Origin of the sequence: uncultured Alistipes sp. (assembly GCF_902388705.1) — a bacterium.
In the GTDB taxonomy this organism is placed as follows: Bacteria; Bacteroidota; Bacteroidia; order Bacteroidales; family Rikenellaceae; genus Alistipes.
Window position 1 is genome coordinate 1 of the sequence record NZ_CABMQJ010000013.1, and the last position, 50,181, is coordinate 50,181.

Genomic DNA, 50,181 nt, shown 5'->3' on the forward strand with positions numbered 1-50,181 from the left:
ACGCTGCCGCAGGCTCCCCGGACCGCGCAAAGGCCCGGGACAAGGTGGCACAGGCATAACCGGCCCGGGGGCCGGCGGCAGTCCGCCCTGCGCAAAACCGAAGCGCTGCCCGGCGGCAAGCCGGCATAGCGCAAAGGCGACCGGCACGAACCGGGAACAGCACGAACCAAGAACGGCACCCTACCCTACGAAAACGAGGCCCCGCGGGGCCTCGTTTCGGTTATTGTCCTTGCGGCACGTCAGGCAGTGCCCGGCACGGGCATCAGGCCTGCGGCGCCTGGCTCTGCAAAAACTGCTGGTACTCGGCCCACATCTGCTCGATGCCTTTTTCGGGGCCGAACATCGCACGCATGGCCTTGTCGAAACTCCAGACATCCATATCGCGCACCGTAACGTGGAATTCACGCAGGGCGTCGGGATTCATGGTCGTCAGCCACTGCAGGAAAAACCCGGTCGTCTTATAGCCGTCGAGCCAGTGCCCGCCCGGTTTGCGGAGCGCCGCAATGTCGAACAGCCCGGCCTCGGCGCGCACGGCGTCGGCAAGGCCCTCGATGCAGGCCCAGAACTCCTTGTTGGTCGAATAGCTGCCAATCCCCTTCGGTTCGAACTGGTAGGCGTGCACCAGCTCGTGGAAAAGCACGCCGCGCGTTTCATAGTCGAGTTTGTAAAGCGACTCGCGCGCCGACTTCTCGATGTGCTGCGTACTGTACACGATTGCCGTTTCCGCAGGGTTGCCCGATTTGGCCGAAACCCCGGCATAATCCTTCAGCGTATAGTCGATTTTCCCCACCGTGTTCATCGTATCGGCGGCCGAGTAGAAAAGTATTTCGGCGACCTTGCGGGTGTGGTAGCGGACATACGCCCCGGGATCCTGCACCAGTGCGGCGTAAATCGCGGCACCCTCCGCCTGCGGATCGAGCACCTCGAAATCCACTGCGGGATAGACGAAACCGCTCCACGCCTCCTCCCTGTCGCGCTCGTAGAAACGCACGTCGCCCACGGCGACCGTATCGGCCTCTTCGCGCGGCAGGAATTCGATTTTGTAGGCCGTGTAGTTCGAGGGTTCGGCAATCCGCCCGGTAATCTCCTGGAAACGCGAGCAGAACACGCATTCCTCCCGGCGGTCGAGTTCGACCCATTTGCGGCCGTCGTGCGAGCCGCTCAACACCCACCCGGACGGATCCGCGGCGGGAACTTCGCCCGAAGAGTATACGCGGTAACTCCGCATCGGAGTGTCGAAGCCGTCGAAGACGACCCGGCAGGGGCCGGACGCCGGCATCGCATAAGATGTCGAGGGGTCGTCGTCGCAAAGTTCCGCAACATTGCGGGGCGCCTCCTGCGAGCAGGAGAGCATCGTAAGCGCCGTAAGCGCAAAAATAAAGTGTTTCATACTGTAAAGATACCTGTTTTTTCGGTTGTACATACTATTTGTCCGACCCCGTGGCAGCGGGCAGCGAAGGCGGAATGGCCGCAGCCGACACAGCGCGCCGCTTGTCGGGGCGCGACCCCATCACATAATGCAGGTGCACGCCGTCGCGGATGTCGTCGTACGTGATGTACGACTTGTCCCACACGCGACCGTCGACGTACATGCGGCGAATGTAGACGTTCTCCGGGCTCCAGTTCTCGGTCGTCACGCGAATGGACTTCCCGTTGGAGAGGCGCAGTTCGACGCCCTCGACCGTCGGCGATCCGATGTTGTAGACATTGCTCGACGGCGCCGTCGGGTAGAAGCCCATCGTATTGAACAGGTACCACGCCGACATCTGGCCGCAGTCGTCGTTGCCGCTCAACGAGCCGGGCTCGTTGCCGTAGAAGGCGTCCGATATGCGGCGCACCCACTGCTGGCATTTCCACGGCTGCCCGAGGTAGTTGTACAGGTAGACGATGTTGTGGCAGGGCTCGTTGCCGTGCCAGTAGGCGCCGATACGCCCCTGTATGTCGTGCGCACCCGGAATATCGTCGGGCAGTTCGGTCACGAAGAGCGAGTCGAGACGCGTTTCGTACAGCCTGCGGCCCACACGGTCGATATGTCCCGCGACGTCGTGCGGCACATACCACGTATATTGCAGCGTGAAGCCCTCCGTAATATCGCCCCAGCCGTGCACCGAACCCGGCCCCTGATAGGCGACGGGCGTAAAGGGCGTGCGCCAGCGGCCCCGGCTGTCGCGGCCCCGCATGAACTTCGTTTCGGGGTCGATCAGGTTGCGGTACGAGAGCGAGCGGCGCAGGAAATAGTCGTAGTCCTCCTCCTTGCCGAGCGCGCGGGCCGCCTGCGCGATGCAATAGTCGTCGTAGGCGTATTCGAGGGTCTTGGAAACCGATTCGCGCTCCTTGTCGAACGGCACCCAGCCCAGTTCCGTATATTCGGGCAGGCAGTCGTAATCGGGATTGGTCGCCGTGCGTTTCATCGCCTCGAAAGCCCGCTCGTAGTCGAAGCCGGGAACCTGCTTGACAATCATGTCGGCCAGTACCGATACGGCGTGGTAACCGATCATGCACCAGGTTTCGTTGCCGTAGAACGACCAGACGGGCAGCATCCGCTCGACGCTCTTGTCGTAGTGCGCCAGCATCGAGTTAGCCACGTCGGCACTCATGTCCGCACGCACGAGGTTCATCAGCGGATGGTAGGCGCGGTAAGTGTCCCAGAACGAAAAGGTTGTATAGTTGGTGAATCCCTCGGCGCGCCCGATACTCTTGTCGTGCTCGCGGAAGCGGCCGTCCGCATCCTGGAAAAGGAACGGCGAAAGAAAACAGCGGTACGCCGAGGTGTAGAACGTCTCCTTCACCCGTTGCGGGCCCTCGACCGTGAACCGCGCGAGCTCCCGCTCCCACAGCTGCTCGCCGCGGCTGCGCACCTGGTCGAAGGTAAGGCCGTCGATCTCGCGCAGGTTGCCCCGGGCGCCCGCCGGGTCGACCGAAGAAATGGCGACGCGGACGGTGACCTGCTGCTCCTGCCGCGTGGCGAAACGCACCCAGAATTTGAGATCTTCGCCCCACGCCTCGCTATCGCTGCGGAAACGCTTCGTGTCGTAGCACACCCGTTTGCCGCCCTCCATGATGCCGAAGTCGTCGAGCGGCTCGGAAAACTCGGCCACGAAATAGACGTGGCGCTCGGCGCCCCAGCCCTGTACGAGCTTATAGCCCGTGATGGTGTAATCGTCCTCTTTGCGCAGGTTGGCCCACCGGCACTTCCACCACAGCGTATGCCGCATGTCGACCAGGATGAAAGCGTCGTCCGCGGCGGGATAGGTGAAACGCAGCATGCCGCTGCGCTGCGCCGCCGTCATCTCGGCCTTCACGCCGTAGTCCGTGAGGTTCACGCCGTAATAGGCGGGCGAGCACCACTCCTGGTCGTGGCTGTACCGCGAGCGGTAACCGGCATCGGGATCGTCGTGCGTACCGGGTTCGAGCTTGATTTCCCCCACGCCCGGCATGAAGAGGAAGTCGCCCAGATCGGGAATGCCCGTACCGCTCAAATGGTTGAGCGAGAATCCCATCAGCGTCTTGTGCGCGTATTTGTAGCCCGAGGCGGCATCGTAATAGTCGTCGTCCGTATCGGGGCTGATCTGGATGCCGCCGAACGGCACCTGCGCCCCGGGATAGACGTTGCCGAAGCCGTCGGTGCCGACCAGCGGACGGACATAGCCGATGCGCGGGGCGTCGTCGGCCGCAGCCGCGAACGCCCACAGCGACGCAGCGCATACGGCAACAAGCTTTATCAGCGTAAATTTCATGTTTGCAGTCGTTTTACTGTTCGCAACTCATGGAATAGGGCCGTTCTTCGGCCGAAAAGCGGCGGCGCCTGTCGGGCGTGGAGCGCATGTCAAACTCCAGCACGGCGCCCCCTTTCAGGTCGGCGTAGGTGATATACGCCCGGGTGTAGGGTTTCCCGTTGAGTTTCACCCCGTGCACGTAGCGGTTCTTCGAGCTGACGCCCGGCGCCTTGATTTCCAGGTAACGCCCCTCGCCGACCCTCACTTTCATATAAGGCAGGTAGGGCGCGCCCAGCACATACTGGTCGGTGCCCGGGCAGACGGGATAGAATCCCATCGCCGTGAAGATGTACCACGCCGACATCTGGCCGCAGTCGTCGTTGCCGCACAGGCCGTCGACCGCGGGGCGGTACATGCGGTCCATAATCTCACGCACCCAATACTGCGTTTTCCACGGCTGCGAAGTCCACATGTAGAGGTAGGGCACATGGTGGCTCGGCTCGTTGCCGTGGACGTACATGCCCAGCAGCCCCTCGCGTGTCACGTCCTCTGTCTGCGCGAAATACCTGTCGGGCAGGTACTCGGTAAAGAGGCTGTCCAGGCGCGCCGTGAACTGACCGTCACCGCCCATCAGGGCAATCAGCCCCGCCGGGTCGTGCGGCACGTACATCGAGTAGTTCCACGAGTTGCCCTCGATGAACCCCTGTCCGTGCGTATCGTAGCGGTTGAAGTCGGGTTTCCAGCTTCCGTCGCTCATCCGCGCCCGGGCGAACCCGGTCGACGAATCGAAAACATTGCGGTAGTTCTCCGCCCGTTTGCGGTAGGTTTCGGCCACATCGGACAGTCCCATCCGCCGGGCTGTCCTGTAGATCACCCAGTCGTCGTAGGCGTATTCCAACGTCATCGACGAACCGGTGGACTTCACGTCGTAAGGGACATAACCCAGCTTCTTGTAAACGCCCGTCCCGTCGTAATAGTCGCAATTGGCGCTGCCGAGCATCGCCTCGAGCGCCGGCTTCGTATCGACGTCGATTCCCTTGTCGAGGGCGTCGCCCACCACCGACACCGAATGGTAGCCTATCATGCACCAGTTCTCGTTGCCCATGTGCGACCACACGGGCAGGATGCGGTGCACGCTCTGGCGGCAGTGCGCGAGCATCGAGTTCACGATGTCGCGGCTGCGGTCGCGGCAGATGAGGTTGAACAGCGGGTGCAATGCCCTGTAGGTGTCCCAGACCGAGAAAACGGTATAATTGGTGAAATCCCGGGCCTGATGTATCTCGTGGTCGACACCGCGGTATTTACCGTCCGTATCCATATAGACCGACGGGTTTATCATCGTGTGGTAGAGCGACGTATAGAGCATGCGCAGCGCCTCGTCGCTGCCTTGGGCTTCAATCACGGACATCTGCTCCTCCCACTTGCGGGCGGCATCGGCCGCCACCTGGTCGAACGTGCGCCCGCCGGCCTCGGCACACAGGTTGGCCAGCGCCCCGCGCGTCCCGACGGCCGACAGCCCCACCTTGATTTCGAGCGGTGCGGAATCGTCGCCGAAATCGAAGTGCATCACGATGCCGCACCCGCCGATTTCCGGGAAGTTACGCCCCATGTCGAACTTCCGCCAGCCTCCGCCGTAATCGAGCGGCCGGCGGTCGCGCGCGCCGTATTGGCGTACGGGCTTGGAGAAGCTCATGGCGAAATAGGTGTAGTTGGTGCGCGCCCATCCGCTGGTGATGCGGTAGCCCGTCACCAGCGTGTCGTTCTCGATGCGCACCTGGGCCCAGCGGGTCTTGCCCTCGTAGTTGTAGATGCCGTGGTCGAGGTCGAGAATCAGGTGCTGGTCTTCGCCCGCAGGATAGGTGTATTTGTGCAGGCCCACCCGCTCGGTGGCGGTCAGCTGGGCGCGGATGCCGTAATCGTCGAGCATCACTTCGTAATAGCCCGCCGCCGCGCGTTCGCGCTCGTGCGAGAAGCGCGAGCGGTAGCCCGTTTCGGGGTGTTCGGCCGTGCCGCGGTCGGCGCGTATCTCCCCCACGGTCGGCATCAGCAGGATGTCGCCCAGGTCGGAGTGCCCCGTGCCGCTCAAATGCGTATGCGAGAAGCCGACGATCGTCGGGTCGTCGTACTGGTATCCGGCGCAGTAGCGGTAGGCCTCGGGCTGGTACTTGCCGTCGATGTTGTGCGGCACCATCTCCGTGTCGGGGCTCAACTGCACGATGCCGTGCGGCACGCAGGCCCCGGGGAAAACGTGCCCCATGCTCCGGGTGCCGATCATCGGGTCGATGTAGTCCGTTGCCGGGCGCGTCTGTGCAGACGCCGCAACGACCGTACAGGCCGCGAGCAGGGCGATCAGGTAGTTCTTCATAACTGTCGTTTCGGTTTGTTGCGCCGCAGGACGGGAGATGCCCCGGTCAAAGCCGGAACACCTCCGTCCGCAGCAGGATATTAAGCCTCGCGTATCTTAATCCAGTAAGGATAGGAAGGATCGGGGCTCACCAGGTAGAAATAGTGTTTGTTGCCGTCGTAGGAAACGCTTTCGGCCTTGTAGACGTGGAATCCCTGCTCGCCGAAGAGCAGCCGCTCGAGCGGCTTGACGAGTTGCTGCGACTCCTCGCTGCTCATCTGGTTGCCGTCGGCATCCACGAACGCACCCGTCACGTCGCCCTTGGTGAAAATCATGCGGTCGTCCTCGACTTTGTAGGCGCTGACGGCAATGGATACGGGATGGTTCTCGAACCCGTTGCGGAACGACTTGATGTCGATGCGCTGTCCCTTGCCCACCGCGAAAACCTCGATGGCGCAGGGCCCGGCGGGCGTGCCGCCTCCCGGCTGCTTGTAGGGATAGAAGATATAGCGCTCCGTGCCCGTCATGCCCGGAATGCCGTCCTCGGCCGTCGGCAGGCAGAGCCGCGAATAGGGAATGAATACCGGCGTTCCGCCCTCGTACTTGTTGACCGGATAGGTGAAGAAATACTCCAGCGGATGCGCTTCGCTCTGCAGCGGCGTGCGGATCGTGCAGGAGAGCCCGTCCACGTTCGGCGTATAGGTTCCCGTCCACGTAAGGCCCTTGTAGGTGACGCTGCCCACGGTGAGCGGCTCCTTGAAGGTGATGACGCCCGCCTCGGTGGCATTGACGGCCACGGTCTTGTACTGCGCCTTGTTGCGCGCCATCTCGCTGTAATTGCCGTCGGTGTAAACCGCCTCGGAATCCTCGATCCAGATCAGGTCGGCCGTACCCGCCTCGGCATCGAGGGAGTAATGCAGTTTGAAATTCTTGTTGTCGTTGTCGAAGAACGTACCGTAGGGTTTCATGCCCTGCGCCACGAGCTGCGGCAGGAAGTTCTCGCCGCCCGGCTCCTCGCCGCTGCCTTCCGAGTAGAGGCCGTCGCGCACCTTCACCCAGAGGTTGCCCGTCTTGGAAATCAGGTAGAAGCCCTTGCCGCGCGAATCGCTCTCCTCGATTACGTACAGGCCGTCGGCATGGAAATAGAAATCGGTGAACGGCTTCAGGTCGGCCGCCGCCTGGCTGATGGGGTACGATGCAATCTCGGAGCCGGTGGCAATCTTCAGGAAGTCGCCCTGCACACTGGCGTAGAAGCGAATCCAGTCGGCGTCGCTGTCGAAGCGCGCGGTCTTGGGATCGGTCGTATAGTCGTTCACGAAGAGGTAGTTGCCCGTCGTGCCGTCACCCACATAAGCCTCCACACGCAGCGGAATATCGTCCGCATAGGGATAGAAGAGAATGCTGCGGAACTTGTCCGAAACCAGCGCCGACCAGAGCGTCGGGTGGGCCGTGCCGCACTCGAGCTTGCCGCCGAGGTTATACTGCTTGGAGGCCTTGTCCACGAAACCGGGATGCGCCTCGGTTGCGGCGGTGATTTTCGCGTCCGCCACGTTGAAAGCGAGGTTTTCGCCGGCAATCGTGTAGGTGAGCGAACTATACCCCACGCCGTTAATCGTAACGGCCGGCCACTGGATCCCGTACTGCGCGTCGGTCACCTCCAGCTCGAAGCCTGCCGACTCGTGTTTGGCGTCCTTGTCCGCAGCGTCGATCCAGGTGAACTCCATGCTGCGTGACTTCTTGTCGACGGCATAGCGCGCGAGGAATTTGTTCTCGCCGTCACGCAGGACGCCCTGCATGGCGTTCTTCTTCGACAGGGCCAGCCATACCAGTTTCTCGCCCAGCTTGAGCACGTCCTCCGACGTGGCTTTTGTCAGCACGACGGGCTTGCCCGACGAGGCGCCCACGCAGTTGATGGTCGTTTCGGTCGTCGACTCGACGATGAGCTGCTTTTCGCGGAACTCCGAATCGACGATTTGGTCGTTGAGCATCGTGGGCCCGTCGAACTTGATAATCACGCCGCCCTCCCTGCTCGCCGAAACGCTGAAAAGCGCCAGGTTTTTCTCGTTATCCGAAACGGGCGAATCGGTCGCCACCGAACTGTCGGACAGGAAGTTGAACAGAATCGTATAGCTTTTCCCGGCAGCGGGGGCATACTCCGCCACCCAGTTGTATTCCAGCGCGCTTTCGTAGGTCAGCGCCTCTTTCACGGCTATCGACTCGGCATTCTCGCCGGCCGAGGTGCCCTCCTCCTTGGTCTGGGACTCGAGTCCGTCGAGGGAAGCGTCCTCACGGCATCCCGCAGCGAAGACGAACAGCAGGGCCGCCAGAAATATCGTTATCTTTTTCATGGATGTCATTCAGGTTTAGCGTTTTTGGTAATTGGTTTTATCGGCCTTGTATATCGCCCACAGCGCCTGCTCGTTGGCATCCTCGCCGAGCGCGTATTTGAGCGCCGCGTCCCAGCTCCACGGATTGATCGTGCGCATCGACGCGTTGATATTGCGGATGGCGTCCTTGTCCTGCGTCTGCGTCAGCCAGTAGCAGAAGAAGCCCGTCGTCTGGTAGCCCGACATCAGGCTGCCGTTGGTATTGCGGGTCGCATAGTCGTGGTAGCCCGCCACCGTGCGCACCGCGTCGGCCAGGCCCTCGATTGCCGCCCACGACATATTGCCCTGGCTGTAAGCCGGAATGCCCTGCGGTTCGAGCTGGAAAGCGTGCACCATCTCGTGGAAGAGCACACCGCGCGTTTCGAGGCTCAACTTGAGCAGCGACTCGTTGGCCGACTTCTGAATCCAATCGGTCGAGTAATGGATGTTGATTTTGGGCGACGAGCCTCCCTTGTACGACACCTCGCCGGGCATCGGTTCGAGGAAATACTCGATGGTGTTGACCGGGAAACGCTCGTCCCTATCGCTGAAGTAGAGGTAGGTGCAAATCTCCAGCGCATGCCATTTCAGGTAGGCCACCTTGTCCTGCACCAGCACGTCGTAGAGTTTGGAACCCTTGTCCTCGGCCAGGTCGATGAACAGGATTTCGGGCGACTCGAAGTTCTTCCACGCGGCATAGGGGTCTTCCGTATGGAAAAGGATGTCCGAAAGGGTCAGCTTGTCGCCGCCGTTGGCCTTGAACACGAATTTGTATTTCGCATAGTCGGCCGGCGCCGCCAGGTAATAGATGTGCTTCTGGAAGCGCGCGATGAACGCCACCTCCGAACGGCTGTCCACCTCGTTCCACGACGAGCCGTCGTCCGACCCGTAAACCGTCCACGACACGGGGTCGTACAGCGCCTCGACGCCGTTGTCGCCCTGCTCCACCACGCCCGACGATACGAGCGTGTAGGCCACGATTCGCCCGGCGCTGCAATCCACGACCGCCTCGACGCTGTTCTCCGCGCCGACTTCGGCCTCGAAGTAGGTCGTAAGGTCGTCGTCAAGGAGTGCCGCCGCATCGGACGACGGCGTGGCGCCGATGCCGCCGATCTCCACGGTGCCGCCCGGGGCCGGCAGGAAATGCGGCTTTTCATCGGCACAGGAGCAGAGGAGCGCCCCCGCTAAAAGCATATATGTTATCTTTTTCATCATTTTCAGGTTTTAAAGTCCGTTAATATCCGTAATTCTGGTCGCTCTCCGAAATACCCGAATTGGCATCGATTTCGGCCTGCGGAATCGGCAGCGTCAGGCGGTAGTCGTCGGCGGAAATCGTCTTACCCTCGCGCGACATGGTCACTTTCAGCCGGCGCGCGTCGAACAGGCGGTGTCCCTCCCATACCAGCTCGCAGCGGCGCTCCTTGATAATCTCGGCCAGCAGCCCCGGATAGGTCTGCGCCGTGTAGCCCTCGATACGCTCGGCGCGCAGTTCGTTGAGCAGGCGGTTGGCCTCCGTCAAATCGGGGTTCTCGCGCATCATCAGCGCCTCGATGGCGATGAGCTGCATCTCCTCGGCACGGAACAGTTTTTCGTCGAGGCGGCCGATATCCGACGCGTCGCCGAACCACTTGGTGACCATCCACACGGGCGACCCGGCTCGGTCACGGCCGTATTCGAAGAAGACCGGCCCGCGGACGTCCTTTTCGGAGAACTGGGCGCGCAGCTCGTTGCTCGGGCGGAAAACGCTCGAATAGTCGCGGCCCACGAAGAGCGTACCGATCGTCGACGAGCCTGCGGGACGCGACAGCTTGAAAATCGTACCGGCGTTCGACCTGTTCAGCCAAAGGTTCTGCACCTCGTCCAGCTTGGCGATGCCTACGGCGCGCAGAGCGTTGCTGGCATAGATGTAGGCGTGGGTGTACTTCTTGTGGTAGAGCGAAACCCGTGCACGGAGCGCATCGACCGCGGCCTGCGAAATGTAGGCCGTCGAGTTGGCCGCCTTGTTGTCGGCCGCCAGGTCGGGAACCGCTACCGTCAGCATGTCGTACGCGCGGGTAAGGTCGGTCATAATCTGCTCGTAGCATGCGCCGACCTTGTCGCGCGGGGGATTGCCCACCACGTGGTAATGGCTGACGTAGGGGATGCCCGGCGCGTCGTCGTCCGAAAAATCGGAGAAGAAGCAGAGCAGCTCGAAATGCGCATAGGCGCGGAAGAAGTAAGCCGTGCCGAGCGACACCTGCAGCGAGGTTTCCTCCCCGGCGTTGAGCGGCTTCACCTTCGGGCCGTAGTTGAGCACGCGGTTGGCCTGGTTGATGATACCGTAGTAATGCGACCACAAACCGCTGACGTCGCCCGACGTGGCGGTGTAGACCCAGCCTGCGAGGTCGGTTCCGGCGCCGCCCGAATCGCCGCCCTGCACGCAGTCGTCGGCGATATATTCCGTAACGGCCAGTTTCGAGCGCAGGCTGGCCTTGCCGTAGATGCCGACCACGGCCTTATGGACGTTCTGCACGTTGCCGAACGCCTTGTCGGGGCCGACCATGTCCGTGGGATCGAGGTCGGTATAGTTACACGACGCGAGCGCAAAAGCCGCCAGCAGCGCCGCGATGCATATCGATTGTATTTTTTTCATTGTCTGGTTCATTTTAGGGTTAGAAATTCATATCCACACCGAACGTGATGGTACGGGGCTTCGGATAGGACATGACGTCCTGCGCCCCGTTGACCTCGGGGTCGGCGCCCGTGTATCCCGTCCAGGTCACGAGGTTCTCACCCTGTGCATAGAGCGTCAGGTTGCGGATGAAGCGGGTCTTCCGCATCCAGCGGTCGGGCAGCGTCCACGAGAGGCGCAGGGTCTTCAGGCGCAAATAGGAGGCGTCCTCGAGGAACTGCGAGGCCATCGGCGAAGGCTGGATGCCATCGCGGAAAGCCGGCACGTCGGTCACGTCGCCCTCCTTCATCCACATGCGGAGCATGCGCACGGGCTTGTTGCCGTTGAACTTGTGGTTGTCCATATACCAGCGCTGGCAGTTCATCACCGTATAGTGGTAGGCATAGGTGAACTGTGCGTCGAGCTGCACGCCCTTGTAGCGCAGCCGGGTCGTGATGCCGCCGAAGACGGGCACTTCGTACGTTCCCAGGTGGTCGGCCATATACGCCTGGTTGATGTCGGTCGTGAGCTGTCCGTAGTTGTCGTAGAAGACGGGCATGCCGTTGGCGGGGCTGACGCCTGCGTAGTAAGGCATGATCCACGTACCGAGCGGACGGCCCAGTTCATAGAGCGTGTTGCCGTTCTTGTAGCGCCCCTCCTTATTCGACCAGGTGCCCAGGTCGGTAATCTCGCTCTTGTTGTAGGTGTAGTTGAACCCGAGATCCCACTGGAAGTTCTGCGTCTTGACGGGCGTGGTGTTGACGCCGAGCTCGACACCGCGGTTGACGATGGAGCCCGCATTGGCCAGAATCGAGCTGAAACCGCTGGTCATCGAGATGTTCTTCGACATGTAGAGGTCTTTGGTCTTGATGTTATAGAAGTCGAAGGTGACGTTCACGCGCGAATCCAGCACCGAGACGTCCAGTCCGACGTTGGTCTGGGCCGAGGTTTCCCAGCGCAGTTCGCTGTTGCCGAGCTGGCCGTGGCTGTAACCCGATTCGCCGTTGTAGGACGAGTTGTAGTAGCCGTCGAACGTCCCGAAGTCGCTCACGCCGTCCTGGTTACCCGTCGTACCGTAGCTGGCGCGCAGCTTCAGCTGGTTGAGCCACTTCGCGTTGTCGAACCACGACTCCGACGAGATGAGCCAGCTGGCGCCGACCGACCAGAACGTGGCGCTGGCGTTGTCCTCGTAGAATTTCGACGAGGTGTCGTGGCGCAGCGAGGCGGAAAGGTTGTACTTGTTGCCGATCGAGTAGCTGGCCTGCGCGAAGAACGACATGAGGTTGCTCATCGTGCGGCCGCCGCCGATCGAGGGCGGGAAAAGCGACGAACCCGACTTGTCGCCGATACCGGCCGGCGACTGCATCATGTCGGAATTCAAATCGTAGCCCGTGAAGTTCGACGTGTACCATTTGCCCTGGAACATCTCCATACCGGCCACGGCGTTGAGCGAATGTCCGTTGGCGAAATCCTTGTTGACGTTGACGGTATTGGTCCACGTGTAGCGGAACAGTTCCGACGAGGTCTGGCCGTAGTAACCGTGGTTCTGCTGCGCATTGGGATGGTCGCGGTGCAGCGTCGACACGTTGCGGTTGTACATGAAATCCAGTCCGAAATTGGTCTTTACGGAGAGCCAGTCCGTGATGGAGGCTTTCGCATACACCGAAGCGACGGTTTTCAGGCGGCCCGTTTCACGGTCGTAATATTTGGTGATGAGCGTCGGGTTGTCGACGTTGTACCAGTCGTCGGGCGACTCGTAGGGATAGGCCAGCAGCGTGGTGAACCACGGGTTGCCCCAGTTCTGGCGTCCGGCGCCGGCTTCGGGGTCTGCGAAGTTGGTCTTGCTGTAACCGACCGTGGCCTTCAGCCCTAGGTCGAGCCACTTGGTCGCCTTGTGGTCGATATTGAAACGCGTCGAATAACGGTCGAGGCTCGACTTCTTGAGAATTCCCTGCTGCGTCAGGTAAGAGCCCGAGATGAAGAAACGGGTCTTGTCGCTGCCGCCCGAAACCGAAACGCTGTGCTCCTGCAGGAAACCCGTCTGGGTCATCAAATCCATCCAGTCGGTGTTGGTGGCGCGGGCTTTGGCCAGCCGCGCGAGGTCGGCCTCCGAAGCCGTGCCGTCCATTTCGCGCTTGAGGTACTGCATCATCGGATAGAAGTTGCTGTTGGGTTCCGACATCACGCACTGCAGCTGGTACTGGAGGTTCTGCTCGCTGTTCATCATGTCGATGTAATCCACCAGGAACGAGAAACCGAACTGGTTGCGGTAGTTGATGTTCGTGCGTCCGCTCTGGCCGCTCTTGGTCGTAATGACAATCACGCCGTTGGCGCCGCGCGAACCGTAAATCGCCGTGGCCGAAGCGTCTTTCAGTACCTGGATGTCGGCGATGTCGTTGGAGTTGAGCGCCGCGAAATCGGCCGACTGCACCATCACGCCGTCCATAATATAAAGAGGTGTGTTGCTGCCGTTTATCGAGCCGGTGCCGCGCACGCGAATCGACAGGTCGTTGCTGCCCGGCTGGCCCGAGCCGCTCGAAATCATCACGCCGGGGGTCTGGCCCTGCAGGCGGTTTTCGAGCGTGGGCGACGACTGGAACTGGAGTTTTTCGCCCGAAACCTGCGACAGGGCGCCCGTCGTCTGCGCACGGCGCACGGTGTTGTAACCCACGACCACGACTTCATCGAGCCGCTGGGCGTCTTCTTCGAGCTGCACGCGAATGGCCGTACGCGAAGCGACGGCTACCTCCTGCGTGCTGTAGCCCACATACGATACGGAGAGGACGGCGTCGTCCGCACAGCTGACGGTCGTCACGCCGTTGATATCGGTAGAAGCGCCCGACACGGTTCCTTTGATTACGACACTCGCACCGATTACCGGTCCCGCCTGGTCGACGACAGTCACCGTACGCGCGGCGGTCGTCTTCTGCTCCTGCGCCGAAACGGTCAATCCCGGCAGCAGGGAGAGCAGGACCATACAAACAGAGTAAAAGTGTAATTTCATTAATTTTTGGTTTAGGTTGATAAAATGGTTTCCGTAGAACAGTAGTTTCGTAAATCATGCGGGAGCGGCGGTTTCGGGCCCTGAAACGCCGCCCGCAGTTTTGAGAGAATAGACTATTTCAAAGTCATGGGAAGTCAGTTGGTTCGGTTTGAGGTTTACACAAATTTAGCAAACAGCCCCGGGGAAAGGGATGCATCGCGGACAAAAAAAGTATCCTGATTCGCACAAGGTAAATCACGGCCCCTTTTATGCCAATCAGGATACTTTTCCGCTCCCGGTGCAAACTACTGCTTCGTACGGTATTCCTTGGGTTTGAGCCCGTATTTCTTCTGGAATTCGCGGTAGAAATAAGACTTGTTCGAAATCCCCACGCGGTACATGATCTCCTGAATGGTGAGGTGGGTGGTCGTCAGCAGGCGGGCCGCATACTCGAAACGGTACTCCTTGATGAATTCGCTCGGCGTGCGTCCCGAAATCTTCTTGAACTTCCGGTAGAAATTGCGGGCCGTCAGCCCGAGGCGTTCGGCAATCAGCTCCATGCGCAGGTTCTCGCTCTCGATATGCTCCTGTATGGCGTCCACGACAGCGTCCATGAAGAGTTTGTCGGTCTGGTGCATCTTCTGCCCCTCGACGACCGTATAGACGCTCTCGGGCGTATTGTAATAATCCTTCAGCATCCGGCGGCTGGCTATCAGCCGTTCGACCGTGGCGCAGAGCACCGGCACGGAGAACGGTTTGGTCAGGTAGGCGTCGGCCCCCGACACCAGCCCCTCGACCTGCTCGTTCTCGGTAATCTTCGCCGAAACGACGACGATTGGGATACCGCGCAGGAATTTATCGCTGCGCACGGCATTCACCAGCTCCAGCCCGCTCGCGCCCGCCATGACGATGTCGGTGATAATCAGGTCGGGCGTCATCTCGCTCAGGCGTGTGAGCGCCTCGGCCACATCGTGGCACGTGCTGACGCGGAACTGCCCGGAAAGCGCCGATTCGATCAGCCACACGATGTCCTTGTTGTCGTCCACGACCAGCACGAAGGGCTTTTCACCTCCGCGCGGCGGGACCGGAGCGGCACCGGCCGGCTTCTGCACCGCCTCCCCACCGGCATCCCCGTCCGTCAGCTCCCGATACGGCAGGCGCACCGTGAATTCGGCATACCGGCCGACCTCGCTGTCCACCGAAATCTCCCCGCCGAGCGCCTGCACCAGCCCGCGGCAGATGAAGAGCCCCAGCCCGTTGCGCGACGTGGAGTCGGTGTACATATTGCGATCCATGCTGTCCAGGATACGGTAACGGTCGAAGACATGCGCCAGCTGCTCGGGGGCTATTCCCCGCCCCGTGTTCCGGACTTTCAGCACCAGCCCGTCCCCGGCTGTCGCCGCCGAAATGCGGATACATCCCCGCTGGGGCGTGTATTTCATCGCATTGGACACGAGGTTGAAGATTACTTTCTTCAGGAATGCATCATCGGTGTTCCACACCAGTTCCGGCGGCACCTCCGACAGCAGTTCGATGCCGTTGCGCTCCGCGGCGTCGGCGAACGAGCGCACCTGCACGCAGAGCATCGCGGCGACATCGACGCTGTGGATGCGGACGCGGCCGAATCCCTCCTCCTCGATTTTCCGGAAATCCAGTATCTCCTGAATCAGGTCGTTGAGACCCTTGACGTTCTCGTGCATCACATCCGTATACTTGTGCAGCTGCGGATTCTCCGCGCCCAGCTGCGCGATTCGCTCGTTCATGCCGTTGATAAGCGTCAGCGGCGTACAGAGCTCATGCGAAATGTTGACGAAGAAATTGAGCCGCGCCTCATAGATTTTTTCGCGCTGCTCCTCCTCCAGCCGGGCCACGACGCGCTGCTGCTGCCTGCGGTAATGCCTGCGCAGCAAGGCGGCAAACAGCCACACGAGCCCCGCCGCGAGCAGGATATAGCACATGAGGGCCGCCGTCGTGCGGTACCACGGCGGCAGCACCGTCAGGGGCAGCGTGTAGATTTGCGTGGCGCGGTCCATGACGTTGCTCTTATAGCGCACGTGCAGCAGGTAGCTGCCCGCGGGAATATTCATAAAGGCGACGCGGTTGTTTTTCTGCAATTCCACCCACTCGTCAGAATAGCCCTCCAGCATGTAGGAATACTCGTAGTTGTCGCCGTTCAGGTAGTCGACAGCCACGAAAGAGACGGCGAAGCCGGTCGTACGGGGCGCAATACGCACCGGGGGAGGGTCGCCGTGTCCGTCGCCCGTATAGTCCGACAGAGGCACGAGCGTCCCGTCCGGAAGTTCGAGATCCATGAAGCGCAGCCGGGGTTTGTAGTCGGCGGGGGCCTCGGCCATGGGGTCTATCCACACCACGCCGTTCACGCCGCCGAAGAAAAGCCGGTCGGTATAGGGACATTTCCAGTAAGCGTCGTCGCAGAACTCGATGACGCGCAAATCGGAAGAGGAGTAGTTGTGGAAAAAGTCGTGGCCGGGGCTGTACTGCGCGAGGCCCTTGTTCGTGCTCAACCAGATGCAGCCGTGCGCATCCTCCAGCACGCCGTGTATCATGTCATTGACGATGCCGTTGCGGCGGTTGAACTGCCGGATATCGCCCTCGGGCGTGAGCAGTATCAGCCCCGAGCTGGCACCGCAGTAGAGCCCCGACTCGCGGCTCTTGCACAGGCAGAGCAAATCGCCCAGCGCCCGGCTTTGCAGGCGATGCATATCGACAAACACGTACTTCTTGGTCCGCATGTCGAAGCGTATCAGCCCGTAACCGCCGCGCATGCCCAACAGCAGCGTCGAGTCGCTTTCGCGTATCAGGGCATAGAACTCGTTGCAGTCGCGGCGCCCCAGCCGGAACCGGTAACGGCGCATTGCCGTCACGACGGGCCTGTCGCCCTTTCCGATTGTCAGTTCGACCAGCGCATCCGTATCGCAGGCGAGGTAGAGTGTCGAGTCGTTCACCTCGCACATCTGGTGGACGCCGCGTATCTCCGGCATCCCCGGCTGCAGGGGCAGCGTCCGCATCCGGTCGTCCCCGTACGAATAATAGGTAAGCCCCGGGCCCGAGGTTCCGAGCCATACGACATTCCGGGCAGGGCTGCTGCAGAAGCTGAAAACCTCGTTGCTCGTAAGCCCCTTGCCGCGGTCGAACCGGGTCAGGCGGTCGACGGGAATATTCCCGCCGGCATAACTTTCATAATCGCGGATGCGGATTACGCCGTCGCCCTTGGTGCCTATCCACAGGTTTCCCCTGTCGTCGGTATGGATGGCCCGCACGGGTTTGAGCACCTTTTGCGGCATGTCCTCCATGAGCAGCGTCGTGAACAACTCCTCCTTGTCGCAGTACATGTAGACCCCGTAGCCGTCGGTTCCGACCCAGAGGATATCCTGGTTGCAATCGGCCCACAGGCAGAAAACGCGGTAGTCCGAGGCAATCAGCTCGCAGCGGCCTCCTTTCTCGGGAACACGGCCCAGGGCCCCGGCCAGGAAGCCCACGTAAACCTCGTCCCCGAACGAACAGACCGTCGACACGGTAAAGCCCGTTTCGCCCAGCTGCGAAAGGTCGGAGAGCTGCACCAGCGATTCGTCCTTGCACGTATACCGCCACAGCCCGCCCGAAGTGTCGACGAAATGAAGCCTGCCGCCATTGAAGAACGCCTTGCGCACCGGACGTGCGGAGAGCTGGCGCCCGGATACCCGTACGAGGCTTTTCCCTTCGCCGTCGTTGAGCCGGTAACGCACCAGCTCCCCGTCCCGCCCCAGGGAGCAGAACTCCCGGGGCGCCTCCGACCAGACGGCGACAATATCCGCAGCGCGGACGCCCGGAATATACACGTCCTCGAAAAAGGCGCGCCCCGGGCGGTAGCAGGTGATAAAATCCTCCCCCGAGAAAAGCACGGTGTTTCCCTCGCTGTCCGAAGCGATGTTCTCCACGTCGACATACTGCATATAGCTCTCGACGACGCGCCGCTCGCGCAGGGAAAATTTATTGATGCCCAGCGAAGTGGCCACCCACAGGTAGCCCTTTTCGGCCGGGACTATCTCCAGCACGATATTGCTGCACAGCGAAAACTCGTTGTCCAGCTCCATGCGGAAAACAAAGGTATTCTTGCCGTTGTAGAGGTGCAGTCCGTCGTAGGTTCCGATCCACATATTGGCATCCTCGTCCTGGTACATCGCCAGTACGGCGTTGTTCGCCAGCTGCACGTCCGCCTTGACCAGCGACCGCGCCGAAAGGCCTGCCGCCAGCGCCAGAGCGGGCAGCAGCAACAGCAGCCGGCGGCAAACCGGCAGCCATGAGGTATGCGAAAAACGGGAAAACATGAGTTAAAGGTAACAAGTTTTCCGGAAATCCGGAAACCCGCCTCTCTTTTTTTAGCATCCGGAAGCCCGCAGCCCGCATATCGCGTACCGTATTACCGCATACTGCATTACCTTATATGGCATTACCTTATACGGCACGGGCGCCGCTCCCCATCGGGATGCAGCGCCCGGCATACAGGGCACACCAGCACTGTCCGCGAAGGACAGCGCCCGGCCTACTCGATTACGGCGGCCCAGCCGCCGTTGCGCACCATGTCGATGCGCACGACGGTCGAAGCATCGACCCTGCGCACCTGTTTCTTGTAGTCCGTAGCCTGCAAATCGGCGTTCACGCCGTCTTCGAACGAAGTCATCGTACGGCTGCGGCCCGCGGGCAGGAAATCGAGGGCGATTTCCATCGAACAGGGACGGTCGTTGGTGATACCGCCGACATACCATTTTTCGCCCTTGCGGCGCGCCACGACGATTTGTTCGCCGCACACGGCGTGCAGCACGCGCAGCTCGTCCCACGTCGTGGGCACCGATGCGAGGAACTCCGTGCAGGGATGCTCGCGGTAATAGAGCACCGGATTGTCGGAGAGCATCTGCAACGGGCTTTCGAACACCACGTAGAGCGCCATCTGGTAGGCGCGCGTGCCCGATCCCATCGGGTTCGAACCCGTCGAGCGGTTATCCTCGGGCTGCGCCGAAAACATCGAGCCGGGGGTGAAATCCATCGGGCCGACGGCGTTGCGGATAAAGGGCAGGTAGTTGCTGTTGTCGGGCTTGCAGCGGCCGCCCTGCTCCATGCCGAGCACCGCCTCGTAAGTCAGCAGGTTCGGATAGGTGCGGTACAACCCCTTGGGGGTGTAGGAGCCGTGCCAGTCGATGAAAATACGGTGTTCGGCGGCACACCGGGTCACCCGTTCGTAGTAGTCGACCATCCACTGGTCGCTGCGGTCCATGAAGTCGATTTTCACGCCGGGAATCCCCCACTGCTCGAGCGTCGCGAAAAGGCGCTCCATATCCTTCTCGACCGACAGCCACGTCAGCCACAGCACAATCTGCACGTTGCGCTCCCGGCCGTAGGCTATCAGCTCCTGCAAATCGAGATTCTCATTGGGGCGGAAAACATCGGTCGTCGAGGCCGACCAGCCTTCGTCCATGATAATATAGGGAATGCCGTACCGGGCGGCGAAATCGATGTAATAGCGGTACGACTCGGTATTGCGTCCGGCACGGAAGTCTACGCCCGTCAGGCGCATGCCGTTCCACCAGTCCCAGCTCACCAATCCGGGTTTCACCCAATCCCAGTCGGCATCGGCCGCAGGCTCGGCCAGCAGCCACACCAGTTCATTCTCGATGAGATCGGCATCCTCGTCGGCCACAACGGCCAGGCGCCACGGAAACGTGCGCGTACCATTCGTACGGGCGATATAAGGCGCTTCGGATACGATTTTCAGGCTGCGGTCGCCGTCGGGGGCATACGCCTCCGGCACGCGCGGAAAGAGGGACTCGAAGCCGCCCTTGCCGTCGCCCCTGACGAACATGCAGGGATAGTCGCGCACATCGGATTCGGCCACCAGGAGCTTGCGCCCGCCGGGCGTCGCGATTAGCACGGGAAGGTAGCTCATCTTGTCGCCCGGCGCGTATCGGGCCATCGCCACGCGGCTATAGGGCACCTCGTACATCGTGCGGAAGCCGTCGACCTCGGAGAGCCACGCCTCGCTGCCCGCCGGGAATCCCAGGCGGCACTGCTCGCCCATGACCTCGACCCGGCCCGGAAGCGACGTTACGAACCGGTAGGCCACGCCGTTGTCGAACACGCGGAACTCCACGGCGTAGTCGCCGGCGAAATTGAGCCGCACGGCGTTGTAGCGGTTGCGCACCGCGGCGTTCTTGGTCGGGTTGCGTCTTTCGAGCAGCTCGTCCGCCGAGGAGCGTTTCACGCTCCGCAGGCGGGGCTCCGCGCCCAGCGTACGGTCGGCGAGCGTCAGCGCCAGCGTGCATCCGTCGAGCACTTTGTCCCCACCGGCCCAAACGTCGTAGGTGATTGTGCCGGCCACGTCGACCGTTAAGCGGAGATTGCCGCCGGGCGACGTCGCCTCGACGGTCTTGGCTGCGGCGGCGCCCGTGGCGGCCAGCACGCAGAACAGGACTGCAAATAGTTTTTTCATAATTACAAATGTAGGAAAATTTGCGTAACGCCACAAAAAAGGGCCGCGATATTTTACCGCGGCCCCTACTGCATCAACCTGTTTATTTAACCTCTATCGAATTAAGCAAATCGACCTTGCCTTCGTTCACCAGCTTGAGTATCAGCTCGCCGAAAAGCGTGTTCTGCCATGCGAACCACGCACGGGTGAAATCCGCAGGGTCGTTCACGTTAAACGATTCGTGCATGAAGCCCGTCCCGGCGTCGGTGGTCATCAGCATCTCGACACAGCGCTTGATTTCAGCGTCGTCCTGCGACGTGAAAGCCTTCATCATGATGCTCATGGGCCATGCCATGTCGTAGCCGATGTGCGGGCCGCCGATGCCCTCGCCCGCCGTGCCGCGGAAGAAGTAGGGATTGGCCTCGCTCCACACGAAGTTGCGGGTATTGCGGTAAATCGGGTCGTTTACGTCCATATCGCCCAGGTAAGGCATCGCCAGCAGGCTCGGCACGTTGGCGTCGTCCATCAGGAAGCGGTTGCCGAAGCCGTCCACCTCGAATGCGTAAATCGTACCGAACTCGGGATGGTTATAGGTCGCATATTTCTTGAGCGCCGTTTCCACCTCGTCGGCCAGCGCCGTACACTCGGCGGCCATTTCGGGTTTGCCGTTCACTTTGGTCAGGATTTCGGCGGCCTTGCGCAGCGAAGTCACGGCGAAGAAGTTCGAGGGCACGAGGAACAGGAACGTCGTGGCGTCGTCCGAGGGACGGAACACCGAAGCAATCAGGCCGACCGGATTCACCGGATTGCCCTTACCCATGTTGCAGACCGTGTCGAGCTGGCGGTCGGTAACGCGCATGAACGTATAGGGGCCCACGCCCTCCTTGCGCTGCTGCTCGCGGAAAGTCTTCAGGATGTTCCGGATGGCGGCGAGCCAGTGTTCGTCGAACACCGAGTCGTCGCCCGTGGTCAGCCAGTATTCATAGGCCAGGCGCAGCGGGTAGCAGAGCGAGTCGATTTCCCATTTGCGCTCGTGCAGTTCGGGGCGCATCTGGGTCTGGTCGCCCATCCACTGGTGGTCGGGATTCGGATCGTAGGGATCGAGGAAGGCATTGGCGTAGGGATCGAGCTCGATGCATTTGAACTGGCGGCGGATAACGCCCGCCAGCATCTTGCGCAGGTGCTCGTCCTTGTTGGCCAGCTGGAGGTAGGGCCACACCTGCGCCCCCGAGTCACGGAGCCACATGGCGTGGATATCGCCCGTGTAGACCACCGTGTCGTCCTTGCCGTTGTCGTCCTGGCGGTAGCGCACCGTCGTGTCGAGCGTGTTGGGGAAACAGTTCTCGAACATCCAGGCCAGTTTGGCATTGGTCAGCACCTGCTTCACGCGGGCGATTTCGGCCTCGACGGCCTGTGATTTGAACAGCCGCTTGGCTTCTGCCGGACGGTTGGTCGGGGCATACTGTTTTACGGGCTTGGCTTTCGGTTTGGCCATGCGCGTGTTGTCCATAATCAGGGGGGCCGCTTCCACGCTGCCTGCAGGCAGGGCCGAAGCATGCACGGAAACGGTGCCGGCTACGAACAGGGCAGCAACCAGGCAGGCCCGGGAGATGTTTTTGTTTTTCATAGTCATTTATTAATGTTGCAAATTTAAGGATTATTCGAATAATATCGGGCTTTGGGTTCAATAAATCGTAACGGGACCGCGAAGACCCAGCTCCTTGTTGAGCCGCTGCGCCCACTCCCAGCGTGCGGCCGTGGGGGTATCGGCGGCGCGGGCCTTGGCGTAGTTGGTCAGCACCGTCGTCACGCGGATGGTAATGCGGTTCTCCCCCTTGCGGAGCATGCCGCCCACATCGAACGTACGGGCGCCGTACCAGCGGACGCCGGCCGATTCGCCGTTGACGAAGAGCTCCGTCAGGCCGTTGTGCGTCAGCCCGGCATCGAGCGTATGGAACGCCGCAGGGTCTTCGATTTCCACCGTCCTGCTGTATTCGATCTCCCCGGCAAAGCTTTGCAGCCAGGGGAACGGCAGGCTGTGCAGGTCGACCAGGTCGGTCAGCCGGAACTCCTTCACGCTCTTGTCCACATGGTGCGTGGCCTTGACGTCCCAGATGCCCGTCAGCGCCACGGGATTCGCATTGCGGGGCGCCGGCGCCGGAAGCATCGCGCCGCTGCAGTCTTTCTCGAAGACGATGAATTTGGCCTCGGCGGGCGTCAGGCACAGCTCGATTGCGCCGTTCTGCACCCCGAGCATATGGCGTTCGCCCGTTTCGGCATTCCACAGCCATGCCTGCTTGGCGGCGACGGCGGCCGGGAACTCGACCCGGGTCTGAATCGTGCGCTCGATCGACGAGTTGACCAAGAAATAAATATCCTTGCCGCCCGACTTGTAATAGTTCATCGACAGGAAACGGTCGGGAGCGGAAATCTTCGCATAGGGCGTCAGGCCATACTCGGCCTGCAAGCCGCGGTACCAGCCGAGGATGTCGCCCGCGGGAGCGTCGACGCGGATGAAGCGGTCGGGATGCGCGGCAACCGTGCGGTCGATAATCGCCTTGACACGGGCGTCCTTCGCATCGGCGTCCTTGAATCCGAGCCCCTTGCAGGGCACCTTGCCGATGGCGATGACGCGGCCCCCGGCAGCCACGAAGGAGGCGATGCGCTCGGCGGTTTCGGGTTCGAGGCTCTCGACCTCCATCAGCAGCAGCGTGTTATAGCTGCGCGCGCCGAAGCGGATGCAGCCCTTGCCCACGGACGACTGGCGGATGATGTTCTCGCTGACGTAATCGCAGCCGTTGCCGCTCTGCATGACGGCCTCCCAGAGGTCGTTGGCATAGGCGGGATGCGTCACGCCGGGATAGGGGTCGCGCTGCATGCCGTGGATCGACCAAAGGTCTTCGAGAGGCGGCAGGATGGCGATATCGGCCTGGTAAACGCTGTTTTGCAGCAGCGCCGACACGCGCGCCTTGTAGTCCGTCCACGAACGCACGTAGGGCCACCACGTGTTGTTCTCGTTGAAATAGGTGCCGAACTGTATCCACCCGAAAAAGTCTTTCTGGCGAGGGCTGTAATTGAAGCCGTGGAGCACCGAATGGTTCACGCCCGACAGGTTGCTGCGGTCGCCCGTCACTTTCACCTCCTCGAGCGTCGTCTGGAAGATGTTGCCCACGTTGGTCTGCTCCTCGCAGCTCACGACAGGACGGCCTGCGAGCAGCGCGCCCGACGAAACGAACTTGTTGACCATGCTGTATCCGCGGCCCGAGAGGTACTCGTTGGGATTCATCACCCGGCCGATGCCGTCGTGTATCCACGACTCGCACTCGGGAATGTCGATATACATCGACGCCTCGATGGGATGGAGCTGGTGCCCGTAGGCCTGGATACGCGATTTCAGCCCGTTGCGGTGACACCAGGCGTTATATACGTCGATGAAGTTCTCCTTGAACAGCTGCATCTGCACATGCCAGAAGTCGTGGCGCACGCGCTCGACGACCTCGCGCGTCACCTTCACCGAGAAGTTGCTGCCGTAGGCCTCGCGGACGGGTTCGCCCATGGCCCCGGTTTTTTGGAAAACGTAAGGCAGGTAGGGGTCGAGCGAGTAGCCCATGCGTCTCTCGAACTCGGCGAACATGCCAGGCGTCCAGTTGTCGCCCTCCAGTTCGAAGCTGTCGCAGAACGCCGCGCGGATCTCGCCCTTGAGCTTTCCCCGGGTGAAATGCATCGCATCGGAAAATTTATCGAGGTAGCGCCCCACGGCCTTGCCGTCGAGATGGTTCACCACGGGGCCGCTGGCTCCCGGAGCACCCAGAATCACGCGCGAATAGCCCGACAGCTTCACAAAGAAGTAGAGCACGTGCTCGCCCTGCGGTACGTCGACGGTAATCTGCCCATTGCCGGCCTGGCCGTCGTACGACACGCCTGGGGTGAACTCCTCGACGTTCTTGGGCATCAGGCGGATGAACATCAGCTCCTTGTCCGGGTTGCTGCGCGGATTGGCGATACGGGCGTCCGCCATGCGGAGCACCTCGTCGCGGGAGATGGTGAATTTACCCTCCCCGACGTCGATTGTCACGGGAAAGAGCATCTGCACCTGTTCGTCGGGGCCGAGGTATTCGGCTCCGAAAGGCCAGCCCGAGCCGACGATGATGTCGCAGGTCATGCCCCGCTCGCGGCAGCCATCGGCCGCCACGTTGACCATATGTATCCATTCGTCGCTCAACCACGTCAGTGCCGCGCAGCCCACCGTGTCGGCGGTCTGGTCGGGGAACTGGATGGTATTGATCTCCACGCCCCCGATGCCGGCCTCGCGCATCAAATCCAGTTCGCGCAGGATTTCCCGCTCGTCGACGCGGCTGCCGTTCCACCACCAGCGTACGTAGGGACGGTGGCGTTCATCGGGATTCTTGAACACGTTGTAAAGCTCTTTTTCCGGACGGGGAGTCTTGACCACCGGCAGTTTCCCGGCATGGGCAAGTCCCGTTCCGAATGCCGCGAGCAGCAGGGCCAGCAGGAATTTCAGTTTCATCGGTTACGTTGTTTTTGTTATCGGTTTTGTTTGGGTTTCAGGGTGCCCATGCGGGCGTACATTACGGCCATTCAGGCCTGCGTCGTAGAAACGTTCCGAAGCAGCCTCGACATAGGCCGCACAGGCCGCGGGCATGCGCGTCGTATCAAGGTATTCGGCCAATCCCGGGAGCGCCCTTCCCTCCAGCACACTGCGATACGAGGAGTCGGCCCCGAGCATCGCCGTCACCGCCGGCAGCGTCCCGGAAAAGGGCCACAGGTAAGAGCAGGCATTCGGGCACGCCCGGTCGCCGGACAGCACATACCCCGCCTGACACTCCGCATCGAAAGGATGGTTTTCGCGCAGCAGGCAGCTGCCCCCGACCCCGTACCGCTTGTAAATGGAACCGAGCGTCGCTTTCGCCCGCCCGAGATTGCCCGACGGAAACGGCACGCCCTTCCCGCCGCAGGCGGCAAAGGTTATGGCAAGGAGTCGCTTCATCGGTTCGGGCTGTTCGCAGGGCCGTATGCGCCGGAGGTCCGGCGGCGGCAGGTTTTTATTTCGGCTCCAGCTCCACGCCGGCCATACGGCCGTACATCTCGGCCATCGCGCCCTGCGTCAGCAACCACTTCTCGGCCTGTTTTTCCGCACCCGTGAAATCGGTTTCGAAAAGGCCGTGTTCGTCGCGCGCATGCTCCCAGGCATAATCCAGACTGCGCTGCACGGCGTCGACATACGCGGGGTTACCGTCGATTGCGTACAATTCGACCAGGCCGCGCACCATCACCGCCGAGAACCAGACGTTCCCCTTGCGGATGATGCGGAACGCCTCGCCGTCCCCGGGTGTGAACTCCTCGAAGAAACGGCCGTAGCAGGCCTCCGCCGTGCGCTGTGCGTCTTTCAGGTAGCTTTCGTCGCCCGTTGCCTTGTACAGCAGGGCACCGGCTTGCACCATCTGGCCGCTGTTGTAGGCGAACTTCGCCCGGCCGATATTGCCGTCGAGCGCCACGTTGTCGAAATAAAGCCCGTCCCCGGTATCGAGCAGGTGCTCCTTCGTCCACCGGTAGAGCGTGCGGGCCTGCTCCAGGTAGTGTTCGTCGCCCGTCGCGGCATAAAGTTTCATGGCGTAAACCGTTCCCGGAGCGTTCGAACAGGTGTTCTTCGAGTGCTTCTGCTGCTCGCACCAGTAAATGCCGCCGCCCAGCACGTCGTCCATGCCGCTCTCGATGAATTTCCAGATCATCTCCGCCTGGGCGAGGTACTTCCGGTCGCCGGTGGCCTCGTAGATGTCGCAGAAATCGATGCCCAGCCAGACATTGTCGTCATAGAAGCGGTCCGAAGCCGGAGCCGTATTTATATAGGAGGCGTAGGCCGCAGGTTCGCGCGTCGTGTCGAGGTATTCGGCCAGTCCGGGCAGCACGCGCCCGTCGAGCACCTTGCGGTACGGAGCGTCGGCCTCGACGATCGTATTCACCGCCGACAGCGTCCCCGAGAAAGGCCACAGGTAGGAGTAGGGATTGGGCTGCGCCTTGTCTTCGGAGGCGAGGTATCCCGCCTTGTACCCGGCATTGAACGGATAGTTTTCGCGCAGCAGACAGCGGTCGGCGACGCCGTAATAGGTGTAAACGGAATCGAGGGTCGCTTTCGCCCGCTCGAGATCCCGGGCCTGGCGCGGCGACAGGCGCTCGCAGGCAACCAGGGCGCACGCGGCGGCCACGATGGTCAGGAGTAGTGTTTTCTTCATTTTTTATCGGTTATTCATTGGGTGTCGGAGTCGTATAACGGGCTTTTTTCGTCCGGAGGGCCTTGTTGATTCCCTCGTTTACCATCGGCTCCATCAGCGTGTAGCCGTAGAGTGTCGGATGGCAGCCGTCGTGCGAGAAGCGCGCGTCCAGCCCGCCTGCGCCGTTGTCGAACGCCGCATGGTAATCCACATAGGGAATCTTGTGTTCGGCGGCATATCGTTTCAGCAGGGCGTTCAGCTCCCGGACAGCGGCTGCGGGCGTCGCCCCGGGCCGCCACGAAAAACGGTCGCACGGCAGCACGGCGCAGAGCACCACGCGAATGCCGTTGTGTTTGGCCAGTTCGCACATCGACACGATGTTGCCGAACGTATTTTCGAGTTTGATCGCCCCGTTGTTCTGTGCGATGTCGTTGATGCCGGCCAGAATCACCACCGCGTCGGGATGCAGGTCGATGACGTCGCGGCGGAAGCGCACCAGCATTTCGCTGGTCGTCTGCCCGCTGATGCCGCGGTCGACGAAACCGTTCTTTTCAAAAAAGGCGGGATCGGCGCCGATCCAGTTATCGGTGATGGAATTGCCCATGAACACCACTTCGACCGGACGACCGGCCAGCTCGGCATTCTGTTTTTCGTAACGTCCGAACTGGGCCCAGTCCCGGGGTTGTTCGGCATGCAGGGCGGCGGCCGCAAAAAGGGCCAGCGACAGGAGTACGATTTTTTTCATCGGATAGTACAGGTTTCAGGTTTTCGCTAACAAAATTAGAAAACGCCGGTGGATCGGCAGTCCGTATCCATGAAGAAATAGTACACATCCGTGCCAAACCGCATAAATTCCGCCTTCAACCGCTTCCGGAGCGAGAAATCGCAGCCCGTAAGTCCTTTTTTTCGGGTCGCAAACGACAAAATATGTCTGTTTTCATGCCGTATTACGGGGTCGGCAGTCTGTTTTTTCATAAAATTTGCATAAATTTGCACAAACAACCTTACTCCGACTAACCGTAACCTTCCATGAAACGGAAAATACATCTCCTCTGGGCGCTCCTGCTGCTCTGCATACCGGCACACGCCAGCAACCTGCGGCAGATTTCCAGCCGCGAAGGCCTCTCCAACAACGCCATTCTCTCCCTGGCGCAGGACAAGCACGGATTCATCTGGATAGGCTCCTGCGACGGCCTGAACATGTGGGACGGGGAGCGCATGCGGCTTTTCCCCAACGACTGGGACGGCAACGCACCGCTCTCGGGCAACCTCATCGAGGAGATTGCCGTAACGACCGACTCGCTGTTCTGGATACGCACCAACTACGGACTCGATTTGTTCGACCCCGACAGCAAGCGGGTCGAGCCCCACACCTGCTTCCAGGGAATGTACAGAATCGTGACACGGAGCAGCGGCGAAGTGATTGTCATCACGCAGGACAACAAGTTCAGCTATTACGACCCCGCCCGCCACGAATTCGCCCCGGTGCAGCCCATGCGGCATGCCGGATACGCCGACATCCTGGAGATGGCGCTCGACGACGACGGCAACCTCTGGTGTTTCTCCCGCAAGGGCATCTTCTGCATGCCCGTGGAAATCCCTTCCGGCGACAGCGGGGAATTCCGTTTCGGCGAAATCCAGCAAATCGCCCTCCCCTCGCAGCCCGAATACGCATTCCGGGAGCAAAACCGCGTCTACTTCATCGACCGTACGCACGTGCTCTACGAATTCGACGTCACCAGCCGGCAGATTATCTATATAAAGGACATGCGCGAAGAGCTGGCGGCCATGGGCAGCGTGTCGGACATCATCAGCGACGATGACGATTACATCGTATCGTTCAGCACCAACGGTGTCGTCCGGCTCAAGACCACGCCCCAGAACAGCGTGAAATACGCCACCGAACACATCAACATCACGTGCGGCGTCATGTCGCTGCTGCGCGACGCCCGGCAGGGAATCGTCTGGATCGGCACCGACGGACAGGGGCTTTACCAACACACGCGCAACGCCGTGGCCTTCCGGTCGATTACCTTCAACGACCTGCCCTACAATCTCTCCAAACCCGTCCGTGCGCTCTACATCGACCACGAACGCAGCCTCTGGATAGGCACCAAGGGCGAAGGAGCGCTGCGCATCCCCAACTACTACCAGCGCAAGACTTTCGATTCGGCGCACGTCGAGCAAATCACGACGGCGAACAGCGCCCTGCTCGACAACTCGGTCTACACGTTCGCCGAAAGCAGCCGCAACCTGCTGTGGATCGGCACCGACGGCGACGGACTGAACTATTACTCCTACCACGACCGGAAAATCCACAAACTGGCCGCACCCGAGGAGCTGCGTTTCATCCACACGCTGCGTGAAACCGCCCCCGACACGCTGTGGGTCGCCTCGGTGGGCTGCGGCGTGTTCCGCATCACGCTCGGGGGCCCGCAGTCGCGTCCCGAAATCCGGGAGTTCAAGCGGCTCCATTTCAACGAAGAGTTGGAGGTCAAGAAATTTTTCTTCGCCCTCTACAAACAGAACGACTCGATTATGTGGTTCGGCAACCGGGGCGGCGGCGCCGTGCGTTACAACTCCCGCACGGGCACGCACCATGTCGTCAAGTTCGACCGCAACCGCAGCGCCATCGTCAACGACATCTTCGCCATCCACCACAGCCGGGACAACAACCTCTGGTTCGGCACCAGCGGCGGCCTGATGCAAATCGGACGCGACACGACACTCGTTCCGGGCATCACCAATACGGTGCACGGCATCCTCGAAGACCGCAAGGGCGACCTGTGGTTGAGCACCAACCGGGGACTAGTGCAGTACACCCCGGCCACAGGCAATGTAGTGACCTACGGTTATTCCTACGGCCTGAATACCATCGAATACAGCGACGGCGCCTACTTCACCGACCCGCGCACGGGACTGCTCTTCTTCGGAGGCATCAACGGCCTGGTCACCATCGAGGAAACCGGATTCGAGGAGCAGGCGTTCAGCCCTCCAGTCCTGTTCCGCGACGTCCGCCTCAACGACGGCATCCACAACATCGGCAACCTGCTCTCCGGCAAGGGCGTGCTGACGCTCCGGCACGGACAGCGCATCTACGAAATCACCGTTTCGGCCCTCGACTACGTCAACGGCAGCAACTACACCTACTTCACGCGGCTGGACGGTTACAGCGACCAGTGGAACAGCACCTCGTCGAAACTCTCGTTCGCCGACCTCCCGGCCGGCACCTACCGCCTCGACGTGCGCTACCGCAACAACATCACCGGCGCGACCAGTCCGGTCTACTCGCTGCCGATACGCCTCAAACCGGCATGGTACGCCACGCTGCTGGCCCGTTTCCTCTACATGCTGCTGGCGCTGGCCGTCATGGGCGGCATCGTCCGCTACTACCTGCTCCGTTACCGCCGGCGCCGCGCCGAGCAGCTCCAGCGGCTCGAAAGCCGCCGCAAAGAGGAGGTATACGAGTCGAAGATGCGTTTCTTCTCGAACATCACGCAGGAGCTGTCGATGCCGCTGACGATGATTTCGGGCCCCTGCCAGCAGATTATCACCTACCGCAAGGCCGACTCCTACGTCCTGCGGTATGCGCAGACCATCCGGCAGAACGTCGCCAAGCTCCACGACCTGATTTATATGCTCCACGAATTCCGCGGCATCGGCTCCACGCAAAACGAGGACAACGAAAACATCGAACTGGTGCCCGTGGCGGAGATTGCGCAGGGCATCGTGGAGACTTTCGGCGACTATTCCGAGCAGAACAGCATCCACCGCCAGCTGGACATCGAGCGCAACCTGGCGTGGCCCAGCGACCGAGAGGGACTTACCACGATTCTCAACACCCTGCTCTCCAATGCATTCAGGCACACGCCCTACAACGGCACCGTGAGCCTGACGATTCGCAACGACAACGGCAGCCTCTTCATCTCGGCCTCCAACGACAGCATCGGCGTCAACCTCGAGGACATCGAGGCTATTTTCGACCGCTACCGCGTACTCGACTATTTCGAGCGCAAGAGCGAGCGGGGACTTTCGTTCCAGGGCGACCTGCGCCTGGCCATCTGCCACAGCATCGTCGTCCGCATGCAGGGTGAAATCACGGTCGAAAGCACACCCAACGCGCAGACCACTTTCACCGTACGCCTGCCCCGCCTGAAAGTCACCGCCGAAACCTCCGCGGCCAGCGACAACATCGTACCGATCGACACGGAGTACGGACTGCCGCTCCCGACCGTGCCCCAGCCCGAATTCACGTTCGACAAGAACCGTCCGACGATGTTCATCGTCAACGACAACTCGGAAATCATGAATTTCGTGGCCGAACTCTTCGCCCCCGACTACAACATCAAGATGCCCGGCAACCTCGGCGAGATGATCGAGCTGCTCAAGCAGATGCACCCGGACATCATCATCTGCGAGGCCCTCTCCGAGAAATCCGACTGCCTGTCGCTCATCAAGTTCATCAAGGAGGGCAAGCTCACCTCGCATATCCCCGTAATCCTGCTCTCGACGGCACAGCAGGTCGACGAACGGATCAAGGGCGTGGAGTCGGGCGCGGACATCTGCCTGACGCTCCCGTTCAACGTCGAATACCTGAAAGCCGTGACCGAACAGCTGCTCAAACGCAACCGCTCGCTCAAGGACTACTACAAATCCACCATCAGCGCCTTCGAACTCTCGGACGGACGCATGCTCCACCAGGACGACAAGGAGTTCATTGACCGGATGCTGAAAATCATCAACGACAACATCTCCAACACGGAGATTTCCACCAAATTCATCGCCGACGAGATGGGTGTGAGCATCCGCAACCTCTACCGCCGCCTGGAGGGGATTCTGAACCAGACTCCCACCAACATCATCAAGGAGTACCGGCTGGCCAAGGCCGAGCAACTGCTCACCACGACCAAGCTCTCCATCGACGAAATCATCTACAAGGCGGGATTCGTCAACCGGGGCACGTTCTTCAAGTGTTTCGCCGCCAAGTACGGCTGTACGCCCAAGGTTTACCGCAAGGAGAAACTCTCTCAGGTGCGGCAGGAGGTCGACGCCCCCTCGGGGGAACAGCCGGAGGAGGCCTGACACCGCATCCCGACAGCTCCGGTTCCAACGACTCCGTCCCTGCCGCAATAGGATGCAGCAGGGACGGATTTTATTCCCCGGCTGCCGCCCGGTCACCCCTGCCCGGGGAAAGCGTCGACCGCACCGGCAAGAGCAGGACGCGCCGGGAAAGAGCAGGACAAACCGGAAAAAAACAGGACAAACCGGAAAAAAGTCGGTCACACCGGAAGAGAGCAGGACACACCGGAAAAAGTTCAACTGCATCGGAAAAAGTTCGACTGCACCGGGGAAAGTTCGACTGCATCGGGGAAAAGCCGACCAAACGAAAAAGAGCCCGGCCGCATAAAAAACCCAAGCCCGGCTCGTCGAGCCGGGCTTGAGCCCCTAATTATACTACCTAAAAAACGTGTTTACTTAGCATCCGGACGGATGAAAGTGCTGTTCGCCGGAAGCACGTCGCCGATGGGATTGTCCGAAGCCGTCATGGCGAATACCGCCACGTTACGGTTCTCGGGCAGCGTCACCGTTTGCGCGCCTGCGGGAATATCGAGGGAAACCATATACATATAGGAGAAGTCGTACGGCAGGTTGCCTGCATCGCCCTGGTGGCGGTGTGTGCCGATGTGCGCAATCGTGGCATCCTTGAGGAACGCCTGGCTGTGTCCGCGCCAACCCCACTGGCCGTAGAAACCCTTCCACAGGGGCACGGCTACGGCCTGCTCCGAATCGCCCACCCTGAATACCGCCTCGCACTCCTTGTCGGCCGCAGCCACGAGCATGTAGAGTTTCTTGTAGTTGCCCTCGGGCAGGTCGATTACCTGGCTGCGGCACAACACCGCATCGTCGGCATTCTCCTCGCCCAGCATGAACTCCACGCCGTTGCAGGTAAGCTCCGACGGCACCAGTTCGGCGGCATAGGTACCGCGCTCCTTGTCGAAACGATAATAGGTATAGAACTCGTCGGTCGTGAAAGCCGTCGTGTTGTAGGGCAGCGTCACGGGCGCATTGTTCACTGCCAGCGTCGACTTGCGGCCCGGAGCGGCCAGCCGCACGCGGTAGGTCTTGGGCGCGAATTTCCCGGCCGTAACGAGCAACGAACGTCCGTCGGTCGCGGCAGAGCCGATTCTCTCCTCGATGCCGTTGCACTCCTCGGCCGAAAGCACCTGCGCCGGGAAGGTGATGCGGGCGTTTTCGACCGGCTTTCCGGTCAGCTCATAGCATCGTACGATGTACCCGTCGCCGTCCTCGGCCTTTTTCAGCGCTCGCACGCCGATCTGCGGGGTCGAAACCTCCAGCATCGAGAACGTCCGGCCCAGCGCACCCGTATGGACGGGGGCCACGTAGGCTACCAGCGGCATGTTGAGCTGCTCCGCGGCGGCCACCGTCGCCCCGCGTTCCGTTCCGGTATGCCCCACGATCGAGTAGGTGAAATGATTCACCCCCAGGTCGAGGTCGCGCTGGTGGGCATAGCGCCGCTCGGTCGACGGGGTGTGAATCAGCGTCAGGCGGAGCGTGTTGTCGGCGGGTTTGTCCCAGCCGTATTTGCAGTCGTTGAGCACCGAAACGCCGTACGAGCCGTCGGCATCGGTCAAATCGGCCCATTTCAAAGCCGGCACCTCGTAGGCCGTCGCCGTGTTGTTGCCGCGCTCGATATAGCCGATACCGAGGTCGTAGGCGGCCTTTTCATTGCGCACCGACATGGGGAATTCGGCTTTGAGCAGCGTATTGCGGCTGTTCCAGTCGATAGTCGTATGAATATCCAGCCTGTCGTCCGACGCGCCGTCGGTCAGCGTAAGGTACTGCGTGAACTTCGAATCGCCCCACGTGCGCTCGACCTTGAGCGAAGCCCGCACGGGGCCCTCTTCGCCCACCGAAATCGTCACCTCTCCGTCGACCGGACGCGGCGTCTTGTCCACCACCTCCTTGAGCACCTCCCAGGCAGGCCACTGGTTCGAGGGATTTCCCTCGAATACCGCCAGCCGGAATGCCTTGCCCTGCTCGACCAGCTCGCGGCCGCAGCGCTTGTCGATTAGCGAGGCGATGTCGCCGTTCTTGTCGAGCGTCACTTTGTACACGGCGTTCTCGATTGTATTTCCGGCCACTTTCAGTGCCGACGGCTTCGCCGGTGCAGCCGGACGGACGTCGTATACGGCATACCCCACCGGCCCGACGGAGGCGGCGAACGCCACGACGGCTTTCCCGCCTTCACGGCTGACGACCTGCGCCGCCACGCGGCGGCCGTCGGGGCCGTACACGGCCACGCCTCTGGCTTTGGCCGCAAGGGGCACCTCGGCCTCGACGACGGCTTTCACCGGAGAGGTCACCGCGTTATAGACCACCACGGGTGTACCTTTCACCCGCGTGTCGAGCGAATAGGACAGCGCGCCCACCGCCGTATTCATCACGTCGCCGGACTGCCGCAGGGCAATCAGTTCGTCGTTCCACGACCACGTATAGGCCTGCGGAATACTCGTTCCGGTCAAATCATCGTGGAACTGGTGCCAGATGAAACGCTGCCAGATTTCGTTGAGTTTGGCGCTGTCGTATGCCAGCGCGCCGAGCCAGTCCGCGGCTACCGAAGCGCGCTCGGCCGCCCCGGCCAGCTCCTCGTTGCGGCGGTTGTAGTACTTCATGGCCGTCTGCGAGGTGTAACAGCCCGTGGCATGCACGTCCATCAGCAGCTCGCCGTCGTACGCGGGCAGTTCCGCCTTGCGGTCGCGATAGGCCTTGAAAAGGTCGTCGCTCACGGCGCTGATGATTTCAATCGGCGCATCGGGGTCATTGACGGCTTTCTCCAGGCGGCGGCACGTGGTCACCGTACCGCTGTTACCCTTGTCGCCGACCCCTTTTCCGCCGCCCGAATAGTAGCGGAAACAGGTGTTGTCGTAACCGTTGGCGGCGCGCTCCATCAGGCGCTCGTTATACTGCACGTTCTCGGGCAGTTCGTCGTTGTAACCGCCCGTATCGAACGCCGCCAGCACCGAACTGCCGTCGATGCCGTACCAGACGCCCCAGGAGAAGGGGTTTTTCCTGTGATACGGGGCGTCGTAGAAATCGTGGTTGCGCCAGCTCAACTTCTGCGTCGACATGCCCAGCAGGCCGCAGTGCGACGCAATGGTGGGCAGCGTATACCCGAACCCGAAACAATCGGGCAGGAAGATGTCGGTCGAATGCACGCCGAACTCCTTTTTATAATACTCCTGTCCGAGCAGGATGTTGCGGAAGAACGACTCGGCCGAAGGCATGTTGGGGTCATTGGCGTCCCACGAAGCCCCGGCGATGTGCCACTGGCCCGAGGCGATGTATTTCTTCATCTGCTCGTACTGCAGGGGATAGTACTCTTTCATCCACGAATACACGACGGCCCCCTCGAAGCTGAAACGGTAGTCGGGGAAACGCTCCATCAGGTAAAGGTTCTGGAACAACGTGCGGGGTATATACTCCCGGATGGTGGTCTGCACGTCCCAGTTCCACTGGGTGTCGAGGTGGGCGTCGCAGACCATATAGGCCCTGTAGGTTTTGGGTGCCACCTGCCCGGCTTTCTGCTGGGCCGAAACGCCGCCGCCGGCGACGCACAGGGCGGCCAGGGCGAGCATCAAGCGTTTGGATTTCATTTTCGGTCGGAGTTTAAGGTTTTGCTTTTATGCAAAAATAAGCATTCGCGATGGTTCCGAAGGTATCAATTTCAGCAATAAAAGTACAGATATTGACAAAAAAAGCAAATAAAAGCAAAAAAGCAGGGCGGGACATATGCATGTCCCGCCCTGCGGAATAATACTGCAACGGCAGCGTTAGATGGCGCCTGCGATCAGGAAGACGGCAGCTACCGTAAGGATGGCGTACAACTCGGGGAAAGCCGCGAGAATCAGCGTCTTACCCATTACGTCGTGGCCGTTGCCGATAGCGGCGATACCGTTGGCGCAGACTTTCGACTGGAAGTACGACGAAGCGAGGCAGACCAGGCCCGTCAGCAGGCCGGCGCCGAAGATGGCAGCGCCCTGCAGCAGGGTCATCGAATCCGTCAGGAAACCCTTGATGATGAAGTAGCCTACGAAACCGTAGAGTCCCTGCGAGCCGGGGATGGCCGAAAGGATCATGTAGCTACCGAAAGCTCCGCCGTTCTTCTTCATGGCACCCACGGATGCCATACCGGCGATCGAAGTACCGATACAGCTCGCTACGCCCGAAAGGCCGACCATCAGCGCTACGCCGAGGTAGCCTAAAATAATTGCAGTTGTTGATTCCATAATTGTAATTTGTTTTAGTTGTTATTTGTTTTCCGAATTATCGATTTTCCGCAGGGGCTCGAACGAGCGCATCGACATCTCGAAGCCCGCATTTTTGTAGAATTCGACGAACGTCAGACGCATCGGGTGTACGAACGACGAGATGGTCGACATGAAGAGGTTGATGCCGTGGCCGATCAGCAGAATCGGAATCATAATCAGCAGCCGCACGACGATGCCCGAGCCCTCGGGGACGAATCCGGCGGCAAGCGCGTTGAACACCGTGGCGAGGATGCCGCCCGAGAGTCCGATGGCGAACAGGCGGATATACGACAGCACGTCGGAGAGGATGCCCGTCAGGTTATTGTAGGTGTCCCACAGTCCCAGTCCGAAATTCAGCAGCGGATTCTTGCCCGGCGAGTTGAAGAACAGCATCAGCACCGCGCCCACACCGAGCGTCGCATAGAACGCGGGCGACGAGGTGGTGTAGAACGGAATCACCCATTCGGGGTTGAGCAGCGGCAGTCCGCCGGCGAGGCTTCCGCCCAGAATCACCAGCAGCCAGCCCAGCGAGCCGAGCGAATATCGGAATCCGACGGTGGACGAAATCATGACGATTTTCAGCACCATGCCGAACATGATTTGCACCACGCCGATGGCCAGCGCAATGGAGAAGAACTGCCCCTGGAAATCGAAGAAATGAATCGACGGGAACCACTCCTGCATGCTCATGCCGAAGAAAGAGCCGCAGAGCAGTCCGAAGAGAATCGTCGACACGCCGCACAGCGTGGCGAACCATGCCGCCTGGCGCATCATGCCGGGCTGTTTGTTCTTCGCCAGCATCCACGCCCCCAGCAGCGCGAGAATGGCGCCGTATCCGGCATCGTTCAGGCAGATGCCGAAGAAAAGCATGTAGAACGGCGCAAAGAACGGTGTGAGGTCCATCGTACCGTATTTCGGACGGGCGTACATGTCGCCCACCAACTCGAAAACGCGCGCGAACCAGTTGTTCTTCAGTTTCACCGGCGTATCGTCCTCGGGCGTAGGATCGCCCTTGAGGTAAACGACGTTGGGATACTCCTCCAGCAAGGCGTCGACCTTGTCCGAGGTCTCCTTTTCGGCCCATCCCTCCATCACGACCAGCGTGCCGTCGGCGGCCTGCTGCGCCGTGGCTTTCACGCGCACGCCCTGCAGGCGCTCTTTCAGCGTTGCGGCATGCGCAGCGAGTAGCTTTTCAGAAACCGCCACGCGCGAAAACTCGGCGTCCAGCGTCCGGAGTTCCTTTTCGGCCACGGCGATACGGCGCTCCGCCTCGCGGATGTCCATCGACGGGGTTTTCATCTCCTGCGCATCGAGCGTCACCTCCTCGCCGGGAGCCGTCACGACGACAAAATAGGCCGTCGATTCGCTGCGGTTAATCAGCGACAGGGTATACTGCCCGGCCCACTCGGCTTCGAACTTGTCGTAGTTGCTCTTCGGGGTGAAGAAATAACGCAGTACGATGCCCTGTTCGGCCAGCGCTTTGGTGCGCTCGGGCGAAAACTCGCCCCACGGACGCAGCTCGTCGGCCGTCTTCTCCAGGCGGCCGATTTCGGCATGCAGCGCCGTAGCCCGCTGGTGCGCGGCGGCGTAGTGCTCATAAGCCTCGGCGCCCGTGGCGAAGGGCTTGGCGCCGGCGTCGCAGCGGCCCTCCTCCGCACGGAAATTGCGCAGGAATTCGGTCGCCTTGGCGTGCCCCTCGATGTCGAGCAGCAGCTGCCGGTCCTCTTCCGAGGGCTCCCAGCCCGTGGTGGTGATGTCCACAAGGCCCAGGTCGCGCAGCTTTTCGATAAAATCCTCGCTTTGCGCCGCATAGAGCACAAAGTCGTATTTTGCCATTTTCGCTATCATAACATTGCGCCCTCCCCGGCCTGTTGCTGTTTGGTTTTCACGATCTTCTGGGCCGACTTGGAGAGGTTCTCCTCGTCCTCCATGAAGCGTTTGATCTTACGTATGGCGTCCTCGTACCCGGGTATCTGCACCTTTTCGTACAAGTTCACCTTTTGAGTGGTTTTACGGCGTGCGTGGTCGAGCAGTTCCATCCGGCGGTTGTACACCTCGAACTCGATCCCCAGCTGCGCCATGCGCTTGAGGATATCGACTCCGTCGGCGAACCATACGGGCGACGAGAAGAGGTCGTAGGGCTTCTCCTCGAACTTCACGTCCTGCAAAACGGGTATCCGCACACCCGCGATCTTCTGTACCGAAAGTTCGACATCAGCGATGCGCAAGAGGTCACAATCAAACTCTCCCCAGAGCGCCACCATGTAGTCGTACTCGGCCTTCAGGGCATCGAGCCGGCTGCGGTAGTCGCCCGCGGAGTCCTTCGCCTTCTTCACTTCGGAGCGCAGGGCCGACTCCTTACTTTTGATCGTAGGGAGTGCCTTCTGCCGCATTTTCAGCTGCTTGCCGAGGTCGCCGAGCGAGGTCTTGTTATATTGAAATTTGATTGCCATCGCGTTTTACGATTCTTTCCAGTACTTTTTGATGAGCTCCTCCTTGATCGCGACCTCCTCCTTGGAGAAGTATTTCGCGAAGAGTCCCCACGCCGTGTCGAGCATCTCGGTGATGCCGATATTGACGTCGATCGACAGGAGTTTCTCCGAATAGTCGTATGCGAACTTCAGCGTACGCTCGTCGTAGTCCGAGAGGTCGAAACCGTTCTCGAGCTTGGTCTTGGCGTTGGCTGCGTCGGCATAGAGGCGCACGCAGGCGTTCATCACCTGCGGATGGTCTTCGCGGGTTTTCTTGCCGATGACCAGCTGCTTCAGACGCGACAGCGAACGGAACGGGTCGACGATGACCTTGCCCGTATCGGAGTCGTTGCGAAGGAACAACTGTCCTTCGGTGATGTAACCCGTATTGTCGGGGATGGCGTGCGTAATGTCGCCGCCCGACAGGGTCGTCACGGCGATAATGGTAATCGAACCGCCGTTGGGCAGCTGCACGGCCTTCTCGTAAATCTTCGCCAGATCGGAGTAGAGCGAGCCGGGCATCGAGTCTTTCGACGGAATCTGGTCCATACGGTTCGACACGATGGCCAGCGCATCGGCGTAGAGCGTCATGTCGGTCAGCAGCACCAGCACCTTTTCGCCCTTGTCCACGGCGAAATACTCGGCGGCCGTAAGCGCCATGTCGGGAACCAGGAGCCGCTCCACGGGCGGGTTCTCCGTCGTGTTGACGAACGACACGATGCGGTCGAGCGCACCGGCGTTCTCGAACACCGACTTGAAGTAGAGGAAGTCGTCGTTCGAAAGTCCCATGCCGCCGAGGATGATTTTGTCGGCCTTGGCGCGCAGCGCCACGTTGGCCATCACGGCGTTATACGGCTGGTCGGGATCGGCGAAGAACGGAATCTTCTGCCCCGTCACGATCGTATTGTTCAAATCGATGCCGGCGATACCCGTGGCGATCAGCTCCGAAGGCTGGATACGCCGGAAAGGGTTCACCGTCGGGCCGCCGATTTCGCGCGCCTCGCCCTCGACGATTTCACCGCCTTCGAGCGGTTCGCCGTAGGCGTTGAAGAAACGGCCCGCCAGGTTGTCCGATACGCGCAGCTTCGGCGGCTCGCCGTGGAAGACGACCTCCGAGTCGGTAGCAATCCCCTCGGTTCCGGAGAAAACCTGCAACGTCACGTTCTCGCCCATAATCTTCACCACCTGCGCCAGCTTGCCGCCCACGGTGGCAAGTTCGTCGTTGCCGACGCCCAGCGCCTTGAGCGTCACGGTCGCCTTGGTGATGTTGTCAATCTTGGTATATATTTTCTGAAAAGCTCGTGTTGTCATGGTCTAAAGCTTATTTGATTTTTTCACTCACATACTTCTCGATCTGCTTCAGGTAATCGTTGAACTTCTCCGACTGCCATTCCGAATAGTTCATCTGGCGGAAAAGGTTGATCAGACCCTTGAAGAACTGCGAGCACTCCTCGAAACCGGCGAAAGCGAACTCCTTGCTGCAGATGTCGAGCACCATTTTGTACATCATCTTCTGGCGTTCGAGCGGGCAGTTGGCGTCGATGTCGTCGAATGCGTCCTGCTGCAGGATTACGAAGTCTATCAGCTCCGACTTCCAGAAACGTTCGTGGTATTCCACCGGCACGCCGTCGTCGCCGAGGATATTGATCTGGTCGTTGGCCTCCTTGCCGCGCTGCACGATGGTCTTGCCGGCATATACAAGGTCCACCCAGTCTTTCTCGATATGGTCGTCGAGGTATTCCCTGATTTCGGGATACTCGAGGTATTTCGAATAGGATTCCAGCGGGTCGATGGCCGGATAGCGCTTCGAGTCGGCACGTCCCTGCGACAGGGCGTAGAAGCAGCGCGCCGCCTTCTTCGTGGACTCGGTCACCGGCTCCTTGAGGTTACCGCCCGCGGGCGACACCGTACCGAGGAAAGTCACCGAACCCGTCTGGCCGTTGTTCAGCTTCACCAGTCCGGCACGCGAATAGAAGTTCGAGATAATCGCCGAGAGGTCCATCGGGAAAGCGTCCTGTCCGGGCAGCTCCTCCAGACGGTTCGACATCTCGCGCAGCGCCTGTGCCCAGCGCGACGTCGAGTCGGCCATCACCAGCACCTTGAGGCCCATGGCGCGGTAGTACTCGCCGATGGCCATACCCGTATACACCGACGCCTCGCGCGCCGCAACGGGCATGTTCGACGTGTTGCAGATGATAATCGTGCGCTCCATGAGCTTGCGGCCCGTATGGGGGTCGACCAGTTCGGGGAACTCCTTGAAAATCTCCACCACCTCGTTGGCACGCTCGCCGCAGGCCACCATGATGATGATGTCGGCATCGGCCTGTTTCGAAATGGCGTGCTGGAGCACGGTCTTGCCCGCACCGAAAGGCCCGGGGATAAAGCCCGTACCGCCCTCGGCCATCGGGTTGAACGTGTCGATGGCGCGGACGCCCGTTTCCATCATGCGCGAGGGGCGCGGCTTCTCCACGTAGCAGCGCACGGCCTGCTTCACGGGCCACTTCTGCACCATCGTGATGTCGTAGTCCCGGCCCTCGTCGTCGGTCACCACGGCAATCGTGTCCGTGACCTTGTATTTACCGGCCGCCGCCACGCTCTTGACCGTATAGTTCCCGGCCATCGTGAAGGGCACCATGATTTTGTGGCTCACCCACTGCTCCTTGACTTCGCCCAGCCACGATGCGGCCGTCGCCTTGTCGCCCGCTTTGGCCAGCGGCGAGAACTCCCACTCCGCCCCGAAATCGACCGGGTCGGTAATCGACCCGCGCTCGATGAACAGACCGTCCATCTTCTCGAGGTCGTTCTGCAGACCGTCGTAGTTGCGCGACAAGAGGCCCGGGGCGAGCGTCACCTCGAGCATATGCCCCTCGAACTCGACCTTGTCGCCGATTTTGAGTCCGCGGGTGCTGTCAAAAACCTGGACATAGGCGCTGTCGCCTACGACCTTGATGACCTCGGCCATCATTTTGGTATCGCCTGCATACACGTAGCAGATTTCGTTCTGGCCTACGGCTCCGTCGGCCTTGACGATGACGATGTTGGAGATGATACCGTTTACACGTCCTGTAGTTTTCATGAATATTCGTTTAGTTTCTTATTTTTCGTTTTTCCGGCCCCGGCGCACGTTCCGCCTCGGGCATCCCGGCCCCCTGAAGAGGCGCCCGGGACAGTACCGGGCCTGCTGACACGGCCTGCGGCCGTGCATGCGCTTTCAGGACTACTCCTTGTTTTCCACCAGCGCCCTGCCGTCCAGCTCGGCCATCAGGCGGGAGAACATCTCGCGGCCGCGTGCGGCGTCGAGCTGTGTCCAGCGCGCCACGATGTTGACGCGGACGAGGTACGAAAGGATGGAGTTGATGTCGAAATAGTCGAACGTCGCCAGTTCCACGGCTTCGTTCCAGCGGATCAGGTCGAGCTTATGCTCTTTCTCCACGAGGTTGGCATCGTCGTTCACGGCGGCGATCACGGCGTCGATGTAGGGCAGCTCGCCCCGCAGTCCGAAATCGGCGGCCGAGCTGCGCTCCAGCTGCTCGACCACGTCGCCCCCGCCTACGGTCACCTCCTCTACGGGACGCCCAGCGGCACGGGCCGTCACGGCGGCCGTCACGTTGCGCAGGTTGCGGTCGAATTCCGACCACGCGCGCAGGAAGCGGCTGCGGGCACGGCTGCAAGCGCCGTAATAGGCGTCGAACAGGGCCGTTTCGAAGCGCTGCGCCGTATCGACCTCCTCGGCGTCCTCGCCCTCGGGGTCGGCATAGGCGCGCAGCACACGGGCCACGGGGGCCGGCAGCTTCCGGGGAGCCTTCACCTCCTCTTCCAGCTCCTCGTGCGTGAAGTTGCCCAGCGGATTGTGCGCCGAGCGCCCCGCGCGCAGCGAAGCGATATTCTCACAGTCGTAGTAGCCGTACAGCAGCCGCACCTCGGCAGCGTCCGCCGCCGACACACCTTCGAGAATCTCCCCGATGATGGCTTTGGCATCGAAGCCCTTGGTGTCGGCGTCGAGCGAATACTCTTTCAGCCCGGCGACCAGACAATAATAATTCGTTGCGAACATGGTCGTTACGCCTTAAAGAGCATATCCGAAACCTTCTCGCGCAGGTACTCGCCCAGCAGGGCGTCGAAATCGGCGTCGGAGAACGAGATGTAGTAGCCGCCGTCTTTGGCGCCCACCTTGAAGCCGGACTTCACCTCTTTGGAATACCCCACTTCGATACCGGCGGCGAGCAGTTCCTGCGCGCTTTTGCCGAACGCCGCGTCGAGCTCCGCACGTCCGGCTTCGGGCAGCAGGGCTTTCAGCTCCACCTTGCCGGCCTCGGCGCCGTTCCAGTTCCGGGCCACCGACAGCAGCATCTCCTTGATGAAGGCGGGATCGAGCGCCGCGTCCTTAACCCCGGCGGCCGTAGCCCGGGCAACGATCATCGAGGCGATCTCCGCCTTGATTTTCGCGGCGGCCTGCTTGCCGGCGAGCGAAATCTCGGTCATGGTGTTCTTCTCCACGTCCTCGGCTTTCACCTGGGCTTTCTTAACGATGTCTTCGGCCTGGGCGCGGGCTTCGGCAACGATCTTCGCCGCCTCTTTCTTGGCCTCGGCAACCAGGCGGTCGGCCTCGGCGCGGCCTTTCTCCAGTCCCTCGTCATAGAGCTTCTTGGTCAGCTCCTGAAGTTTGTTTTCCATAGTGTTATTTAGTTTTGATTATTGTTTTTTCATTTTACGCACAAATATATAAAAGATAATTAGAAATCAGAGGCCGATGACAATAAATTGTCCTTTTTTGACAAGAATCGGGAACAAAAAGAGGAACCCGGCAGCCCGGAAAACAGCCCCTCCGGCGACTTCCGGACAACCCTCCCGGCGCTGCAAAACAGGGGCCAGAACGGTACACCGCGCAGATGGACAGGATTCGCCGCGACGAAAAACAGACTGTGCCGCACCCCGGAGAACGATGTTCGCTTTTTGAAAAGCGGCACAGCCCTCCGGGAAAACAACCGGGGAGCGGTTCAATGAACCGCTCCCCGACCGATGCGCAATATTTAAAGCACAACTATTCGGCATCGAACTTACAGACGCACACATGGCGGTACTCCTCCCCCGGGCCGAGCAGTCGAGGGAAACTCCGGACGGTTGGGACTGTCGGGAAAATGCCGTGTTTCCAGCGCCAGCGACGCCCGGTGCCCATAGCTTTGCCGCCCTTGCCTACCTCCTTGCCGTCGAAGAAATTGCCCCCACCTGGACGGTCATTTGTCCAGTACGACGATGGTATAGGACCAGGGCTCCAGTTCGAGCGTCTGCGCGGCTTTCGCGGGCAGCTTCCGTTCGACGGGGACGATGCGTTCGGGTTGCTCGGGGCTGTTGGCCGCAATCAGGTCGCCCGAGAGCGAAACCATGCGTGCGGCGGAAACCCGCTCCATACCCGCCACGCGCAGGGCTGCGCGCAGGGGTTCGGCTCCCGTATTGACGATATGCAGCACCACGCGGCTGCCCTCCGGGCTGCGGGTGGCCGTCACGTCGAGCTCCTCGCCGGCACCCTCCGTCGCACTGGCGACGAGCAGGGGCTCGTGGTGGGCCGAGGCCATCTGCTGCGCATAGTAGGGAGGCATGCCCCACACCTGCGACGGGGTGAAGAAAACCTGCCCCTGGTCCCAGCCGTTGTCGTTCTGCTTGTACGGTTGCAGGGCGTTGGCCGCGCACGACGTCAGCACGAAGTCGCCCATGCGGCGCACGGCGTTCTGTACGGCGGCATGTCCCAGCACGCGCTGCATGTCGTGGCGGTTGCCGTTCTCCTCGAAGATGGCGCATTTGATCGCGGTATCCGGATTCCACGCGAGGAACAGCTCGCGCATGCGGCGCAGTTCGGCTTCGACCTCCCGGCCGCTGGCGAGCTGGTCGGCCCACGGGTGGTAATCCCAGTAGTCGGCCTTGCCGTCCAGGGCGCGGAACGTGCGCTCCATGCTCGGGGAGTCGGGGCGCCACCACGCCGTGGCAATCAGCTTCACCGAGGGGTCTTTGCCCTTGATGGCATCGTGCAGCAGGCCGAAGCGTTCGACGTAGTGGTCGTACTCGTCGGCGCTATCGCCGTGGAAGAGCACCTCCTCGTTGCCGATACCGATGTATTTCACGCCGTAAGGCTCGGGATGGCCGTTTTCGGCGCGTTTACGCCCCCACTCCGACGTTACGGGGCCGTTCAGGTACTCGATCATGTCGGCCATGTCTTCGGGCGACTCCTCGATGTTGACCGCAAAGGCCGCCGTGAAGCCCGCCTTCTCGCAGAACTGCACGAAGTCCTCGATACCGAAGCCGTTGGTCGACCAGCGGTACCAGTGGCCGCAATAGGGCGGGCGCCTGTCGCGGTCGCCTATCATCTTCTTGAAACGGTAGCCCGGTACGTTGACCATCGTGCCGCCGTAGCGCAGGAACGTCAGCCCCTGGTCGACCATCGCCTGTCCGATGTCGGCCCGCAGCGGCAGGCCGCGGAACCGGTCGCTGCCCGTGGACATGAGCGTCGCCTGGTCAACCTGCACCCGGCCCGGGCCATCGAGGTAGACGGCGAAGCGGGCGTTACTGTCCGCGGCCGCAGCGGTCAGTTCGAACGGGAATTTCCGCCATGCGGCGCCGAGGCCCGTGATGCGCTGTGCGGCGTAGGATGCCGTACCGTCGGCGCTTTGCAGGGCCACGACCACATCGCCCGTACCCTTGAGGTAGAGGCGGCCTTCGAATCGCTGCCCCTTGCGCACGGCGATGCCCCAGCGGTTCAGGCCCGCATTGGCGATACCCACGGTGCCCGTCCCGGAAACGAACTCCACGGCCTGCGCGTGCGCGCCGTTAAAGGCGTCGCCCGCCGTATGGCGATAGGCGGCCACGGCATCGCCCGTCGAAAAGGCGTCCCACTGCCGGCTGATTTGCACGGCGGGCGTCGTGCGGAAGGCGAGCGTCCGCTCCCGGCTGCCGTCCGCGATTTTCACGTTGCGGAAACGCACTTCGGAATTCCACGTGCGCAGCGCGACCTTGCCTTTGGCCGGCACGGGATCGTCGTCCGCAGCTTCCAGAACACATGCGCCGTTGAGCAAGACCCGTATTTTCCCGCCGCCGGTCTGAACGCCCAGGCGGTTCCACTGCGCGGGGTCGCACGACACCGCAGCCTCGGCAACCGGGGTGAAATTCTTTCGGTGCTTGCCCAGCACGACTTTCCTGCCGTCGGCCGCAAGGCTTATCTCATAACCGTTGAAATTGTCGGCGCCGTTGCCCGCCTCGGACACCCCGACGAGCAGTCCGGCATTGTCGCCCCCGTTGCCGCGGACAAACTTCAGTTCGGCTTCCGCCCTGCCGCTGGCAAGCTCCAGCGGCTCGTAAACCAGCTTGGCGCCGGCATGGGCCGCAGCGATCACCTCGCCGCCCTCGGCGCGCCACGAGCCCTCATAGGCCGTGCAGTCGTCGAAAAGGGGGTTGGGAACGGGCTCCTCGAAACTCTCGCCGAAGATACGCTGGTCGTAGAGGCCGCCGTAGATTTCGTGGTTGACGTCCTCGATGCAGGCGCCGTAGAGCCACGGGGTGATGTCGGCTTCGACTTTCGAGGCATCCACCGCAATCGCGGCGTCGGGTTCGCGGCCCGAGCAGGCCGCGGTCACGGCGGCACACAGGCACAGGGCAGCCGCGGGGAGTATTTTTACGAAACGGTTCATAATGGGGATTATTTTGTCAGTTCTCGTTGTATCTGTTCGAGGGATTTGTCTTTGGTTTCGGGCAGTTTCGCCGCAAAGATAAGGCTGTCCAAGGCAATCGACAGGGAACATGCCCGGCATGGTAAACCTCGGGTCGGTGACGCCGATGACAATGGACTGCATCATGGCCCCTCACGGAACACGCCCGACATTCCGGGCCCGGCCCGAGGCGCAGCGCCATTCGAGGTTGCGCAGAACCGGCGTATTGTCCGCGTCTGCCCAGCGGCGGCGGTTCCGAACAGGTATGCTTGGCGCCGCCTTTATTTATAAGGTATATCTCCTTACTGCGCAACAGTTTGCCGGCCAGTTCGTCCGAGGCGATTTCGCAGTCGCACACCGTGCGGCCGTCGCGCCGGAACATATACTGAGGCGCAGGAGAGATACCCTCGGGGTTGTGGCGCCACGCACAGCGTAGCGGACACCCTTTCAGGAAGACCGTGGTACGGATACCGGGCCCGTCGTGTATGGCGAACTCTTCGATGCTGAAAACGATGCCTTTCTCCATGGCGCAGTGCGGTCTTTTCTGCAAATATAAACAAAATTTTATCATACTGGTACGAACTGGTATGTTTTTTTGCAAAATCGTACCGGTTCGTACCGATGTTCCCCGATTTTTGCTTATATTTGCATCACCGGGGAAGTTCAACGCAATGAAAAACAACGAATCCAAATACAAACAGGTCGTGAACTTCGTCATCGACGGCATCACCGAAGGTCGGCTCCAGAAAGGCGACTGGATACCCTCGATCAACGAATTCCGCGAGAATTACCGTCTTTCGCGCGACACCGTATTCGCGGGGTTGAGCGAGCTCAAATCGCGCGGCATCATCGCCTCGACGCCCGGCGTGGGCTACTACGTCGCCTCGGCGCGGGTTCCGGCGGAGCACAACGTCTTCCTGCTTTTCAACGAATTCAACGAATTCAAGGAAGACCTCTACAACTCGTTCATGGAGCACGTCGGCAAGGGCGTAAGCGTCGACCTCTATTTCCACAACTACAACCGCAGGGTATTCGACACGCTCGTCGCCGACGCCAACGGCAAATACACCACCTACATCATCATGCCGGGCAAATTCACAGGCATCGGGCCGCTGCTCGAAAGCCTCTCTGGACGGGTGTTCCTGCTCGACCATTTCCATCCCGAGCTGCTGGGCAAATACTCCTCCGTGGCGCAGAATTTCGAAAAGGACACCTACGAGGCGCTCTGCCACGGCCTCGGCCATATCCGCAAATACGAACGCCTGCTGATGGTGCAGCACGAGAAGAAGGAGCCGCAGGAGCGCTACGACGGGCTGGTGCGCTTCTGCACGGAGCAGGGTTTCGGCCACGAATACCTCGCCACGATCCGCGACCGCGAGATCCGCAGGGGCGACTTGTTCATCCTGGTCAGCGACCGCGACATGGTGACGCTGCTCAAGCAGGCCGAAAGGCAGCAGATGACGCCCGGGCGCGAGTTCGGCATCATCTCCTACAACGATACGCCGCTCAAGGAGATACTCGCGGGCGGCATCACCACCCTGTCGACCGACTTTAGGCAGATGGGCCGCACGCTGGCGCAGCTGCTCAACCAGAAAGGCATCCGCAACATCGAAAACCCGTGGATGCTCAACATCCGACGGTCATTATAACAACGTCCGCAGCCTGAAAATGCCCGCGGGGCGCGGGCGGAAACCGGCGGTTCCCGGCGCACACCGCATAAAACAGCAACGGAAAAGCCCCGGCCATGCGCCGGGGCTTTTCCGTTTTACCGATACGGTTACTGGTGCTGGGGACGCAGCAAATCCTGCACGACCTTCACCGGGGAGAAAGTCGTGACGGGAACATCCACGAACACCGTATTCCAGTCGGCCATCGCGCCGTTCCACAGTCCCGGCAGCTCCTGCGCACGCAGCTCGCGGCCGCCGCTCGACTTCGACGAGATAAAGCCCGTCGAGGGATCGGTATAGCGGCGCAGGTCGAACTTGCGGCCTTTCGAGTCGCGGACGCCGCACACCAAATCCACGGGATTGAAGTGTGTGGCCGACTGCATCAGCGGCAGGTCGGCGGGCGCGATTTGGCTCGATTCGGCAATCTGCAGCGACTGCGTGCCGTCGGGGTTCGCAACCCAGAACGGGCCGCCGCCCGGCTCGCCCTCGTTGCGCACCATGCCGCAGACACGAATCGGACGATCCAGCACGGCGCGCAGCAGGGCTGAATCGTAGTCGGCGGGAAGCTTTACGCAGAGCCGGTTTTCGATGAACCCGGCAATGGGCTCCAGCTCCGCGCCGCCCACCTCGAGCGCCTTGAGGTACTCGAAAGCGCGATCCTGCAAATCGAGCAGCATCCCCGCCAGCACCTTTTTATAACGAATCGTGTCGCCGCGCCGTGCGTCGGTGGTCACGTTGTCGATGTTCTTGATGAAAATCAGGTCGGCGTCGATTTCGTTCAGGTTTTCGATCAATGCGCCGTGCCCCGCGGGACGGAACAGCAGCGAACCGTCCTCCTGCCGGAACGGGGTGTTGTCCGGATTGACGGCAATGGTGTCCGTGGAGGGTTTCTGCACCGAGAACGAAATCTCGTAGCGGATGCCGAAACGTTTTTCGTAAACGGGAATCTTCTCCGCCAGCAACGCCTCGAACCCGGCCCGGTGCTCGGGCGACACGGTGAAATGGATTTTCGCGACGCCGTTCGAAGCCGCATAGACAGCCCCCTCGACCAGGTGCTCCTCGACGGCCTTGCGGGCCCCCTCGGGATAGGCGTGGAAGGTCACGAGCCCCTTGGGTTTCCGCCCGTAGCCGAGCCCCTCCCCGACGATGGCCTCGACGACCGCCTTGTCATCGGCCCCGGCCGGGAGCACGGCTTTCAACTCGGGCCAGAATGCGAATTTTTCGATGTTCGCGAGCAACGCGTCGATGCCTTTGCCGCGCCTGTCGTCGTTGACGAACTCGAACAGCTCCTTGAACATGCGCGTCGCGGCTCCCGACGCCGGGACGAATTTCACGATACCCAGCCCGGGGGCCTCCTTTTCGTAACGCGCGACGGCGGCATTGGCCTCCGCTTCATCCGCCACCGTCACGCCGTCGCCCGGCGACGCGGCTCGTACGACGTGCAGGAAAGGAAATCCGCGGCGGAAGTTCTCCAACTGCCGCTCGACCGCCCCGGGGGTCTGGCCGTGTTTTTCGATCTGCTGTAAATCCTCTTTGGTAAACATGGTATTCTGTTATTTAGTTTTTTCGTCGGTTCGGAATTATCTTCAAAGATAACGAAATAATTCCTAACTTTGCACATCATGATCCGAGAATTTCACCAAACCAGCCTGCGCGGACGCAACAGTTTCGGCGTCGAGCAACATGCCGCGCGGCTCGCCGAATTCGAGAACGCGGAAGACCTGCGCACGCTCTTCGGCAACGGCGCGCCCGAGCGCTGGTGCGTCCTGGGCGGCGGCAACAACATCCTCTTCACACGCGACTACGACGGGCTGCTCCTGACGCCCGTCTGCCGGCAGATCACCCCGCTCGGCGAAGCGGACGGCACCGTGCGCATACGGGTCGACGCGGGCGTCGAATGGGACGACCTGGTCGAATGGGCCGTGCAGCGCGGACTGTGGGGCATCGAAAACCTCTCGCTCATCCCGGGTACGGCCGGAGCGGCTCCCGTGCAGAATATCGGCGCCTACGGCTGCGAAGCCAAAGACGTAATCGAACAGGTACACATGTTCTGCGTCGACAGCCGCTCGACGGCGACGCTCGACGCCACGCACTGCTGTTTCGGCTACCGCGAGAGCGTCTTCAAGCACGAACTGCGGGGCCGCGTCGTCATCACGGCCGTAGACATCCGCCTCTCGCGCACGCCCCGGCCCCGGCTGGGATACGGCGACGTGGAGCGCGAAGTCGAAGCCCGCGGCGGCGCGACGCTGCGCAACATCCGCGAGGCAA

The 50,181-nt window shown here is 61.1% G+C and carries 27 protein-coding genes and 1 pseudogene; 3 read left to right on the forward strand and 25 right to left on the reverse strand.

The window, feature by feature from the left end; all coding sequences use genetic code 11:
* Nucleotides 1–262: 262 nt before the first annotated feature.
* From QZT71_RS05685 to QZT71_RS05750, 14 genes are all read right to left on the reverse strand, one after another.
* Nucleotides 263–1,390: a basic secretory protein-like protein gene (locus tag QZT71_RS05685; RefSeq protein ID WP_295913702.1), complete on the reverse strand. Its 1,128-nt coding sequence runs from the start codon at nt 1,388–1,390 to the stop codon at nt 263–265.
* Nucleotides 1,391–1,424: 34 nt separating this feature from the next.
* Entirely contained in the window at nt 1,425–3,737 is a 2,313-nt protein-coding gene (locus QZT71_RS05690; RefSeq protein WP_295913705.1) for a GH92 family glycosyl hydrolase, read from the reverse strand.
* A 13-nt stretch (nt 3,738–3,750) separates the two neighbouring features.
* On the reverse strand, nt 3,751–6,081 hold the full coding sequence (locus tag QZT71_RS05695; RefSeq protein ID WP_295913708.1) for a GH92 family glycosyl hydrolase: 2,331 nt from the start codon (nt 6,079–6,081) through the stop codon (nt 3,751–3,753).
* Between the two features lie 80 nt (nt 6,082–6,161).
* Nucleotides 6,162–8,417, reverse strand: a complete 2,256-nt coding sequence (locus QZT71_RS05700) for a hypothetical protein (protein ID WP_295913711.1) — start codon at nt 8,415–8,417, stop codon at nt 6,162–6,164.
* A gap of 6 nt (nt 8,418–8,423) precedes the next feature.
* Entirely contained in the window at nt 8,424–9,638 is a 1,215-nt protein-coding gene (locus QZT71_RS05705; protein WP_295913713.1) for a basic secretory protein-like protein, read from the reverse strand.
* 22 nt (nt 9,639–9,660) lie between these two features.
* Nucleotides 9,661–11,058: a RagB/SusD family nutrient uptake outer membrane protein gene (locus tag QZT71_RS05710; RefSeq protein WP_295913714.1), complete on the reverse strand. Its 1,398-nt coding sequence runs from the start codon at nt 11,056–11,058 to the stop codon at nt 9,661–9,663.
* Nucleotides 11,059–11,077: 19 nt separating this feature from the next.
* Nucleotides 11,078–14,053, reverse strand: coding sequence for a TonB-dependent receptor (locus tag QZT71_RS05715; RefSeq protein ID WP_295913715.1), 2,976 nt, complete (start codon nt 14,051–14,053; stop codon nt 11,078–11,080).
* Nucleotides 14,054–14,364: 311 nt separating this feature from the next.
* The gene (locus QZT71_RS05720) at nt 14,365–18,387 is read right to left on the reverse strand and encodes a hybrid sensor histidine kinase/response regulator transcription factor (protein ID WP_295913717.1); all 4,023 of its coding nucleotides are present in this window, start codon (nt 18,385–18,387) and stop codon (nt 14,365–14,367) included.
* A gap of 215 nt (nt 18,388–18,602) precedes the next feature.
* On the reverse strand, nt 18,603–20,543 hold the full coding sequence (locus QZT71_RS05725) for a glycoside hydrolase family 97 protein (RefSeq protein ID WP_295913720.1): 1,941 nt from the start codon (nt 20,541–20,543) through the stop codon (nt 18,603–18,605).
* Nucleotides 20,544–20,625: 82 nt separating this feature from the next.
* Nucleotides 20,626–22,149 (reverse strand): glycoside hydrolase family 125 protein, encoded by a 1,524-nt coding sequence (locus tag QZT71_RS05730; protein WP_295913723.1) that lies wholly within the window; start codon nt 22,147–22,149, stop codon nt 20,626–20,628.
* Nucleotides 22,150–22,206: 57 nt separating this feature from the next.
* Nucleotides 22,207–25,050: a glycosyl hydrolase gene (locus QZT71_RS05735; protein WP_295913725.1), complete on the reverse strand. Its 2,844-nt coding sequence runs from the start codon at nt 25,048–25,050 to the stop codon at nt 22,207–22,209.
* A gap of 3 nt (nt 25,051–25,053) precedes the next feature.
* On the reverse strand, nt 25,054–25,530 hold the full coding sequence (locus QZT71_RS05740) for a hypothetical protein (protein ID WP_295913728.1): 477 nt from the start codon (nt 25,528–25,530) through the stop codon (nt 25,054–25,056).
* 55 nt (nt 25,531–25,585) lie between these two features.
* The gene (locus QZT71_RS05745) at nt 25,586–26,773 is read right to left on the reverse strand and encodes a glycoside hydrolase family 76 protein (RefSeq protein ID WP_295913730.1); all 1,188 of its coding nucleotides are present in this window, start codon (nt 26,771–26,773) and stop codon (nt 25,586–25,588) included.
* 10 nt (nt 26,774–26,783) lie between these two features.
* The gene (locus tag QZT71_RS05750) at nt 26,784–27,497 is read right to left on the reverse strand and encodes a GDSL-type esterase/lipase family protein (protein WP_295913733.1); all 714 of its coding nucleotides are present in this window, start codon (nt 27,495–27,497) and stop codon (nt 26,784–26,786) included.
* 284 nt (nt 27,498–27,781) lie between these two features.
* On the opposite strand from QZT71_RS05750, the gene QZT71_RS05755 reads away from it, so the two are divergent.
* Complete coding sequence (locus QZT71_RS05755) at nt 27,782–31,834, forward strand: hybrid sensor histidine kinase/response regulator transcription factor (protein WP_295913736.1); 4,053 nt, start codon at nt 27,782–27,784, stop codon at nt 31,832–31,834.
* A 389-nt stretch (nt 31,835–32,223) separates the two neighbouring features.
* Here QZT71_RS05755 and QZT71_RS05760 read toward each other — a convergent pair whose 3' ends face one another.
* The 10 genes and pseudogenes from QZT71_RS05760 to QZT71_RS12535 all read right to left on the reverse strand — a co-directional run.
* Entirely contained in the window at nt 32,224–35,427 is a 3,204-nt protein-coding gene (locus QZT71_RS05760) for an alpha-mannosidase (protein ID WP_295913739.1), read from the reverse strand.
* Nucleotides 35,428–35,604: 177 nt separating this feature from the next.
* On the reverse strand, nt 35,605–36,060 hold the full coding sequence (locus QZT71_RS05765; protein ID WP_009597832.1) for an ATPase: 456 nt from the start codon (nt 36,058–36,060) through the stop codon (nt 35,605–35,607).
* 21 nt (nt 36,061–36,081) lie between these two features.
* Nucleotides 36,082–37,917, reverse strand: coding sequence for a V-type ATPase 116kDa subunit family protein (locus QZT71_RS05770; RefSeq protein WP_295913748.1), 1,836 nt, complete (start codon nt 37,915–37,917; stop codon nt 36,082–36,084).
* An 8-nt stretch (nt 37,918–37,925) separates the two neighbouring features.
* The gene (locus QZT71_RS05775; protein ID WP_295913749.1) at nt 37,926–38,534 is read right to left on the reverse strand and encodes a V-type ATP synthase subunit D; all 609 of its coding nucleotides are present in this window, start codon (nt 38,532–38,534) and stop codon (nt 37,926–37,928) included.
* A gap of 6 nt (nt 38,535–38,540) precedes the next feature.
* Entirely contained in the window at nt 38,541–39,863 is a 1,323-nt protein-coding gene (locus QZT71_RS05780) for a V-type ATP synthase subunit B (protein WP_295913752.1), read from the reverse strand.
* 10 nt (nt 39,864–39,873) lie between these two features.
* Nucleotides 39,874–41,628 (reverse strand): V-type ATP synthase subunit A, encoded by a 1,755-nt coding sequence (locus QZT71_RS05785; protein WP_295913754.1) that lies wholly within the window; start codon nt 41,626–41,628, stop codon nt 39,874–39,876.
* A gap of 141 nt (nt 41,629–41,769) precedes the next feature.
* On the reverse strand, nt 41,770–42,606 hold the full coding sequence (locus QZT71_RS05790; protein WP_295913755.1) for a DUF2764 family protein: 837 nt from the start codon (nt 42,604–42,606) through the stop codon (nt 41,770–41,772).
* Nucleotides 42,607–42,611: 5 nt separating this feature from the next.
* Entirely contained in the window at nt 42,612–43,226 is a 615-nt protein-coding gene (locus QZT71_RS05795; protein ID WP_295913757.1) for a hypothetical protein, read from the reverse strand.
* A gap of 560 nt (nt 43,227–43,786) precedes the next feature.
* Nucleotides 43,787–46,228 (reverse strand): family 16 glycoside hydrolase, encoded by a 2,442-nt coding sequence (locus tag QZT71_RS05800; protein ID WP_295913760.1) that lies wholly within the window; start codon nt 46,226–46,228, stop codon nt 43,787–43,789.
* A 415-nt stretch (nt 46,229–46,643) separates the two neighbouring features.
* Nucleotides 46,644–46,772, reverse strand: a pseudogene (locus tag QZT71_RS12535) (pyruvate formate lyase-activating protein); the annotation flags it as partial.
* 145 nt (nt 46,773–46,917) lie between these two features.
* On the opposite strand from QZT71_RS12535, the gene QZT71_RS05805 reads away from it, so the two are divergent.
* Nucleotides 46,918–47,895, forward strand: a complete 978-nt coding sequence (locus QZT71_RS05805; RefSeq protein ID WP_295913763.1) for a GntR family transcriptional regulator — start codon at nt 46,918–46,920, stop codon at nt 47,893–47,895.
* A 128-nt stretch (nt 47,896–48,023) separates the two neighbouring features.
* Here the strand turns inward: QZT71_RS05805 and QZT71_RS05810 are convergent, their stop codons facing one another.
* Nucleotides 48,024–49,457 carry a DUF4301 family protein gene (locus tag QZT71_RS05810; protein WP_295913765.1) on the reverse strand — a complete coding sequence of 478 codons (1,434 nt, stop codon included), beginning with the start codon at nt 49,455–49,457 and terminating at the stop codon, nt 48,024–48,026.
* Nucleotides 49,458–49,535: 78 nt separating this feature from the next.
* Between QZT71_RS05810 and QZT71_RS05815 the strand changes: the two genes are divergently transcribed.
* Nucleotides 49,536–50,181 (forward strand): FAD-binding protein (locus QZT71_RS05815; RefSeq protein ID WP_295913768.1); only part of this gene is annotated, 646 nt, incomplete at its 3' end.

Coding starts and splice junctions, on each gene's coding strand:
- QZT71_RS05805 (WP_295913763.1), top strand. CDS start 46,918: ATGAAAAACAACGAATCCAAATACAAACAGGTCGTGAACTTCGTCATC.
- QZT71_RS05745 (WP_295913730.1), bottom strand. CDS start 26,773: ATGAAGAAAACACTACTCCTGACCATCGTGGCCGCCGCGTGCGCCCTG.
- QZT71_RS05685 (WP_295913702.1), bottom strand. CDS start 1,390: ATGAAACACTTTATTTTTGCGCTTACGGCGCTTACGATGCTCTCCTGC.
- QZT71_RS05775 (WP_295913749.1), bottom strand. CDS start 38,534: ATGGCAATCAAATTTCAATATAACAAGACCTCGCTCGGCGACCTCGGC.
- QZT71_RS05715 (WP_295913715.1), bottom strand. CDS start 14,053: ATGGTCCTGCTCTCCCTGCTGCCGGGATTGACCGTTTCGGCGCAGGAG.
- QZT71_RS05740 (WP_295913728.1), bottom strand. CDS start 25,530: ATGAAGCGACTCCTTGCCATAACCTTTGCCGCCTGCGGCGGGAAGGGC.
- QZT71_RS05700 (WP_295913711.1), bottom strand. CDS start 8,417: ATGACATCCATGAAAAAGATAACGATATTTCTGGCGGCCCTGCTGTTC.
- QZT71_RS05750 (WP_295913733.1), bottom strand. CDS start 27,497: ATGAAAAAAATCGTACTCCTGTCGCTGGCCCTTTTTGCGGCCGCCGCC.
- QZT71_RS05780 (WP_295913752.1), bottom strand. CDS start 39,863: ATGACAACACGAGCTTTTCAGAAAATATATACCAAGATTGACAACATC.
- QZT71_RS05720 (WP_295913717.1), bottom strand. CDS start 18,387: ATGTTTTCCCGTTTTTCGCATACCTCATGGCTGCCGGTTTGCCGCCGG.
- QZT71_RS05710 (WP_295913714.1), bottom strand. CDS start 11,058: ATGAAAAAAATACAATCGATATGCATCGCGGCGCTGCTGGCGGCTTTT.
- QZT71_RS05760 (WP_295913739.1), bottom strand. CDS start 35,427: ATGAAATCCAAACGCTTGATGCTCGCCCTGGCCGCCCTGTGCGTCGCC.
- QZT71_RS05790 (WP_295913755.1), bottom strand. CDS start 42,606: ATGTTCGCAACGAATTATTATTGTCTGGTCGCCGGGCTGAAAGAGTAT.
- QZT71_RS05690 (WP_295913705.1), bottom strand. CDS start 3,737: ATGAAATTTACGCTGATAAAGCTTGTTGCCGTATGCGCTGCGTCGCTG.
- QZT71_RS05705 (WP_295913713.1), bottom strand. CDS start 9,638: ATGAAAAAGATAACATATATGCTTTTAGCGGGGGCGCTCCTCTGCTCC.
- QZT71_RS05810 (WP_295913765.1), bottom strand. CDS start 49,457: ATGTTTACCAAAGAGGATTTACAGCAGATCGAAAAACACGGCCAGACC.
- QZT71_RS05800 (WP_295913760.1), bottom strand. CDS start 46,228: ATGAACCGTTTCGTAAAAATACTCCCCGCGGCTGCCCTGTGCCTGTGT.
- QZT71_RS05765 (WP_009597832.1), bottom strand. CDS start 36,060: ATGGAATCAACAACTGCAATTATTTTAGGCTACCTCGGCGTAGCGCTG.
- QZT71_RS05695 (WP_295913708.1), bottom strand. CDS start 6,081: ATGAAGAACTACCTGATCGCCCTGCTCGCGGCCTGTACGGTCGTTGCG.
- QZT71_RS05785 (WP_295913754.1), bottom strand. CDS start 41,628: ATGAAAACTACAGGACGTGTAAACGGTATCATCTCCAACATCGTCATC.
- QZT71_RS05735 (WP_295913725.1), bottom strand. CDS start 25,050: ATGAAACTGAAATTCCTGCTGGCCCTGCTGCTCGCGGCATTCGGAACG.
- QZT71_RS05795 (WP_295913757.1), bottom strand. CDS start 43,226: ATGGAAAACAAACTTCAGGAGCTGACCAAGAAGCTCTATGACGAGGGA.
- QZT71_RS05755 (WP_295913736.1), top strand. CDS start 27,782: ATGAAACGGAAAATACATCTCCTCTGGGCGCTCCTGCTGCTCTGCATA.
- QZT71_RS05725 (WP_295913720.1), bottom strand. CDS start 20,543: ATGAAAAAACTATTTGCAGTCCTGTTCTGCGTGCTGGCCGCCACGGGC.
- QZT71_RS05730 (WP_295913723.1), bottom strand. CDS start 22,149: ATGAAAAACAAAAACATCTCCCGGGCCTGCCTGGTTGCTGCCCTGTTC.
- QZT71_RS05770 (WP_295913748.1), bottom strand. CDS start 37,917: ATGGCAAAATACGACTTTGTGCTCTATGCGGCGCAAAGCGAGGATTTT.